The organism is Clostridioides sp. ES-S-0001-03, assembly GCF_020676075.1.
Taxonomy (GTDB): domain Bacteria; phylum Bacillota; class Clostridia; order Peptostreptococcales; family Peptostreptococcaceae; genus Clostridioides.
Genome location: NZ_JACVWJ010000003.1, coordinates 173,014 through 230,684 on the forward strand (window position 1 = coordinate 173,014; position 57,671 = coordinate 230,684).

General features: G+C 27.5%; 50 protein-coding genes, 1 riboswitch and 1 other annotated feature (1 of these 52 running past the window's edge). Of the genes, 37 read left to right on the forward strand and 13 right to left on the reverse strand.

Annotated features, from left to right (window positions below):
* Positions 1-164: 164 nt before the first annotated feature.
* From IC174_RS07310 to IC174_RS07360, 11 genes are all read left to right on the forward strand, one after another.
* Positions 165-812 (forward strand): helix-turn-helix domain-containing protein, encoded by a 648-nt coding sequence (locus IC174_RS07310; protein ID WP_227434794.1) that lies wholly within the window; start codon positions 165-167, stop codon positions 810-812.
* A gap of 203 nt (positions 813-1,015) precedes the next feature.
* A complete protein-coding gene (locus IC174_RS07315) occupies positions 1,016-2,074 on the forward strand; it encodes a potassium channel family protein (protein WP_227434793.1) in 1,059 nt (352 codons plus the stop codon).
* A 103-nt stretch (positions 2,075-2,177) separates the two neighbouring features.
* Positions 2,178-3,362, forward strand: coding sequence for a D-alanyl-D-alanine carboxypeptidase family protein (locus tag IC174_RS07320; protein WP_227482548.1), 1,185 nt, complete (start codon positions 2,178-2,180; stop codon positions 3,360-3,362).
* A gap of 206 nt (positions 3,363-3,568) precedes the next feature.
* Entirely contained in the window at positions 3,569-4,282 is a 714-nt protein-coding gene (gene rpsB / locus IC174_RS07325) for a 30S ribosomal protein S2 (protein WP_003424537.1), read from the forward strand.
* 78 nt (positions 4,283-4,360) lie between these two features.
* On the forward strand, positions 4,361-5,272 hold the full coding sequence (gene tsf, locus IC174_RS07330) for a translation elongation factor Ts (RefSeq protein ID WP_021384993.1): 912 nt from the start codon (positions 4,361-4,363) through the stop codon (positions 5,270-5,272).
* Between the two features lie 83 nt (positions 5,273-5,355).
* The gene (pyrH, locus tag IC174_RS07335) at positions 5,356-6,060 is read left to right on the forward strand and encodes a UMP kinase (RefSeq protein ID WP_003430597.1); all 705 of its coding nucleotides are present in this window, start codon (positions 5,356-5,358) and stop codon (positions 6,058-6,060) included.
* 25 nt (positions 6,061-6,085) lie between these two features.
* Positions 6,086-6,643 carry a ribosome recycling factor gene (frr, locus tag IC174_RS07340; protein ID WP_227434791.1) on the forward strand — a complete coding sequence of 186 codons (558 nt, stop codon included), beginning with the start codon at positions 6,086-6,088 and terminating at the stop codon, positions 6,641-6,643.
* Between the two features lie 2 nt (positions 6,644-6,645).
* Complete coding sequence (locus IC174_RS07345) at positions 6,646-6,849, forward strand: hypothetical protein (protein WP_227434790.1); 204 nt, start codon at positions 6,646-6,648, stop codon at positions 6,847-6,849.
* Positions 6,850-6,877: 28 nt separating this feature from the next.
* The gene (locus tag IC174_RS07350; protein ID WP_227434789.1) at positions 6,878-7,612 is read left to right on the forward strand and encodes an isoprenyl transferase; all 735 of its coding nucleotides are present in this window, start codon (positions 6,878-6,880) and stop codon (positions 7,610-7,612) included.
* 12 nt (positions 7,613-7,624) lie between these two features.
* Positions 7,625-8,404: a phosphatidate cytidylyltransferase gene (locus IC174_RS07355; RefSeq protein WP_227434788.1), complete on the forward strand. Its 780-nt coding sequence runs from the start codon at positions 7,625-7,627 to the stop codon at positions 8,402-8,404.
* A gap of 617 nt (positions 8,405-9,021) precedes the next feature.
* Entirely contained in the window at positions 9,022-12,066 is a 3,045-nt protein-coding gene (locus tag IC174_RS07360; protein ID WP_227482549.1) for a diguanylate cyclase domain-containing protein, read from the forward strand.
* 690 nt (positions 12,067-12,756) lie between these two features.
* On the opposite strand, the gene IC174_RS07365 is transcribed toward IC174_RS07360, so the two are convergent.
* Complete coding sequence (locus IC174_RS07365) at positions 12,757-13,377, reverse strand: hypothetical protein (protein ID WP_227482550.1); 621 nt, start codon at positions 13,375-13,377, stop codon at positions 12,757-12,759.
* A 399-nt stretch (positions 13,378-13,776) separates the two neighbouring features.
* Here IC174_RS07365 and IC174_RS07370 point away from each other — a divergent pair, with 399 nt between their 5' ends.
* From IC174_RS07370 to ispG, 4 genes are all read left to right on the forward strand, one after another.
* A complete protein-coding gene (locus IC174_RS07370; RefSeq protein ID WP_227434784.1) occupies positions 13,777-13,980 on the forward strand; it encodes a helix-turn-helix domain-containing protein in 204 nt (67 codons plus the stop codon).
* A 259-nt stretch (positions 13,981-14,239) separates the two neighbouring features.
* Positions 14,240-15,394, forward strand: a complete 1,155-nt coding sequence (locus IC174_RS07375) for a 1-deoxy-D-xylulose-5-phosphate reductoisomerase (protein ID WP_227482551.1) — start codon at positions 14,240-14,242, stop codon at positions 15,392-15,394.
* Positions 15,395-15,406: 12 nt separating this feature from the next.
* Positions 15,407-16,411 carry an RIP metalloprotease RseP gene (gene rseP / locus IC174_RS07380; protein WP_227482552.1) on the forward strand — a complete coding sequence of 335 codons (1,005 nt, stop codon included), beginning with the start codon at positions 15,407-15,409 and terminating at the stop codon, positions 16,409-16,411.
* A 185-nt stretch (positions 16,412-16,596) separates the two neighbouring features.
* Entirely contained in the window at positions 16,597-17,652 is a 1,056-nt protein-coding gene (gene ispG, locus IC174_RS07385) for a flavodoxin-dependent (E)-4-hydroxy-3-methylbut-2-enyl-diphosphate synthase (protein ID WP_227482553.1), read from the forward strand.
* Positions 17,653-18,135: 483 nt separating this feature from the next.
* On the opposite strand, the gene IC174_RS07390 is transcribed toward ispG, so the two are convergent.
* Positions 18,136-19,260, reverse strand: a complete 1,125-nt coding sequence (locus tag IC174_RS07390) for a DUF3810 domain-containing protein (RefSeq protein ID WP_227482554.1) — start codon at positions 19,258-19,260, stop codon at positions 18,136-18,138.
* A 195-nt stretch (positions 19,261-19,455) separates the two neighbouring features.
* On the opposite strand from IC174_RS07390, the gene IC174_RS07395 reads away from it, so the two are divergent.
* Positions 19,456-19,680 (forward strand): hypothetical protein, encoded by a 225-nt coding sequence (locus IC174_RS07395; RefSeq protein ID WP_227482555.1) that lies wholly within the window; start codon positions 19,456-19,458, stop codon positions 19,678-19,680.
* A 52-nt stretch (positions 19,681-19,732) separates the two neighbouring features.
* Complete coding sequence (locus IC174_RS07400; protein ID WP_227482556.1) at positions 19,733-20,257, forward strand: GNAT family N-acetyltransferase; 525 nt, start codon at positions 19,733-19,735, stop codon at positions 20,255-20,257.
* A 115-nt stretch (positions 20,258-20,372) separates the two neighbouring features.
* Here the strand turns inward: IC174_RS07400 and IC174_RS07405 are convergent, their stop codons facing one another.
* Both IC174_RS07405 and IC174_RS07410 read right to left on the reverse strand, forming a co-directional pair.
* Positions 20,373-20,519, reverse strand: coding sequence for a hypothetical protein (locus IC174_RS07405; protein ID WP_227434777.1), 147 nt, complete (start codon positions 20,517-20,519; stop codon positions 20,373-20,375).
* A gap of 138 nt (positions 20,520-20,657) precedes the next feature.
* On the reverse strand, positions 20,658-21,584 hold the full coding sequence (locus IC174_RS07410; RefSeq protein ID WP_227482557.1) for an AEC family transporter: 927 nt from the start codon (positions 21,582-21,584) through the stop codon (positions 20,658-20,660).
* Between the two features lie 189 nt (positions 21,585-21,773).
* Between IC174_RS07410 and IC174_RS07415 the strand changes: the two genes are divergently transcribed.
* Positions 21,774-23,645: a tetratricopeptide repeat protein gene (locus IC174_RS07415; protein ID WP_227434775.1), complete on the forward strand. Its 1,872-nt coding sequence runs from the start codon at positions 21,774-21,776 to the stop codon at positions 23,643-23,645.
* Positions 23,646-23,738: 93 nt separating this feature from the next.
* On the opposite strand, the gene IC174_RS07420 is transcribed toward IC174_RS07415, so the two are convergent.
* Positions 23,739-24,674 carry a magnesium transporter CorA family protein gene (locus tag IC174_RS07420; RefSeq protein ID WP_227434774.1) on the reverse strand — a complete coding sequence of 312 codons (936 nt, stop codon included), beginning with the start codon at positions 24,672-24,674 and terminating at the stop codon, positions 23,739-23,741.
* A gap of 518 nt (positions 24,675-25,192) precedes the next feature.
* Between IC174_RS07420 and IC174_RS07425 the strand changes: the two genes are divergently transcribed.
* Positions 25,193-25,705 carry a flavin reductase family protein gene (locus tag IC174_RS07425; protein ID WP_227434773.1) on the forward strand — a complete coding sequence of 171 codons (513 nt, stop codon included), beginning with the start codon at positions 25,193-25,195 and terminating at the stop codon, positions 25,703-25,705.
* A 314-nt stretch (positions 25,706-26,019) separates the two neighbouring features.
* Here IC174_RS07425 and IC174_RS07430 read toward each other — a convergent pair whose 3' ends face one another.
* The 3 genes from IC174_RS07430 to thrC all read right to left on the reverse strand — a co-directional run bounded on the left by IC174_RS07430 (position 26,020) and on the right by thrC (position 29,589).
* Positions 26,020-27,078: an NAD(P)H-dependent flavin oxidoreductase gene (locus IC174_RS07430; protein ID WP_255606541.1), complete on the reverse strand. Its 1,059-nt coding sequence runs from the start codon at positions 27,076-27,078 to the stop codon at positions 26,020-26,022.
* Positions 27,079-27,204: 126 nt separating this feature from the next.
* The gene (thrB, locus tag IC174_RS07435; RefSeq protein WP_227482558.1) at positions 27,205-28,098 is read right to left on the reverse strand and encodes a homoserine kinase; all 894 of its coding nucleotides are present in this window, start codon (positions 28,096-28,098) and stop codon (positions 27,205-27,207) included.
* A gap of 9 nt (positions 28,099-28,107) precedes the next feature.
* Positions 28,108-29,589, reverse strand: a complete 1,482-nt coding sequence (thrC, locus tag IC174_RS07440; protein ID WP_227434771.1) for a threonine synthase — start codon at positions 29,587-29,589, stop codon at positions 28,108-28,110.
* Between the two features lie 106 nt (positions 29,590-29,695).
* Positions 29,696-29,925, reverse strand: a binding site (T-box leader).
* An 876-nt stretch (positions 29,926-30,801) separates the two neighbouring features.
* Between thrC and trxB the strand changes: the two genes are divergently transcribed.
* Positions 30,802-31,710, forward strand: coding sequence for a thioredoxin-disulfide reductase (trxB, locus tag IC174_RS07445; RefSeq protein ID WP_227482559.1), 909 nt, complete (start codon positions 30,802-30,804; stop codon positions 31,708-31,710).
* A gap of 92 nt (positions 31,711-31,802) precedes the next feature.
* On the opposite strand, the gene typA is transcribed toward trxB, so the two are convergent.
* Positions 31,803-33,626: a translational GTPase TypA gene (typA, locus tag IC174_RS07450; RefSeq protein WP_227434769.1), complete on the reverse strand. Its 1,824-nt coding sequence runs from the start codon at positions 33,624-33,626 to the stop codon at positions 31,803-31,805.
* A gap of 214 nt (positions 33,627-33,840) precedes the next feature.
* Here typA and IC174_RS07455 point away from each other — a divergent pair, with 214 nt between their 5' ends.
* The 9 genes from IC174_RS07455 to IC174_RS07495 all read left to right on the forward strand — a co-directional run bounded on the left by IC174_RS07455 (position 33,841) and on the right by IC174_RS07495 (position 43,102).
* A complete protein-coding gene (locus IC174_RS07455) occupies positions 33,841-34,083 on the forward strand; it encodes a hypothetical protein (RefSeq protein ID WP_227482560.1) in 243 nt (80 codons plus the stop codon).
* Positions 34,084-34,200: 117 nt separating this feature from the next.
* A complete protein-coding gene (locus IC174_RS07460) occupies positions 34,201-34,392 on the forward strand; it encodes a DUF1450 domain-containing protein (RefSeq protein WP_227434767.1) in 192 nt (63 codons plus the stop codon).
* A gap of 310 nt (positions 34,393-34,702) precedes the next feature.
* Entirely contained in the window at positions 34,703-37,201 is a 2,499-nt protein-coding gene (locus IC174_RS07465; RefSeq protein WP_227482561.1) for a heavy metal translocating P-type ATPase, read from the forward strand.
* Positions 37,202-37,356: 155 nt separating this feature from the next.
* Entirely contained in the window at positions 37,357-38,025 is a 669-nt protein-coding gene (locus tag IC174_RS07470; RefSeq protein WP_227434765.1) for a response regulator transcription factor, read from the forward strand.
* Entirely contained in the window at positions 38,009-39,286 is a 1,278-nt protein-coding gene (locus IC174_RS07475; protein ID WP_227434764.1) for a sensor histidine kinase, read from the forward strand. Before IC174_RS07470 ends, IC174_RS07475 begins: the two co-directional genes overlap by 17 nt.
* Positions 39,287-39,840: 554 nt before the next feature.
* A complete protein-coding gene (locus tag IC174_RS07480; protein ID WP_227482562.1) occupies positions 39,841-40,764 on the forward strand; it encodes an ABC transporter ATP-binding protein in 924 nt (307 codons plus the stop codon).
* On the forward strand, positions 40,757-41,566 hold the full coding sequence (locus tag IC174_RS07485) for an ABC transporter permease (RefSeq protein ID WP_227482563.1): 810 nt from the start codon (positions 40,757-40,759) through the stop codon (positions 41,564-41,566). The genes IC174_RS07480 and IC174_RS07485 overlap by 8 nt, the downstream gene beginning before the upstream one ends.
* A 5-nt stretch (positions 41,567-41,571) precedes the next feature.
* On the forward strand, positions 41,572-42,345 hold the full coding sequence (locus IC174_RS07490) for an ABC transporter permease (RefSeq protein WP_227482564.1): 774 nt from the start codon (positions 41,572-41,574) through the stop codon (positions 42,343-42,345).
* A 535-nt stretch (positions 42,346-42,880) separates the two neighbouring features.
* The gene (locus IC174_RS07495) at positions 42,881-43,102 is read left to right on the forward strand and encodes a hypothetical protein (RefSeq protein ID WP_227482565.1); all 222 of its coding nucleotides are present in this window, start codon (positions 42,881-42,883) and stop codon (positions 43,100-43,102) included.
* 265 nt (positions 43,103-43,367) lie between these two features.
* Here IC174_RS07495 and IC174_RS07500 read toward each other — a convergent pair whose 3' ends face one another.
* Positions 43,368-44,132 (reverse strand): DeoR/GlpR family DNA-binding transcription regulator, encoded by a 765-nt coding sequence (locus IC174_RS07500; protein WP_227434760.1) that lies wholly within the window; start codon positions 44,130-44,132, stop codon positions 43,368-43,370.
* A gap of 286 nt (positions 44,133-44,418) precedes the next feature.
* Here IC174_RS07500 and fsa point away from each other — a divergent pair, with 286 nt between their 5' ends.
* Positions 44,419-45,093, forward strand: a complete 675-nt coding sequence (gene fsa, locus IC174_RS07505; protein WP_227434759.1) for a fructose-6-phosphate aldolase — start codon at positions 44,419-44,421, stop codon at positions 45,091-45,093.
* 129 nt (positions 45,094-45,222) lie between these two features.
* Here fsa and IC174_RS07510 read toward each other — a convergent pair whose 3' ends face one another.
* On the reverse strand, positions 45,223-46,617 hold the full coding sequence (locus IC174_RS07510) for an SLC13 family permease (RefSeq protein ID WP_227434758.1): 1,395 nt from the start codon (positions 46,615-46,617) through the stop codon (positions 45,223-45,225).
* 63 nt (positions 46,618-46,680) lie between these two features.
* Positions 46,681-48,027 (reverse strand): MATE family efflux transporter, encoded by a 1,347-nt coding sequence (locus tag IC174_RS07515; protein ID WP_227482566.1) that lies wholly within the window; start codon positions 48,025-48,027, stop codon positions 46,681-46,683.
* 266 nt (positions 48,028-48,293) lie between these two features.
* Positions 48,294-48,396, forward strand: a riboswitch (purine riboswitch).
* Positions 48,397-48,489: 93 nt separating this feature from the next.
* On the opposite strand from IC174_RS07515, the gene IC174_RS07520 reads away from it, so the two are divergent.
* On the forward strand, positions 48,490-49,866 hold the full coding sequence (locus IC174_RS07520; RefSeq protein ID WP_227434756.1) for an NCS2 family permease: 1,377 nt from the start codon (positions 48,490-48,492) through the stop codon (positions 49,864-49,866).
* Between the two features lie 91 nt (positions 49,867-49,957).
* On the opposite strand, the gene IC174_RS07525 is transcribed toward IC174_RS07520, so the two are convergent.
* Complete coding sequence (locus IC174_RS07525; RefSeq protein ID WP_227434755.1) at positions 49,958-51,103, reverse strand: DEAD/DEAH box helicase; 1,146 nt, start codon at positions 51,101-51,103, stop codon at positions 49,958-49,960.
* Positions 51,104-51,380: 277 nt separating this feature from the next.
* On the opposite strand from IC174_RS07525, the gene IC174_RS07530 reads away from it, so the two are divergent.
* From IC174_RS07530 to IC174_RS07555, 6 genes are all read left to right on the forward strand, one after another.
* The gene (locus IC174_RS07530; protein WP_227482567.1) at positions 51,381-52,088 is read left to right on the forward strand and encodes an ABC transporter ATP-binding protein; all 708 of its coding nucleotides are present in this window, start codon (positions 51,381-51,383) and stop codon (positions 52,086-52,088) included.
* Between the two features lie 48 nt (positions 52,089-52,136).
* Positions 52,137-53,732, forward strand: coding sequence for a putative ABC transporter permease subunit (locus IC174_RS07535; RefSeq protein ID WP_227482568.1), 1,596 nt, complete (start codon positions 52,137-52,139; stop codon positions 53,730-53,732).
* 103 nt (positions 53,733-53,835) lie between these two features.
* Positions 53,836-54,915 carry a lysylphosphatidylglycerol synthase transmembrane domain-containing protein gene (locus IC174_RS07540; RefSeq protein WP_227434752.1) on the forward strand — a complete coding sequence of 360 codons (1,080 nt, stop codon included), beginning with the start codon at positions 53,836-53,838 and terminating at the stop codon, positions 54,913-54,915.
* Positions 54,916-55,120: 205 nt separating this feature from the next.
* The gene (locus IC174_RS07545) at positions 55,121-55,282 is read left to right on the forward strand and encodes a DNA polymerase III (RefSeq protein WP_227482569.1); all 162 of its coding nucleotides are present in this window, start codon (positions 55,121-55,123) and stop codon (positions 55,280-55,282) included.
* 344 nt (positions 55,283-55,626) lie between these two features.
* The gene (locus IC174_RS07550) at positions 55,627-56,895 is read left to right on the forward strand and encodes a cation:proton antiporter (protein WP_227434750.1); all 1,269 of its coding nucleotides are present in this window, start codon (positions 55,627-55,629) and stop codon (positions 56,893-56,895) included.
* 193 nt (positions 56,896-57,088) lie between these two features.
* On the forward strand, positions 57,089-57,671 hold the 5' portion of the coding sequence (locus IC174_RS07555) for an FAD binding domain-containing protein (protein ID WP_227482570.1). It continues 206 nt past the right edge of the window; the window shows 583 of its 789 coding nt (coding positions 1-583); it begins with the start codon at positions 57,089-57,091; its stop codon lies beyond the right edge, outside the window.

Consider the following 57,671-nt stretch of genomic DNA (forward strand, 5'->3'; position numbering starts at 1 on the left):
TCTTAAATTTTATACTTATATAGTTATAGTATTGTAAAAAGAGATAAATTGTTACAGATAAACCAATAGAGTGTTGATAGAATTTCAACATTTTGTAACACCTAAAAAACAAAAAATTCATATTATATAATATAAAATCAAACCTAATAAAGCAGGTGAAAATAATGGAGCAACATATTGAGGTTGAGAGTTTTGGTAATCTATTGAAGGCATTATTAAAAGAAAAATCAATATCAATGGGAGCGTTGAGTAAAAAAAGCGGAATTGATAAATCTACTATATCTCGCATAGCAAATAATAAACAAAAACCGAATATAAATCACCTAGAAAAGATTGCAATACACTTAAATGTAAATTTAGAAGAGTTATTAAAAGCATCAGGATATGAGTTTAAAAACAGTAATAATAAACAAATTTTTAATATAGATAGCGATTTTAGTAACTTTGATGATGTACTTGGATTTGCAAATTTAATTAATGATAAAAATTTCAACGGAAATATTGAGAAAGAGTTAAGTAAATGTGAATTATATGTTCAAACAGATGAAGGGAAAAAATTACTTTTTGATAGTTTTAGTAAAAAAATAGATTCTATAGAAAAACAAGGACAATTTACAGATAGACTGAGGGACATGTATGCTGAATTTTGTACAGGAAAATTAGGAATAAAAAAATATTTATTGACTGGAAGTATGCTGCTTTACTTTGTTATATCAACGGATGTTATTCCAGACTTTGTATTTCCAATAGGATTTATGGATGACTTAGTAGCATTAAATATGATTACAAAACTACTTAGAAAAGATAAGTAGTTTTGTAATTGTACTACTCTATGGAGATGACAAGCAAAGATACTGAGTATAGATAAATTTTAATGTTTATCTAAGGAGAAATAACTTGAAAATTTTAAAATAAACAATTTAATATATATTTTGTATGTATTTAAGTATATAAAATAAAATAATATCCAAACTAATACAAAATAGTGATAATTTTTTTGTACTGGAGGATATTTATGAATTGCAAATGGATATCTAAAATAGATGAAAGAAAAAAATGTCATAGAGAAGCAGATTCTTCTGGATATTGTATTTTTCACAAAGAGAATAAGTCTAGTGAAGATATAAAACTGATGATGGATAATATATATAAAGAAGAAATAAATGAATTTAATGGATTTATATTTGAAAATGAATTTAATGCAGAAGAAATATTAACTTATGACTATAAATTATTAAATTTTTCTGAAACGATATTTAAAAAAGAAGCAAATTTTAGAAAATATCTTTTTAAAAAAAATGTTATTTTTAACTATACAGATTTCAGGGGTCAAGTATCTTTTAATGCTTGTGTATTTTTAGAAAATTGTGATTTTAATAAAACAAAGTTCAATAAGGTATATATAAATGATAAGATATTTGAAAAAGTAAAATTTAAAGGGCCTGATTTAGTAGTTAATAAAGTAGAAAATTTTCCAAGAATGGATGGAATAATTTTTAGTATGTGTACAAAATTTATACTTAAAAATGTGGAGTATGGAAAAAGTGAATGCAAGCATGGAAAAATAAATTATAGAATAGCTAGAAATCAAGCTACAAAAATTGGAGATTATGAGATGATAGGTCCTTACTATTATAAGGAAAGAATTTATAGTAGCAAAATGATAAAACGTTCTGACTATCCAACTCTCAGCAGTTATTTAGTTGAAAAGTTTTTTGACCAAATAGCGCACTATACTACAGGTTATGGAGAAAAACCATGGAATATATTATTTGTGATTATAGCTATAATAAGTAGTTTTGCCTTATTATATCTATTCGTAGGTATAGAAAGTTCAAACAGTACACTTATAACTTTAAATATAAATAACTTAGGTAATTATTCAGCAAGTGAGATTTTTAAAACATATATAGATTTATGGTATTTTAGTATGGCTACATTTAGTACAGTAGGATACGGAGATATGGTTGCTACAAGTTTGATTGGTAAAGCTTTAGCAGGTATAGAAGTATTTTTAGGAGTTACAATAGGAGCAATTTGGGCATCTGTGATTATTAAGAGAATGATAAGATAATATCTGTGTAAATATGGATAGGTATTAATTACTAGATATAAATTGGACTAAAGAGGGAAAATTTAAATATAAATATACTTAATAATCCAAGAAGGTGAAAAAATTGAAAAACGGAATAAAAAAAATTTTAACATTAACTCTAATTCTAGCATTTATAATACCAAATTATTCATATGCTGATGAAAAATCCGTAGACAAATACTCAAAAACATCTATACTTATAGACCAAGAAACAGGTAGAGTCTTGTATGGTAAAGAGCCTGATATGAAGGTACCTTTAGCAAGTTTAAGTAAGATGATGACTTTTTTACTTGCAATAGAGGCTATTGAAAATAAAGAAGTAAAAGAAACTGACACAATAAAGATAGACAAGTCTATTGCTTCAGTGAAAGGTTCAAGCTATAAACTAAAAGTTGGTGAAGAAGTACCACTTATAGAACTTATGAGAGGTCTTATGATTGTATCAGGAAATGATGCAGCAATTGCTATAGCAAAACATATTTGCAAATCTAAAGAGGCATTTGTAGATAGGATGAACAAAAAAGCAAAAGAAATAGGAATGACTAATACTCATTTTTTAAATCCAAATGGTCTTCCAATATATGATTTAAGTAATCCCAAAAAACCAGCAAAAGAAAATATATCTACTGCAAGAGATATATCTATTCTTGGAAAATACATGTTTGACCATTATGAAAAGCAAGTAACAGCTATAACTGATATGGAAACCTATACGAACTCAGATAGAAGCTTTGAAAAAAGCAATACAAATGCATTATTGAGAATTATACCTGAAGTTGATGGTATAAAAACAGGGTACACTGGGAATGCTGGCTATTGTTTATCATTTTCTATGATTGTTAATAAGAATGATAAAAATGAGAAAAAACGTAGAGTAATAGGCGTTGTATTAGGTGCTAATCATAAAGATAAAAGAATATCCTCTTCTTTGGCTATGTTAAAATATGGAAAAGAGAATTTTAATATGAAAAAAGTAATTGATAAAGATAGCTTTATTGGTAAGAAATATATAAAAGGAATGAAAGAACTAGAGGTTACTTTAAAAGCAAAAAATGAACTTTATACAATATTAAAAAATGATGAAAATATAAAATCTGAAGTAAAAATTAAAAATATGGAGTATCCTGTTAAAAAAGGTGATACTATGGGTACTATAAAATATTACACTAGTTCAGGTGATTTACTTGGAAGTGTAGATATAGTCAGTGATAATAGTGTTGATAATGTACCACTAAAAATAAAATTAAAAATGAAATTTGCAAATTAAATTCAAAAAAATGGTATAAAATATACAAAAAAATATAAAAATAGAAAATATGGAAAAAATATTGTTATTTTTTCACCTCTATGATATACTACTAGAGGTGAAAAAATAAAATAAATCACACACAGCATTGGGATCCTTAAAAGGTGCCTATTACATGGTTTTTTAGGGAGAAGATCAAGCTGGAGGTATAAAACCAGGAGGTAAATATGTCAGTAATATCAATGAAACAATTATTAGAAGCAGGTGTTCACTTCGGTCACCAAACAAGAAGATGGAACCCTAAAATGGCTAAGTATATATTCACAGAAAGAAATGGAATATATATAATCGACTTACAAAAAACAGTTAAAAAAGTTGAAGAAGCTTACAAGTTCACTAAAGAAGTAGCTGAAACAGGAAAGCCAATTTTATTCGTAGGAACTAAGAAACAAGCTCAAGATGCGATAAAAGATGAAGCTGAAAGATGTGGAATGTACTTTGTTAATGAAAGATGGTTAGGTGGAATGTTAACAAACCACAAAACTATAAAAACTAGAATAAATAAATTAAGAGAATTAGAAAAAATGGAAGAAGAAGGCGTATTTAACGTTCTTCCTAAAAAAGAAGTTATAAAATTAAGAGCTGAAAAAGAAAAACTAGAAAAGTACTTAGGTGGAATAAAAGACATGCCTGAATTACCAGGTGCAATGTTCGTAGTTGACCCAAGAAAAGAAAACATAGCTATTCAAGAAGCTCACAGATTAGGTATACCAGTAGTTGGTATAGTTGATACAAACTGTGACCCAGAACAATTAGACTTTGCTATACCAGGAAATGATGATGCAATAAGAGCCGTAAAATTAATAACTGGTGCTATGGCAACAGCTGTAATTGAAGGTAGACAAGGTGCTGAAGAAGAAGTAGCTGAAGACCAAGAATAATAATTTGACAATTAAATGGTAAGGGTCGCCCTTACCATTTATAATATGGAATAGAATAAGTAGGAGGAAACTTAAAAAATGGCTAATATAACTGCTCAAATGGTAAAAGAGTTAAGAGAAAGTACAGGCGCAGGAATGATGGACTGTAAGAAAGCTTTACAAGAAGCTGAAGGAAATATGGAAAAAGCAGTAGATTTATTAAGAGAAAAAGGATTATCAAAAGCTGCTAAAAAAGCTGGTAGAGTTGCTGCTGAAGGTCTAGTTGCAATAGAAATGAACGATGATAATACAGTTGCTTCTATGGTAGAAGTTAACTCAGAAACAGATTTCGTTGCTAAAAATGAAGACTTCAAAGTGTTCGTTAAAGATGCTGCTTGTATGGCATTAGCTACTGATAAAGAAGATATCGCTTCTTTATTAGGTGAAACTCATAGAGAAGGAATAACTTTACAAGAAGTTTTAAATAATAGAGTTGCAAAAATAGGTGAAAAATTAGACTTTAGAAGATTTGCTAAAGTTGTAACTAATGGACAAGTTGCTGGATATATCCACGGTGGTGGAAAAATAGGTGTTCTTGTTGAAATGGAAACAGAAGCTAGAGATGCCAAAGTTTTAGAATTAGGTAAAGATGTAGCTATGCAAGTTGCTGCTATGAATCCTAAATACGTTTCAAGAGATGAAGTAGATGCTGAATACATAGCACATGAAACAGAAGTATTAACTCAACAAGCATTAAATGAAGGAAAGCCAGCTAATATAGTTGAAAAAATGGTTAAAGGAAGATTAGAAAAAGAATTAAAAGAGGTTTGTTTATTAGAGCAAACTTTCGTTAAAAATCCAGATATAACTGTTAAACAATTAGTTGCTGATGTTGCTAAAGCAGTAGGTTCTGATATAAAAGTTGTTAAAGTTGTGAGATTCGAAGTTGGTGAAGGTATACAAAAGAGAGAAGAAAACTTTGCAGAAGAAGTTGCTAAGCAACTTAAGTAATAACCAAAGAGAGAACACGCAGGTGTTCTCTTTTTTAAAAAATAGAAAAAATGGATATGAAGGATTGAAATAGGAGGTTTCTGATGGATAAACCAATGTACAAAAGGGTATTGTTAAAATTAAGTGGAGAAGCATTAGCGGGAGAAAGAGGTTTTGGTATAAATAATGATGTAGTTAATGATATTGCTATTGCTATTAAAAAAATACAAGAAATAGGTGTTGAAGTGGCTGTAGTTGTAGGTGGAGGAAACTTCTGGAGAGGTAGAACTAGCGAAGGAATGGATAGAACTACTGCTGACTATATAGGTATGTTAGCTACAGTTATGAATGCAATGGCATTACAAGATGCACTAGAAAATATAGACGTTGCTACAAGAGTTCAAACTGCTATAGATATGAGACAAATTGCAGAACCATATATAAGAAGAAGAGCAGTTAGACATTTAGAAAAGGAAAGAGTTGTTATATTTGGTGCAGGAACTGGAAACCCTTACTTTACAACAGATACAACTGCTGCTTTACGTGCTGCTGAAATGGAAGCAGAAGTTATTTTGTTAGCTAAAAATGTTGATGCAGTATATGACAAGGATCCAAAAGTACATGCAGATGCTAAGAAATTTACAGAATTAAGCTATATGGAAGTTATACAAAAAGAATTAAAAGTTATGGATTCTACAGCTACATCTTTATGTATGGATAATAAGATTCCAATAAAGGTATTTGAGCTTACAACGGAGAATATAATAAGAGCAGTAAAAGGTGAAAATATAGGAACTACTGTAAAATAATGAAGAATGAAGGAGGAGTAAAATTATGAAACTAGAAATACATAAGCAGTTAGAAGAGAAAATGAATGGGACAATTGATGCTTTAAAGTTCGAATTTGGAACTATAAGAGCAGGAAGAGCCAATGCACAAATGTTAGACAAAATAAGAGTTGATTATTATGGAACTCCAACTCCAATAAATCAAATTGGTGCTATATCTGTACCAGAGCCAAGAATACTAATGATATCTCCTTGGGATAAATCTGCTATGCATGAAATAGAAAAAGCTATAGCTAACTCAGATTTAGGATTGAATCCATCTAATGATGGTGAAGTTATAAGACTTTCTGTACCAGCTTTAACAGAGGAAAGAAGAAAAGAATTAGCTAAAAAGGCCAGTAAAGCTTCAGAAGAATTTAAAGTTAGAATAAGAAATGAAAGAAGAGACGCCAATGAAAAAATTAAGAAAATGGAAAAAGGCGGAGAAATAACAGAAGATGAATTAAAGAAAGCACAAGATGAAGTTCAAAAAATGACTGATAAATTTATAAAAGAAATAGATACATTATTGGCTAAAAAAGAAAAGGATATAATGGAGGTATAATATTGAAAAAATATTATAACCTTTTAGGTCTTCATATAGATGAGGTAAAACAGTATTTTGATGAACAAAATGTAGCTTATACCATAAAATCTATTGAAGGTAAAAAGGATAAAGATAAACTTGTAGTTCCTAGAGTTATAAAAATATCTGAGATAGGTGATAGTGTAGAACTAATAATCACATACTTTTCTGACTCCTTAATTTAAGGAGTCAGAACAATATTGGAGGCAAAATATGAATAACAACATCATGTATGACATAGACTTAAATAACATACCTACTCATATTGCTATTATAATGGATGGGAATGGAAGATGGGCAAAATCCAGATTTCTTCCAAGAACTGCAGGACATAAGGCTGGAGTAGAAACTATAAGAGATATAGTTAAAGAATGTTCAAATTTAGGTGTTAAGCACTTGACACTATATGCATTTTCAACAGAAAATTGGAAAAGACCAAAACTTGAAGTTGATACACTTATGAACTTATTATCTACATACTTAAGAAATGAAATAGCTGAACTGCATCAAAATAATGTAAAAGTAACAGCTATAGGAGAGATAAGTGCTTTACCAAAAACTTGTATAAGAGAATTAAATTCAGCTAAGGAAATGACAAAAGACAATACAGGAGTTAACTTAAATTTAGCATTGAACTATGGAAGTAGGGCAGATATAAAAAATGCTCTTATAGATATAGTAAAAAATTGTGAAAGTGGTAAAATAGATATAAACAATATTGATGAAGATATTATAAAAAACTATTTAAGCACAAAGTCTATACCAGATCCAGACTTGGTCATAAGAACAAGTGGGGAACAAAGATTGAGTAACTTTTTACTTTGGGAAGTTGCTTATTCTGAGTTTTACTTTACTGATATACATTGGCCTGATTTCAACAAAGAAGAATTACAAAAGGCTATATATTTATATCAAAAAAGAGATAGAAGATTTGGAGGACTTAAGTAAGGAGATTATTTTATGCTTACAAGAATTATTGCTTCACTAGCTCTGGTTCCATTATTTCTATTTGTTGTATATGGAGGGATTCCTCTTTATATAGCTGAGATGGCAATAGTTTATATTGCATTACATGAATTTTATAAAGCATTTAAAATAAAAGATATACATCCAATATTTATTATAGGGTATATATTTTCTATTTATTTAGCTGTAAAAAATATTTTTAACTTACCATTGGAATATACTTATGCAGTGCTTTTCATTTTATTTTTAGCAAGTATAATTTATATGTTGATGGGCAAAAGCAATGTTATAGATGTTTCGATTACATTTTTAGGAGTTTTTTATATAGGAGTATTTTTAGATTTTATAGTTATAACTATAAATAGCTTTGAAAGAGGGAATATCTATGTATGGCTTATATTTGTAATATCTTTTATGACAGATATATTTGCATATTTTAGTGGCTATTTACTTGGCAAACATAAGTTAATCCCTAAAGTGAGTCCTAAAAAGACTGTAGAAGGAGCTATTGGAGGAATAATAGGAAGTACACTTTGTTGTATTTTATTTGGGTATTTATTTGGTATTGATTTGCTTCAATTGGCTATAATAGGAAGCATAGGAAGTATAATAGCTCAATTAGGAGATTTATTTGCATCCTCAATAAAGAGATATGTAGGGATAAAGGATTATGGAAAGATAATACCTGGTCATGGGGGTATATTAGATAGATTCGATAGTGTTATATTAGTAGCACCTTTTGTATATAATACTATTAAATTTTTTATTAGATAAAGATTGGTTGGTTTTAAAAAGGCAGTCTATAATTGCTAGTAATGAAAATAGCTATGTAACTTTTAAAAAGCAGAAGAATTCTGTGAGTATTTAGTTACATGGCTATTTTCATTTTTTTATAATTTAGAAAATATTGTAAAAAATCTTTTTTTATTTAATAATTTCGACATTTTTAAATATAGTATCTTTTTATAAGCTATATATCTTAATATAACTAATTTATTCTCAATTATAAATTTTATTTTTATGTATAATTAATAAGTCATAAGTATATTATTGATTTTATTTGATAAGTATGGGTATAATTTAAGTAATATATCAAAAAAAAGGAAAATACTTCCAAAATATGATAAAATAAATTCAAATAGTTAAATTCTCAATAAATAATATATTTTACTTGTTTATTGAAATATATTAGGTACTCCATCTTCAACATCATCAAGTTGATGATGTAAATTTAAAGTATACCAGTATAAAAATAGCTTTTGAATTAGGTAAGAATTTATTATATATATAAAAATTTTCATAACTAGAAAATCTTATTGGAATTAAAAAAATAATAGAAAAAAGTTTATTTCAAGAAGTTAAAGCAATTTAGGGGGGATGGATTAATAGGCATGTTAACTAATAATATTATAGACAAATTAACGAATTTAAATGGAAATTACAATTTGAGAATGATGCTTTCAAGTCTAGAAACACAGAAAAAGCCATATGGTATTATGTTTATTGGAATTGATGATTTCGAACAAATTAATAACTTATATTCTTATTCATTTGGAGATAGGGTTTTAAAAAAGTTTTCTAAATCTATTTTACCTTTTTTACCTGAAGATATAAGTTTATATAGATTAGATGGAAATGGTTTTGGAATTTTGTATCCAAATGGAGATTGTTATGAATTAACAAAACTCTTTAATAGGTTTCAAGATATCGCACAATGTATAAAACAGATTAATGGACATGCTATTTCATTTACTATATCAGGAAGTATTTGTTTTTATCCAAAAGATGGTATAGATTGTGATACACTATACCAAAATGCACGTGTTACATTTGAAAAAGCAAAAAAGCAAGGGAAAAAAACACTAATTGTCTATTCAAAAGATGAGTTGACTTTTTCGCAGTATTCTATACAGTTGATAGAGTATCTAAGAGAAAGTGTATTAAATAATTTTAAAGGATTTTATTTAAATTATCAACCACTTATTTTTAACAATAGTAAGAAACTATATGGATGCGAAGTATTGCTTCGTTGGAGAAATCCTAATTTTGAAATGAAACTTGGTCCAACTGAATTTATACCTTTTTTAGAATCTTCTGGGCTTATGGATACAGTTAGTCAATGGGTAATTAAAACAGCTTTAAAGCAATTAAAAGTATGGACAAAATATATGCCAAATTTCAATATGAATATAAATGTGTCATATCAGCAGCTTGAAGACCCTAGCTTCAAGTTTTTTATTTTAGACACTATAAAGCAAGAGGGTATATCTCCATCTCTGATTACATTGGAATTAACAGAAAATAATAACATAAAACAAATAGAAGAAATAAGGAGTTCTTTTGATTTTCTTCGAAGTCAAGGTATTAAGATTACATTCGACAGCTTTGGAGCAAAACATTCATCTTTAGAAATTTTTCGTGAACTAAGTGCTGATTCTTTAAAAATTAATCATACTCTTTTAAACCGTATTACATATGATGTAATAGACCAAAAAATCGTCTCTCAAATTATTAATCTATGTCATAGTATGAATATGTCCGTTTATGTGGAAGGAATTGAAAATAAAGAAACTTTAAAAATAATTGAACAGATGAGACCAGAAATATTGCAAGGATTTTATTATAATGAGCCTATAAACGCAGAGAAGTTTTATGAGCATTACTTTGAAAAGAATATTGAGAGCATTAATTATCAGGAAGATGTTATATCAAAAGAACTTTCTATAGAAAAAGAAAAAAGTATGGTATATTCTGCCTTTACTCCAACACATTCAATGAATATAAAAGAATTGGTTGATAATGCTTATGCAGGCATATTTCAAGTAGGAATGAACCCTGAATTTACTTTTCTTACATGTAATGAAGGCTATAGAAGGATGTTAGGTTATACCATTAAAGAGATGGAAGAAAAATTTAAAAATCAAGCATTAGGATTTGTGCATCCAGATGATATGGAATATGTGAATTATGAAATTAGAAGGCAACTTGGAATTAGCGATATAGTTACAATTGAATTTAGGGTAGTAAAATCTGATGGAACTCCTATATGGATACTTGGAACAGGCAATGTAGTAAAAGGTAAGCAGGGTTCTAAAAGTTTAATTGTAGTCATAATAGAAAATGATAGGCTTAAGAAAAGGTCTTTAGAGATGGAAGAATCCTATTGGAAATACAGAAGAGTTTTAGATAATATTCCTGCTTGTGTAAAATGTATCCATTTTGATGAAAATTTTACTTTAGATTATATTTCTCCTAGCTTTATATCATTGATAGGTTATACAGAAAAAGAAATTAAAAGTAAGTTTGATGGAAAGTATATCAATTTAATTATAGAAGAAGATAGAAGAGTTGTACTTGGAGATATGATAAGCCAAGTTAATTCTGGAGATATAGTTACACTTCATTATCATGTTAGATGTAAAGATAATCGTTTGATTTCTTTAGAAACGATTTCTAGATTATGTGAAAATGATAAAGATGGCAAGAAGTACTTTTATTCAAGTATTGTGGATGTAACAGAGGCAACAGATGTAACTTCTGAAAAAAGTGATAAAAAATCTAATAGACTTGTTAATCGCTATCAAACAGCCTTAAAACAATGGGGAGATATATTATTTGAATATAGTTTTAAGGATGGTACAATAACATTTTCTGATAACTATTATAGTATATTTGAGATAGAACCAAGAGGAACAATTTCTGAACAATTATCAAATATTTATGAAGAAGACCATCAGATTTTACTTGACGCTTTAGAAAATGCACGTATTGGTAATAAGCCAGAAGCAATAGAGATACGTATACGTTCTAAAGATAACGTACATTTATGGTGTTCTATAGTATTTAATGAACCTGATAAGATTGGAGATGCTACTATATCGATACTAGGTAAAATAAGAAATATTGATGAAGAAAAGAGAGAGTATAATAAGTTAATTGAGCAATCTCAAAATGATTTAATGACAGGATTACTAAATAAAAGTACTACTGAGGAAAAGATAAGACACATGTTGCTATCAGTTGATGAAAATAAGAAATATGCATTATTTATGATTGATGTAGATAATTTTAAGGATGTTAATGATACTATGGGGCATGTATTTGGAGATAAAATCTTAATTGAGTTAGCGGAATGTCTAAAAAGTAATTTTAGGAAAACAGATATTGTTGGCCGTGTTGGAGGTGATGAATTTATAGCATTTATGGAGTATAATGGAGATAAAGAAAGCCTACAAAAAAAAGGTCATGATATATTAAAAAGATTAGATACCACGTTTACATATGATAAATTATGTTTTGAAGTAAGTGTAAGTATAGGTATTTCTAGATACCCAGAAGATGGGAAACAGTTTTACGAGTTGTATCATCGTGCAGATAGTGCATTGTATAGAGCAAAAGAAGAAGGTAAAAATACATATTGTATGTTTTCCATCTAAAAATAAAATCAATCAAACACATGTTACTACAAAGCTTTTGTAATCACCTTTACTAAGTGATTAGTTATTTGTAAGTTATATAGATACATTATAATAGAGGTAACTGAAAGTGCTTTTAATGAAATATCAGAGCCAGTTAATTCAATTTTAGAAAAGCTTACTTAAAGAAACCTTTAATTGAGAAAAAGTCTACAAGTATCATTTAGTACATTATTAAAATGTCACATCGTATAGATATGTATGTTGTATGTTAAGGAATTGAAACTAAGAAAGACTTAGATTTTTTAAAGACTATTAAATGTGATGTGGGACAAGAATTTTATTTTTCGAGACCAATAGAAGAAAAAGAATTTTTTAATAAATATGTGACTGAAAAATAATATAAATATTGTAAAAGTGTAATAAGAACATAACATGCTAGAAGAATTAAAAATTTGTAATTAAAATTAGCAATAGATAAAAAGTATTAGTAATGTAACTAATGCTTTTTCTTATTGGCTTTATTTAGATTAATAATCATAAGAATAAAATGTTCATATAATAATTGAGTTGATTTCAATTTGATTTTATTAATAATGTAATAATGTTATTTGTGTAATGTCCAGTATTCATAACCAAAGATACTCTTTCTTTTACAAAGTTGAACTGAGTTATTTTTATTTGTCGAATCATACATGTTATTAGTAACTTTCATTTTTTTATTTTATTATTTACATTTATTTTAAGATAGTAATCGTTTTCAGAGCGAGAAGGATTTATTTCTTTATCAACAACTGTTACAAATTCAAACTCAGGTTTATCTAATGTTGCTATATAATTTAATGCTGGTGTTGTAGAAAAACTAAGAATAAATGTAGATAAGGTAACCAGTAATACTTTAAGTTTTGTTTCATGTCTTTTTTTGATAATTAATACTAAGGCATAAAAAATTAATAACACTATCATGTAAATAGCAGAAAAACTAAATCTTTCATTATTTGGTGTATTTAGGGTGTTTGTTGATAAAAGTGGAGTTAACATAGATAATGAACATGCTGTTAAAGGAAATGGTATATGATACTTTCTTGATTCTTTTGCTTTAGGTATTTCTAGTAGCATTTTAGGATATAGCCATAAATACATCATCCAACTGAATAGTAATATAAATATATAGATGGAAAATTTAATTTTCATAGGATTAAGGAGAGCAATGATAGCAAGTATTGTTAGTAAATAACGAATAATACAAGTAACCTTTTTTTCTTTTTCTATGACAGCTAAAGTCCATCTATTTTTTATAAATTCATTTTCTCTTTTTTCACTCTGCTTCATTTAATAACCCTCTATTAATAGTATAGTTTTTTAATCCATTACTTTGTTTTATTTTAACATATTTATATAAAAAAGTAACATTGAAGTTTTTTATTTTTTGGAATGTTATGTTAACTTGGGATAATGATTATACAAATTTGTAATCAGAAGAAATTACTTCTATCATTACTTAAAGTTAATAAATATAATTTTCTGTAAAGCTTTTTAATTAGATACAGATTATTTTAAAACATATTTTTGATAGGTGCTATTTATTGTTATATTAAAATGAATTTATTTATCAATATTGAAAGAACATGGTTTTAGCCAATTTTGAATAAGTGATTATTTATCGAAAAAGATGAAAATTTTTCAAAATAGATAAAATATGATAAAATAGATTTTAGAAGAGGTGATAAAATGATTTCATACACTCCATTGTGGAAATTGCTAATTGATAGAAAAATAAGAAAGATGGAATTTGTAAATATATCAGGTATAAGTATTTCTGTTTTAGGTAGATTAGGAAATGATAAGTCTGTTTCTATGGATACAATGGAAAAGATATGTTTAGCACTAGACTGTAAAATAGAAGATGTTGTAGAAATAAAAAAGGATGTTTAATGATGCTAAAATATTTTAATAATATTATAAAAAACATATAAAGAATAGGTAAGGTTTAATTTAATAGATAGAGTTTTATTGGATTAAAAATAAAAGTAACTATATGTGAATAAATTAAAATTAAAGAGTAATGCTATAATGTAAACTAAATATATTTTTCCAGTAATTATATGAAGTTTTTGTGAATAGTAAAAATAATTGTTTTAGTAGTGTTATAATGTCTTGGTAGGGTATATTTATTATTAGAAAGGATTATTATATGAAAAAAATATCAATTTTAGGTTCTACAGGCTCTATAGGTAAGCAAACCTTAGATGTAGTTAGAGAAAATAGAGACAAGTTTGAGGTAGTTGCAATATCAGCTAATAGCAGTATTGAATTACTACTTGAACAAATTGTAGAATTTAGACCTAAATATGTAACAGTTTTTGAGGAAAGCAAAGCATTAAAATTAAAAGAAATATTGCCACAAAATATAGAGATAGAAGTTTTAACAGGAATGGAAGGTTTAAAAATAATTTCATCACTAGATGAAATTGATGTACTTTTAACTGCTGTTGTGGGAATGATAGGATTGGTCCCAACACTTTGTGCTATAAAGAAGGGAATAAATATAGCATTAGCGAATAAAGAGACATTAGTAACTGCTGGAGAGCTTGTAATGGCAGAGGCAAAAAAATATAATGTAAATATTCTTCCCGTTGATAGTGAACATAGTGCTATATTTCAGTGTTTAAATGGAGAGAATAATAAAAATATAGAAAAAATAATACTTACAGCTTCTGGTGGTCCATTTAGAGGAAAGAAAAAAGAAGAACTTTTAAATATAACTAAAAATGAAGCTTTAAAGCATCCAAACTGGAGTATGGGAAGAAAAATAAGTATTGACTCTTCAACTCTTATGAATAAAGGACTAGAAGTAATAGAAGCTAAATGGCTATTTGGAGTAAAACAAGAAAATATAGATGTAGTAGTTCATCCACAAAGCATAATTCACTCAATGGTACAGTATACAGATAGTTCTATAATTGCACAATTAGGATGTCCAGATATGAGGTTGCCTATACAATATGCTCTTACATATCCAGATAGAATGGAAAGTAATTTTGAAAGAATGAATTTTTCAAAATTTAGTACTTTAACCTTTGAAGAACCAGACTTAGAGACTTTTCCATGTTTAAAATTAGCTTATGAATGTCTAAAGATGGGTGGAACTTATTCTTCTGTTTTAAATTCTGCAAATGAAGTTTTGGTAAGTGAATTTTTAGAGGATAAAATTGGTTTCTATGACATACCATATTACATAGAGAAAACTTTAGAGGTTCATAAAAGCATAAGCAAACCAACGTTAGAACAAATTTTAGAAACAGATAGATGGAGTAGAGCTTATGTTGAAAATCTGATAAAAAAATAGGAAGGTGAATTTATGACTATAATAGCTGCATTAATACTATTTAGTATAATTGTATTAATACATGAATTAGGACATTTTATATTTGCAAAAAGAAGTGGGATTAAGGTAAATGAGTTTTCTATAGGTATGGGACCTAAGATATATAGTGTAAAAAAAGATACAGAGTATTCCATAAGAGCTCTTCCAATTGGTGGATATGTAAGTATGGAGGGTGAAGACGAAGAACAAATAAGTCCAAATTCTTTTGGAAATAAATCTATACTACAAAGATTTAGTACTATTGTAGCAGGACCAATATTTAATATAATACTGGCAGCAATACTTTTAGTACCAGTGTTTTTGTATATAGGTTCTCCAACTACTACACTTGGAAAAATAATGCAAGATACTCCTGCACAAGCAGTAGGACTTCAAGTAGGAGATAAGATAAATAAAATAAATGGTAATTCTGTTAAGACTTGGGATGAAGTTGCAAATATTATAAATACTTCTTCTGGTGGAGAATTGAAGCTTAGTATAACTAGGGATGGAAATGATAAAGTTGTAAATGTAATTCCTAAAGATAACAATGGAAAGTATGAAATAGGAATTCAGCCACAAAGAGAAAAAGATTTCTTTGGTTCAATAGTAAATGCATGTAAAACTACTGTGGATATGACAAAACAGATGTTAACATTCTTAGGTCAAATGGTTACAGGACGTGTACCAGGAGGAATTGGTAATGCTGTTGCAGGACCAGTAGGTGTTATTGGTATGGTATCAGATGCAGCCCAAACAGGTCTTATAAATGTAGTCTATTTGGCAGCTGTCATAAGTTTAAATCTAGGTATAGTAAACTTATTACCAATACCAGCCCTTGATGGTTGGAGAATACTTATGTTATTATTAGAAGCTGTTAGAGGCGGTAAAAAACTTGACCCAAATAAAGAAGGTATGATAAATGTAGTTGGATTTGGAGCCTTAATGTTATTTATGCTTTTTATAACATATAAAGATATATTAAGGTTATTTCAATAATTTAACTTTATATAAAGTTTAAAAAAGCTATGTAGTTTTAAGTGAGAATAAATTAATTTTAAAAGGTTAAATTTATTCTTAGTTGTTTAACTATATAGCTTTTTAATTTATAATATATATGTAGTTTGTAGTATTTTTTAAGATATTGAATAATTTTAATATAAAATAATATATAGAGGTGAAATATGAGTTACAAGAGAAGACAGACAAGAGAAGTTAGTGTTGGGAGTGTAAAAATAGGAGGAGAAAATCCTATAAGCATACAATCTATGACAAATACTGATACAAGAGATGCAGAGGCTACAATATCTCAAATAAAAAGATTAGAAGAAGCTGGTTGTGATATAGTTAGAGTTGCTGTTCCTGATATGGAAGCAGCTAAAAATATAGGAAAGATAAAGTCTAATGTAAATATACCTGTTATTGCTGATATACATTTTGATTATAAGTTAGCACTTGAAGCTATAGAACAGGGTGTAGATGGTGTTAGAATAAATCCTGGTAATATTGGAAACATAGAAAGAGTTAGAATGGTTGTTGAGAAATGCAAGGAAAAAAATCTAAAAATTAGAATTGGTGTTAATGGGGGTTCTTTAGAAAAAGAACTTTTAAATAAATATGGTTCTGCAACTGCTGAAGCATTAGTTGAAAGTGCTATGGGACATATTAAGATTCTTGAAGATTTAGGTTTTTATAATATAGTTATTTCTCTAAAATCATCTGATATTTATAAAACTGTTGATGCATATGAATTAATATCAAAGAAAGTTGATTATCCTCTTCATATTGGAATTACTGAATCTGGAAGTGTTCATAAAGGAACAATAAAGTCTTCTATAGGTGTGGGAGCACTTCTTCTTAAAGGGATTGGAGATACTGTCAGAATATCTTTGACAGGTGACCCTGTTGAAGAGGTTGTTGTTGGTAAACAGATTTTAAGAAGTTTGGGTCTTTTAAATGATAAGATTAAAGTTATATCATGTCCTACATGTGGCAGATGTAATATAGATTTAATTAGTGTTGTAAATGAAGTTGAGGATAAAATTGGTAGTATGGAAAAAGATATTACTGTTGCAATTATGGGGTGTGCTGTAAACGGACCTGGAGAAGCTAGAGAAGCCGATATAGGCATTGCTGGTGGTAAGGGTGAAGGTCTTTTATTTAAAAAGGGTGAAATTGTAAGAATGATTAATGGTGATAAATTGGTTGATGAGTTACTGGAGGAAATTGATAGGTTATAGTAACAATCAATAAATATAAAATAGCTAGATATTCAATACATTTGGAAGAAATTTTATTCATGGTATTTAATTATCTAGCTATTTTTAATTAAGTAAATTTGAAAAGATATAAGAAATCTATATTCTAATTCAATCATATAAGTGAGTATCAAAATCTATTCTGTATTTATTATAATAAAATTATATTTGCTAAAATGAAAATTACAATAGTAGTACTGCAATATAATTACTATTATTGTAGTATTTAGTTACTAAAACTATTGATGTATTATGTTAATATAAATAGTAATACATTTTAGAACCTATTTAAGAATATATACTATAATTCTTCCTTGTATCATAAGTATACATGTAGTAAATACTTAGAAATAGTTTGTTTTTTAATAATGAACTTATAAAAAATAAACTATTAAATAATAGAAAAGTAGATAAAAATAACAATTTTTTATTTTTTATCTATTTTCCCATTCTCTATAAATACTTTTAATTATATGGATATAATTCATAATAAGTTAGCAATAAATCAACCATTTTACCATAACTTTGGGTTCCTTCAGCAATTCCATTAGCTTTTAAATAAGAATTATTAAACTCATTGGAGATTTTATCAATTTTACCTTCATATCTTTGCCAAAATTCACTCTCATTTTTTAAATCCCTACGAACAGACTGTGAAATACCAGCAGAAATATCAGCATATGCCTTATAGTCAACTTTGCTTAAAGCAGAAGCAGTATAATTTAAGGCCAAAATATAACCAGAATAATTAAAATCAATATCAGGATGTTTTATGGAAGTGAGATAACCTATAAAGTTAGCTTCATCTTCACTAGCAAATCCTCTCTGATGTGCCATTTCATGACCAACTGTACAAGGAATATATAAGTCAGGGATTGCAATATTAATATTTGCCTCACCTGTAAAGGGAAAGTATATACCAGTTATTACTGTATAACACATAAGATGTGATGAAATAACATACTTTGGCTTAGAGTAACTACCACTAACACTAGGTAAAATATATGAAATTTTATCATATCCTAATTGAGCTCTATTTATGACACCTTTATAATCTGTATTAGATTTTACGACACCATTTTTATCTTGTAGTGTAAGTTTTCTAGTTTCATTTGCTTTAGCTACCAAAAATTTATATAACTCAGAAAGTTCTTTAGTACTATGTTGCTTTGATTGGACAGAACTGTTGTTTTTTAAATTGTATTGGTTGATAAGGGTATTCTCGAGTGGAACTCTATTGTAGTTTATACCCCAAAGTACTACAAAAAGAAAATAAACTATTGATAAAATGGATAATATATTTAAAATAGAATTCTTTAAAAATGTCTTTAAATTTCTATTCTTTTTGAAAATTGTAAATACAATAGAACATAAAAATAAAAAAATAGATATAACTATTATGTACATTGTAATTTCGTAGATAGAAAATGGAAATATTCCTGAAACTTTACTTAATAGCTGTATAACTTTTTTATCTATGGCTTGAGAATAATATTTTTCAACAATATGTGGAATTTTACTTGCTATGAAATTTAAAAACAAAGCAATAGGAAAAAGGATTAAAGAAAAATATTTTATTTTTTTACTCATATTTCACCTCGCAGACTTTAATTTATATAAATATATTATATATCAATTAAAGTTATATTGTAAAATAGGTATAGTTATTTATATTTATGACTTTATACTAAATAAATGATAAGTTATAATATTCATATGAATAAACAATTTATGTATAACTAATAATAATTAAAAATAACAATTGTATAAGGAGTAAAAAATATTATGATAATAAGGCTTACTAAAGATAATTTTAATTTTAGATTTAAACAATATGAAGGGATGTTTTTTCATGCTGAAGTAAACGAAGGAGAAGAATCAATTAAATACAAAATAACTAAAGATAAAGATGGCACTGAACTAAAAGAGTTTGGAAATACACATATAAAGGATAATATGATATATATACCTCAAATAGAAGCATACATAGATTTAAATAGTATAAAATAAAGATTGTAGGTATTAATTTAAAAAGAGGGTTATGTTTAAGGGGGAATACAGTATGAGTAAAGCATTAGACATAGTAATAAGACCAGTAAGAAGGGAAGACGCGCAATCGATTAATGAAATGAGAAGAGCATATAATGTTATGAGAAATACACTAGCATTAATGAGTGATAGGCTGGATAGAACTATAGCTATGCTAGATTCTCTAGGTGAAAATGATTATATGTTTGTGGCTGAAATTGATAATGATGGAGAAAAAAATGTAATAGGTTTTGCTGGTTTACATGTGAATCCATCTCCAAGATTAAGACATAGTGCAGAACTAGGAATAACCGTTGATGAAAAGTATCATGGTATAGGAGTAGGTCAAAAGCTTATGGAACAACTTTTAGACATAGCAGACAATTGGATTAAGTTGATGAGAGTAGGGTTAGAAGTAATTGTAGACAATGAAAAGGGATTAAACTTATACAAAAAACTGGGATTTGAAATAGAAGGAACTAAAAAATATGCTGTAATTGGAGATGGAAAATTTGAAGATGTTTATATCATGGGAAGATATAATAAAGATTTAATTTAACTCATTCCAATAAAAATAGAGAAGTAGAATAGATTATCTATTAATAAAGAATTTTCATTAAAGATAATTTAATATTACTTCTCTATTATATTTTAAAAACTTTATTATCGAAAATTTATAAAAACATTCTATATACAAATAGAATTATTAGCAATATCAAAGCTACCTTAAAAGCTAGACTAGCAACAGTTTTTATAATTTTTACAGAAACGCCTATAGCGACTATAGCAAATACTATTTTAAAGAGTAAATCTATATCCATATTTAAGCCTCCTATTCTATCATACATATAGATATTATTGACAAATATCTAGGAAAAAATTCCATCAATACACTATAATAAATTGTTTATATTTGTAATTTATTGAGTCTATTATTATATAATACATAAAAGAATAAATCAAGATAGTAAAAAAATACTTATAAAAGGTATTGATATAACTGAAAATAATGTCGTAAAAAATACACATTGTGAGGCTAGTGTTACATTAGAATCATATTGATTAGCAAATATAGCAGTATTTGCAGCAGCAGGCATAGAAGAAATTACTACTGGTATAGCTAAAATCATTTTATCATTAACCCACCCTTTTAGAATAAAGTATATAATCACAGGAAGTACTAATAATCTTACAATAGTAACTAGATATAATCTTTTATTTACAAAACAATCTATTGCTGAAGAATTAGCAAGCAAACTACCAATAATAATCATAGATATTGGTGTAGTCATATCTCCTAACATCTTAAGTGGATCATTTATAAACTGAGGTAATCTAAGACCTGTTATAAATAAAAATAAACCAATAACTACTGCTATTGTAGCAGGGCTTATAAGTGATTTCATTGAAAATCCTTTAGTGCTACTACCTTTAGATAACAAGTAAATTCCCAAAGTAAAAGAAAACAAGTTAAATGGTAGATTAAAAATAGCGGTGTAGAATATAGCTTCATGGCCTAGAACTGCTTCAATTACAGGATAACCCATGAAAGCTACATTTGAAAAAACAACTATATACTGATATATCCCCAGGTCTTTTGTATCTTCACATTTTAAAATGTATTTTAACAAAAAAGCAATTATAATAGAAACTATATACATAACTAAGGATATAAATAATAATAGTAGTATTTTTTGTATCATTTTATTATCAAAGTTAATCTGCATAGAACTAATTATCATAGATGGTAAAAAAATAGTCATTGTCAAATTTGAAAGTTTAGATGTACAGTGTTCATCTAATAAGTTGAATTTTCTGACAAAGTATCCTACTAAAATAATTATAAATAAAACTGCAACTTGAATAAAAATATTGCTGAAATTCATAAAATGTCCCCCCTATATATACATTATATACCAACTCAATAATAAAATCTAATGATTATAAAATTTAAAATTCAATATTACAATATAGTGACAAAAGGTAAAAATTCAATATTATAGCATTAATTATGGTTTATAATGTATAATAATGTTTGAGAGAATATATTTTATAAAATGGGTAGGTAGCGAATAATGAAAAACACAAAATTTTCTATAAGAAAAATAAAAAATATATCTAGTGACCCCAAAGTTATACATACTAAGGGAGCTCTTTTTGAAAAAATGGGAAAGACAGAAAGTGCAATAGAATTATATAAAAGTGCAGCATTAGATAATTATGTAAAATCTCAATATACTTTGGGAAATATATATGAAAATAAAAAGCAATTTAAAGAAGCAGAAAAATGGTATTCAATGGCATATAAGAATGGAAGTGAAGATGCTGCATTTGACTTAGGTAATATGTATTATAGATTAGATGGATATGAGTATGCTATATACTGGTATGAGAAAATAGCTACTATAGGATATTTACAAGCACAAAATAATTTAGGTGTATGCCATTTTAAAATGAAAGATTTTATAAGATGCGAAAAGTGGTTAAAAGAAGCAGCAGATAATAATCTCGGTAAGGCTTGTTTTAATCTAGGAGTATTGTATACATTTTTAGAAAAAGAAGATGAGGCATATGAATATTATAAAAAAGGTTCTGTACTTTTAGATGATGATGCGAAGTATAATCTAGCAATACTAAATGGAAAGAAGAAGGACAATAAATCTACAGTAAGTCTATATAAGCAATTGTATAAGTCTGGTCATATGAAAGGTTGTTTTAACTTGGGTATGATTATGGAAATCAATGATAATTTGGAAGAAGCAGAGAGATATTATAAAAAGAGTGCAGATAGAGAAGATGTAAAATCTGAGTATAGACTTGCATATGTATATGATAGAAAAGAAGAATTAGGAGACGCAATTTATTATTATGAAAAAGCAATAGAAAAAAATCACACACTTTCTAAATATAGACTTGCAAATTTATATAATAGAGAGAATGAGATAGAAAAAGCAAAGACTTATTATAAAATGGCAGCAGAAGATGATATAACAGAAGCTAAAAACAATCTAGCAGGTATATATTTTGAAGAAAAAGATTATGAAAATGCTATAAAGTACTATGAAGATGCTATAGCTGTTGGATGTAAAAGTTCTCTTGAGAATCTTGGAGACTTATATTATCAAAATCAAGATATAGAAAAAGCAGTTTCATATTATTCTAGAATTCCAAATAATGTATCTTGTCAAATAAAATTAGGGAATATATATGAAGATTTAAATAACATAGAAGAAGCTATAAGTTGGTATAAAAAAGCATCTGAAAATGGAGATACCAAATCTAGCTATAGATTGGGATGTATATATGAGAATTTAGGAAATACAAAAAATGCTAGAAAGTATTTTGAGATGGCAAGTAGTAAAAATCATATGAATGCGCGTATACATTTAGGTAGAATTTATTTTAGAGAAGGAAAACTAGAAGAATCTAAAATGATGCTTGACACACCTGCTAATGAAAATAATATATATGCTCAACACATGGTAGGACTTATTTATGATATGTTTTACAAAGATTACGTTAATTCCAAATACTGGTATGAGAAGGCTAGAGCACAAGGCTGTGTTGAATCAATATATAATTTAGGGCAAATTTATTTAAAATTAAATGATGATGCAGAAGCTGAAAAATATTATAAAGAAGGTATTAAATTTGGGAGTAAGAAGTGTGAATATATGCTTGCAGGACTTTACTACAAAAAAAGTTTAGATATGTATATTTCTCTAGCAGATGAAGAATATGATAACTGTGGAGAAATAGTAGAAGATTTCCCTAAACTAAATATAAACTTTGATGAAATATTAATTCCACCATTTAAATTACAGGAAGAAATACTTGATGAAGAAGAGTATGTTCCAATTTATATATTGAACATAAAAGAAAGTTTAGACTCAATGTTGGAGGGTCTTGAAACTGAAATGAGTATAGATGAAGAATATGATAATTAAAAAACCTGATAAAAAGAGTATTTTTAAAATAAATAAAAGCCATTGGAGTAAATGTAAATTAATTAACTCTAATGGCTTTTTCTTATTAATATTTTATAATAGCTTGTTTCTTGACATAAAAAATGTAATTATTATGCATATTATAGAAGTAATGAGCATAATTATCCAAAATCCATTTGGGTTATCAGAAAATGGCATATTGATAACATTCATACCAAAGAATCCTGATATTATTGTAGGTATTGAGAAAATTAGTGTAACTACTGTTAAAAATTGCATAACATTATTTTGATTATTACTTATAATTGCACTGAAAGCATCCATAATTCTACTCAATATATCTCCATAGATTTTAGCCATATCAAGAGCCTGTCTATTTTCGACTATAACATCTTCTAAGAGGTCTTCATCATCTGGATATTTCTTTATACCAGCAGTTCTAACCATCTTGTTTAAGACCAATTCATTGGATTTTAAAGAGGTAGAGAAGTATACCAAAGACTTCTCTAATTCCAATAGTTGTACTAGTTCTTTGTTTTTCATAGATTTGTAAATTTCTCGCTCTATTATGATTGTCATTTTATTTATTTTTCTTAAGTAATGCAAGTAATAAGCTGCATTTTTATGAAGAATTTGAAGCAAGAAGCGAGTTTTTTTAAATGTAAAAAAATCTTTAATATGACCAACTATAAAGTCATTTAAAATCTTAGTTTGTGCATTACAAACTGTTATAATAGCTTCTTGAGTTATTATAATACCTAAGGGTATTGTAGTATAATGAGAAGAATTAGAGTCACTTTCGTCTACTGGTATATCTATAAGTATAAGAGTATGATTGTCTTCAACATCTATTCTTGAGCGCTCTTCTTCATCTAGTGCAGATTCTATACTTTCTACATCTATATTTAATAAATTAGAAATTTCGTTGATTTCACTATGATTAGGTTCAACAAGATTTATCCAACAGCCATCTTCAAAAAAACTAAGTTTCTCTAATTTTGAATCTATAGTTTTGTAATATCTTATCATGGCAACACATCCTTTATTCAGTTTTATATAAATCTCATCATTTAATAGTATCTATTAATTAACTAATTTATATAACTGAATATCTGTATTAGTTTTAAATTTAGATATTATTAAGTGATGAAATTGTAAAAAATTCTCTCCGCAACGGACTAGTATCCATTGCTCATCACTCTCCTTATTTATTATTTTATACATGCTTATATACAAAAGAAGTATTTTAAGCACTCTTTAATATAATACCTTTTCCAGGTATATAAATCAAGTTTTGATTTAGTCAAATGATATTTTTGTCATAATTTACATATAAAACATAACAGTCATATTTAACTTAGATAAAGTATATATATATTCTGAGTGAAAATATTAAATATATTAGAAAATGAATAGGTATCTATATCCTTACTCCTTTATAATATGTTTAATAAAAAATACTTTATTTTTCATCATAAATTCTAGTAATAATTTATGATGAAAATAAAAGTATTATCAATATAATAGAATGAGAGGTTATTAGAGGTATGAGTGAATTTAAAGAGATTATGTCAGAAGAAATTAAAAGTAATCCATTTAAGTTGATAGGTAAAGACTGGACATTGATAACAGCTGAAAAAGAAGGTAAAGTAAATACAATGACTGCTAGTTGGGGTGGACTTGGAGTTATGTGGGGAAAAAATGTTGCTTTTGTAGTAATAAGACCACAACGTTATACTAAAGAATTTATAGATAATACAGATACATTTTCTCTTACTTTTTTTGATGAAGATTTTCGTGAAGAACTTTCTTATTGTGGTAAAGTATCTGGTAGGGGAGAGGATAAAATATCTAAAATAGGATTTAATATAGAATATTTGAATGATACACCTTATTTTAAAGAGGCAAAGTTGGCTATTATATGTAAAAAAATGCACTGCCAAAAAATTGACCCACAATGTTTTATTGATGAAGAGATAGATGGAAGATGGTATCCACAAAAAGATTATCACACTCTATATGTAGCTGAGATAACAAATGTACTTGTAAAAGAAGATTAAATAATATGCAATGATAGGGTTATATCAGTAAGCAGTATTATAGAAAGCAAAGAAAATTTAATTATGATATATAAGTGATTGAGTTTTTATACATGAAATTTTCTACAATTGATTGGAAAATAAATTAAGTAAGAGCAAGGGAAATTTTGAAATATACTATTAATAATGGTGTAAATTATATTTATATAGTATCTTAATAAAAATAAAGATGAGAATATAAATAAGCTAAGGATATAAATATGTTAATATAGATTGATTAGTAACATATTTAAAAATCCTTAGCTTAATAAAAATTTAATTTGTAAATTTTCAAATTATAATTCAGAAATTAATTCATTGATAACATCTTCAACAGAACTTAACTTATCAATTTTATACGCATTATTGCCACAGAATAAAAGTGAATTTTCCACATCTCCTTTAACAGCATTAATTAATGCTTGAGAAATACAGTATGGTGTTTCTTTTGGATTGCAAGGAATCAAACAGTTGTAACATTTTTTTATCTCTGGACGATTAGTTTTAACATCTTCTATAAATTTATTTCTTATAGCACGTCCAGGAAGACCTACAGGGCTTTTAACTATGTGTACATCTTCTTCTGTAGCATTTATATACGCCATTTTAAAGTTTTCATGTGCATCACACTCATAAGTAGCAACAAATCTCGTACCAACTTGTACACCACTTGCTCCCATATCAATATATTTTTTTACATCACTACTAGAAGTTATGCCACCAGCAGCAACAACTGGAATGTTCTTGCCAAATTTTTCTCCATAATTATTTGCAACTTTTAATATCTCAACAAATTCTTTATCATAGTCTATAGAATCTATGTTATCAAGCTCCTCATTAGAGTATCCAAGATGACCACCAGCTTTTGGACCTTCAACAACTATTAAGTCAGCAGTAGTTTTCTCTTTTCTATCCCACATTTTTAAGATTACACTAGCAGCTTTTGCAGTAGAAACTATAGGTGCTATTTTTACATTACTTCCTTTTACTAAAGATGGTAGTTTATTAGGAAGTCCAGCCCCTGATATTATAAGGTCTACACCAGCTTTAACAGCTTCTTTTACATATGTTTCATATTCTTTCATAGCGACCATGAAATTAATGCCAATAATGCCACCATTTGAAATTTCTTTTGCTCTGGAAATATGTTTTTTTATAGCTCTTAAATTTGCATTTATAGTGTTAGTCTCAAAATCTTCCTCATCATAACCAATTTGAACTCCAGAAACTACACCAACACCACCAAGCTTAGCAACAGCACCAGCAAGTGATGATCTAGATATACCAACGCCCATTCCACCTTGAATTATAGGAACTTTTGCAACTAAATCTCCAATTATTAACTCTTTTATGATAATCCCTCCTCAATGTAAACATGTTTAAAGAACTAGATTATAATACTTAATATTATTACCTAGTCCTAATTATTATACTACAAATTATAATAAAAGAGTAGTTATATTTTATATGTGAGACAATAATTATAGAATATTTAAAACTGCTCCTTTAGAATCACAACACAACTCTTTTATTTCCCAATTAGATTTTAAGTTTGATAGATGATCTCTCATATTATACACGAAATTATCATCATTTTCTTTTATTAAAGCCATTATAGTAGGCCCAGCTCCACTTAAGAATACGCCAATACTATTTAATTGTTCAGATTTTTTAACAATATCACTGTAGTTTTCAATTAAAGTACCCCTATAATCTTGATGCAATTTATCTTGACAAGCTACTTTAAGAAGCTCAAAGTTTTTGTTTAACAGTGCAGACACAAGTAAAGCGACTCTACTAACATTAAACACTCCATCAGAATATGGTATTTCTTTTGGTAAAACACCTCTAGCTTTTTCAGTTGACAGTTTGAAATTAGGTATCATTGCACAAAATTTGAGTTCATTAGGGATTTCTATAATATCGTAGTGTATATTGTCATTATCAGTAACAGAAACAACCATATTACCTAAAATAGCAGGAGCAACATTATCTGGATGTCCCTCTATTTCTGAAGCTATATTTAACAACTGGCATTTATCTAAATTAGCATTTGATAGAGCATTTGCAGCTATAACGCCAGCAACTATACAAGAGGCACTACTACCAAGACCTCTACATATAGGGACATCACTTTGGATTTTTATTTTGATACCAGTAGGTATTTTAGCTGGCTTAACTCTATCAAAGAAGTATTTCATAGATGTATAAACTAAATTATTTTCATTTTTGTAGGCATCTTCGCAACCTTCTATTTCAAGACCACTTTCAATTTCTTCAACATAAAATTTATTATATATATTTAAAGCAATTCCAAGACAATCAAATCCTGGACCTATATTTGCACTTGTTGCAGGAACTATAATTTCTAACATAATAATCACCTATACCTTTAAGAATTTTTCTATAGCTATTTTTAATTCATCCTTTTCATAAATATCTTTATGTAGTATTTCTGCATTTTGAAGATTTCTAATAGGTTTTGGTATATCTACCTTAGCAATATTTGATAATCTATCTATTATGGCAAAATCATCAAGATTTCCAAAATTGGAGTCTATAGATTTTAAAACATCTTCAGAAAACTTAAATGGGCTTGCAGTACTTACAACAACAGTTTTTGTATCATCAGAAGTTTCTTTTTTGTATTTTTCATAACAATTATATGCAACAGCAGTATGAGTATCGATTAAATAATTGTAATTTTTAAAAATATTATTTATCGTGTTTTTAACTTCTTCCTCATTAGAATATTCACCATAGAATGAAGCCAGATTCTTTTTCATATCTTCATTTATTTTATAAACTCCATCTTCACTAAGATTAGATAGAAGTCTGCTTACAGTTTCAGTATTTCTATTTGATATTTCAAATAATAATCTTTCTAAATTACTTGAAATTAATATATCCATAGAAGGTGAAGAAGTCAATTTCAATGCTCTATTTTTATCATATATACCAGTTTTAAAGAAGTCATAAAGTACATTGTTGTCATTTGATGCACATATCAATTTATTTATTGGAAGTCCCATTTGTTTAGCATAATATCCAGCTAAAATATTACCAAAGTTACCAGTTGGGACTACAAAATTTATTTTGTCATTTAACTTTATTTCATCACTATCTACCAATTTCATATATGAATAAAAATAGTATGCAACTTGAGGAAGAAGTCTTCCTATGTTAATTGAATTAGCAGAAGATAAGATATAATTACTATCTAATAGTTTTTCATTAAATTCCTTATTAGAGAAAATTTTCTTTACACCAGATTGTGCATCGTCAAAATTTCCTTTTATACCAACTACATATGTATTTTTTCCAGTTTGAGTCTTCATCTGAAGTTTTTGCACTGCACTTACACCATCTTCTGGAAAGAATACAATTATTTTTATCTTGTCTATATCTTTAAAACCTTCAAGTGCTGCTTTTCCTGTATCTCCAGATGTAGCAGTAAGAATTACAACATCTTTTTCTAAATTATCTTTTTTAATAGATGTTTTAAGAAGGTGAGGCATTATAGTAAGTGCCATATCCTTAAATGCTAAAGTTGGACCATGATATAATTCTAAGAAATAAGCATCATTTACTTTATTTAATGGAGCTATACTAGTGCAATCAAATTTTTCGTCATATGCATTTGTTATACAATCTTTAATCTCAGATTCAGTAAAATCGCATAAAAATTTACTAAGTACAAAAAATGCTATTTGGGAATACGTTAAATTTACTAAATCTATAAGTTCATTTTTTACATTTGGAAATTCACTTGGAACATAAAGACCACCATCGTTTGAAATTCCTTTTATTATTGCTTGTGATGCAGTTACTTTTTCTTTGGTGCCTCTTGTACTTGAATAATACATTTCTATAATCCTCCATATATTTTAAATTTTTAATTAGCTAATTAAACTAGATACAGAATATTTTAAAAACTGAATTTAGGTAATAAAAAAAGACCCTCATCCCTAAAAAAGGGACGAGAATCTGTTTCCCGCGGTTCCACCCAAATTGATTTTAAAAAATCCACTTGATACTTTAACGTAAGTAGTAAAACGTCTATTCTTACTAAAATCATAAGATAACTTCAGATAGAAGCTCATAGGTAGTTTTCAATCTTTCTAGTTAAAGAAACTTTTCAGCTAATAGTTTCCTTCTCTGGTAACCGATTCAGATTTACTCTTCCTAATCAAAGCCTTTCAATATTCTTAATATTATTAATTATTCTAGAATATAAAACAGACAAAGTCAAGTATTAATATAAAAATTTGGAAAAAATATTTTTTGAAATGTAAAAAAACTGTAATCAAATTGACTTATATACAGAATATTTTTTTAACCTTTTTAAATCTATAAAAACTTGAATTTTCATAGAAATGAAGTGGATTTTAATAAAAATTAATTAGAAGATAAGAGTTACATATCTGTAATATTAAAATTTTATGCTACACCATATTACAAAAAAAGTTTACAAAACTTTAATTTGAAAAATGTAATTATATGGTATATCATATAAATATAGATAAATAGCGTTAATATTTAAACGATTAATTGTACTTGAATTAATAAAAGTATATAATTCTTAATTTGAAAAAAATACTATTGTAAAATTACAAATATGTTCAAATTAAATTCACAAGTATTTCACATAATAAGAGTATACTGTAAACAAAAGGAGGTATTAAATATGGGAATAGTACTTATAACAGCAGCATTAGTTTTGGTTATGTATGGACTTTCAATTCTATCATATATATCAGAAAGCAATATATTAGAAGACACTGTAAATGATAACCAATAAGGTTTTAAATTATATAAATAAGTAGAACTGTAAGTAAAAATTACTTTTTATTTACAGTTTTTTTATATATTTATTAAATAAAGTTAACATATAAATAAATAAAGTTAAAATGTAAAAAATAATACTTTATTTATAGCTATCAGTTTTTAAATTAATCCTTTCTATAAACTAACAAAAATAATGTTTTGTTTATAGTATATATGGATAATAATAGTAAAGTATAAGAATAATGAGAATAATATATAAGAAATAATAATATAAAGAGAGGTAAATTGTCATGGTAGATATTATTGTAATTGGTGCTGGACCAGCAGGTTTAACTTCAGCAATTTATGCTATGAGAGCTGGTTTAAGTGTAACAGTCTTTGAAAAAAGTATTTATGGAGGTCAAGTTGCAAGTACATCTGAGGTAGAAAATTATCCAGCAGTTCAAAAAATTTCTGGTATAGAGTTTTCTACTAACATATATAATCAAGCAGTCGATCAGGGTGTTGATATTCAGTTTGATGAAGTAGAAAGGATAAGTTTAGAAGGTAAAGTAAAAATTGTTAAAACAGCATCAGGAGAACATAAAGCAAAGGCTGTTATCCTCGCAAATGGAGTCGAAAGACGTAAATTAGGATGTGTTGGAGAAAAAGAGTTTACAGGTAGAGGAGTATCTTATTGTGCAACATGTGATGGAGCCTTTTTTAAGAATAAAGAAGTTGCAATAGTTGGTGGAGGAAATACTGCATTAGAAGATGCTTTATTTTTAGCTAATAATTGTACAAAAGTGTACTTAATTCACAGAAGAGATGATTTTAGAGGTGAAGAAGTATTAGAAAAGTCAGTAAAGGCAAGAAAAAATATTGAGATACTTTATAGTCATGGTGTAGAAAAAATAGAAGGTGAAAAGACAGTATCAAGAATAGAAGTAAAAGACTTAAAAACTGAGGAGAAAAGAACTATAGATGTAAGTGGTATTTTCATTGCTATAGGACTTAAACCTAACAATAAAATGTTTGAAAATGTACTTGAGTTAGATGAAGGTGGGTATATAGTTTCAGATGAGTCTTGCACAACATCAGTTGAAGGTGTATATGTAGCAGGAGATAATAGAACGAAGTTTTTACGTCAAATAATAACAGCAGCTTCAGATGGTGCTATCGCAGCTGTTCAAGCAGCTAATTATATAAATGTTGAATAAATATAACTCTTAAATAAAAATAGCCATATAACACTATAAAGAAAATATATCTTTAAGTATTATATGGCTATTTAGTAAACAGATATTAGAATTTATTTACCTTGTCTAGACTTATTATATCTTAATCTATCATGTTCATTTAATAATCTTTTTCTAAGTCTTATAGAATCTGGTGTGATTTCAACTAATTCATCATCTTCTATAAATTCTAATGCTTCCTCAAGAGTGAATATTCTAGGAGGTGATAATTTTATAGCATCATCTGAACCAGAAGCACGTACGTTACTCATTTTCTTGTTTTTACAAGGATTAACTACCATGTCGTCTTTTCTAGAATTCATACCAATTATCATACCTTCATAAACTTCTACACCAGGGTCTACAAACATCGTAGCTCTATCACTTAAAGCATTAAGAGAATATCCCATAGTAACACCAGGTCCTTGTGCTATTAAGACACCATTTCCTCTTGAAGGTATTTCACCCTTAAATTCTTCAAATTTTTCAAATGAACGAACTAGAGTACCTTCTCCACGAGTAGCATTTATAAACTCACTTCTATATCCTAAAAGACCACGAGTAGGAGCTAAGAATTCTATTTTTACATAGTCTCCTTCTATTGACATAGACTCCATCATACCTTTTCTCATGTTCAATTCATTTATAATAGTACCTGAATAAACTTCTGGACAGTTTACAATAACTCTTTCTACTGGTTCCATCAATTTTCCATCTTCTTTATGCATTAAAACTTCAGGCTTAGAAACACCAACTTCATAACCTTCACGTCTCATATTTTCAAGAAGTATAGATAAATGAAGTTCTCCACGTCCAGAAACTTTATATCCATCAGTAGTATCAAGAGGTTCAACTTTAAGTCCTACATTTACTTCAAGTTCTTTTTCAAGTCTGTCTTTTAAATGTCTAGTTGTAACGAATTTACCACTTTTTCCAACAAATGGGGAATCATTTACTAAGAAGTTCATAGAAAGAGTAGGCTCTTCTATTTTTATCATTTCCATAGGAAGTGGATTATCTAAATCACATAGAGTTTCTCCTATAGATATATCAGGAATACCAGATATAACAACTATTTCTCCACTAGTAGCTTCATTCACTTCAACTTGTTTTAAACCTTCATATACAGAAAGTCTTGATACTTTTCCTCTAGATACAACAGAACCTTCTCTACAAATAGCAACTTGTTCATTGCTTTTAAGTGTTCCTTTATAGATTCTACCTATACCAAGTCTACCTACATAATCATCATATGCAAGAGCTGATATTTGGAATTGTAGAGATTCATTGTCGTAATCAGGATAAGCTTCAACATGATTTACAATAGTTTTAAATAGTGGAGATAGGTCTTCACTGTCATCATCCATTTCAAGTTTAGCTATACCTTGTTTAGCTATTCCATATATTATAGGGAACTCACATTGTTCGTCTGTTGCATTTAAGTCTACAAATAAATCGAAAACTTCATTAACTACTTCTTCCGCTCTTTGGTCTTTTTTATCAATTTTATTGATAAATAGTATTGGTTTTAAACCGAACTCTAAAGATTTTTGTAAAACAAATCTAGTTTGAGGCATTGGGCCTTCGCTTGCATCAACTAGTAAAATAACTGTGTCAACAGTTTTCATAACACGTTCAACTTCAGAAGAAAAGTCGCTATGTCCTGGTGTATCAACTATATTTATTTTATAGTCTTGATAGTTTATTGCACAGTTTTTTGAATATATAGTTATGCCTCTTTCTTTCTCAAGGTCGTTACTGTCCATAACGCAGTCTTTAACTACTTCATTTTCTCTAAAAACACCACTTTGAGAAAGGAAAGCATCAACTAGTGTTGATTTTCCTGCATCAACGTGGGCAATAACTGCGATATTTATAATTTTATGTTTTTGTGACATTTTTGTTGCTCCCTTCGATTAAAATAACTTATTAATTATATCACAATATATTATTAGGTACAAGGAAAAATAGATTAAAATGCATTAATATAATTTAAATTAGGTAAAAATGTTGATTTCAAATATATAAATTTATTTTGTTTAAAAAAAATTTTTAGACAAATAATAAATTTATAAATGAACATACTAATTTAAAAGTAGAGGATGATATATATTGGAAGTAACTAAAATAATCATTAAATATTTTACAAGTGAAAGTGATACTTTCATAAAAGAGGAAGTAGATAATTTTGAAGAACTTTTAAGATGTTCTAAAAAGTTTATTGAGGGTAAAAAAATAGAAGAAGATGTTTTATATATAAAATCTAAAGAAAACTACAAAGTAAATGTAGTTAAGTTTATAGAAGTTAAAGAGTTGGAGATAGTAAAAAAACAGCAAATACCCCCATACATGTAATAGTAAAATTACTATAAAATGGAATGCATGGAAATAATTTATTGTAAAAAAAAAATTACAAAGCTTATATTTGGGTATAACTGTATTAATTAGACATTAATTAGGAGGAACTTAAATATGATAAGAGTATGCCCAAACTGTTCAAATGTGGATGTAAATAAGCTAAAAACTTTAGTTGGAGAAGAAAATGTGAAGACTGGTTGTATAGGTCAATGTAGAGCATTTAAAAAAGAAGCTGTAGGAATAATAGATAATGAGCTTGAAATAAGAGAAACAGAGGAAGAATTTTTTGAAGCATGTAAGAAATAAACTATACATGTAAGAAAAAACTACAGTAGAAAATAAATTATATAAAAGAGAGCATATAAATTGAGTAAGTATTTAGCAATTTATTTGCTCTCTTTTTATGTACATATTTAATTATGAGTATACTTTTTTATTAAATACAAATAAATATAACTAAATTAAATTTATTTATTAAAAAAATATTGATTAAATATACCTATAGGGGGTATAATAAATACTATAGATTTCCAAATAAAGAATTTATCAATATTACATATCAAAATAAAATATACAAATTAATTGAAAATATATTGAAAGAGAGGAAGAGTTTATTATGAGTTCAAATAAAATAGTAGAAAATTATAAAATCACAGGTATGACATGTGCAGCTTGTGCAAAGGCAGTAGAAAGAGTAACTAAGAAATTAGATGGAGTATATGACCAAAGCGTAAACATAGCTACTGAAAAACTTAAGATAGAATATGACAATTCTAAAGTTAGCTTTGATGACATAAAGCAGGTTGTAGAAAAAGCTGGATATGGAATTATAAAGGAAGAAAGTAATAAAAAAATTGATATGAAAATTGATGGAATGACATGTGCAGCCTGTGCAAAAGCTGTAGAGAGAGTAGTAAAAAAATTGGATGGAGTAGAAAGTATTAGTGTAAATATTGCAACTGATAAAGCTAATATAGACTATAATCCATCAAAAGTAAAATTATCTCAGATAAAAGCAGCTATAGAAAAAGCTGGTTATAAACCAATAGAAGAAGTAAAAAATAAAGTTGATGTAGATGAAGATAAATTAAGAAAAGAAAAAGAAATGAATACTTTATTTATTAAATTCATAGTTGCAATAGTATTTGCAGTACCTTTGTTTTATATAGCAATGGGTCCTATGATAATAAAACCTATAGGACCATGGCCTTTACCAGAAATTCTAAATCCTATGACAAATACTTTAAATTATGCATTAGTTCAATTGATTTTAGTAATCCCAGTTATGATAGCTGGATATAAATTTTATATAAATGGGTTTAAAGCACTTTTTTCTTTAAGTCCTAATATGGATTCTTTGGTTGCAATTGGTACCTTGGCAGCATTTTTATATAGTCTATATACAACAGTACAAATAGCAAATGGACAAATTCAGGGTATGCACCATCATCAGTTGTATTATGAAAGTGCAGGAATAATAATAGCACTTATATTACTTGGTAAATATTTAGAATCAAAATCAAAAGGAAAAACATCAGAAGCAATTAAAAAACTTATGGGGCTACAACCTAAAACTGCAATAGTAATAGTTGATGGTAAAGAAATAGAGACTCCTATAGAAGAAGTTGGAATAGGAGATATAATACTAGTAAAACCAGGGACTAAAATACCAGTAGATGGAGTTGTAATAGAGGGATATACATCAGTTGATGAATCTATGCTTACAGGTGAAAGTATACCAGTAGAAAAAAATATTGGAAGTAAAGTTACAGGAGCTAGTATAAATAAAAATGGTGTTATTAAATTTAAAGCTGAAAAAATTGGTGGAGATACAGCTCTTGCTCAAATAATAAAATTAGTTGAAGATGCACAGGGTACAAAAGCACCCATTGCTAAACTTGCTGATACTGTTTCTGGATATTTTGTACCAATAGTAATTGCAATAGCTATAGTATCATCATTATTGTGGTTTTTAGTGGGTGGAAAAGATATAGTATTTGTACTTACTATATTCATATCAATACTTGTAATTGCTTGCCCTTGTGCATTAGGATTGGCTACACCAACTGCTATAATGGTTGGAACTGGAAAAGGTGCAGAAAATGGAATACTGATAAAAGGTGGGGAAGCACTAGAATCTGCTCACAAAGTAAATACAGTAATATTTGATAAAACAGGTACAATAACAGAAGGAAAACCAAAAGTAACAGATATTGTATTAAATAATGTGAAAGAAGAATACCTAATTAAGATTGCTTCAAGTGCAGAGAAAGGTTCAGAACATCCTCTAGGAGAAGCAATAGTTAGATATGGAGAAGAGAAAAATATACAGATTGAAAAAGTTGATAACTTTAAAGCTATACCAGGTGCTGGTATACAAGTTGCTATAAATAATGAAAATATATTACTTGGAAATAGAAAGCTTATGAACGACAATAATATTAACCTTAAAGATTTAGAGGAAAAATCTAATATACTAGCAAGTCAAGGTAAGACACCTATGTATATTGCTGTAGATGGAAATTTATCAGGAATAATTGCAGTTGCAGATGTGGTTAAAGAAAGTAGTAAAAAAGCAATAGATATTCTTCATGATATGGGAATAAAAGTTGCAATGGTAACTGGAGATAATGTTAAGACTGCAAATGCTATAGCAAGTCAAGTAGGTATAGATATGGTATTAGCAGAGGTTTTACCAGAAGATAAATCAAAAGAAGTTGAAAAATTACAAAATCAAGGTAAGTTTGTTGCAATGGTAGGAGATGGAATAAATGATGCACCAGCTCTTGCAAAAGCTGATATAGGAATAGCAATAGGAAGTGGAACAGATGTAGCAATTGAGTCTGCAGATATAGTGCTTATGAAGAGTGATTTAATGGATGTTCCAACTGCGATTAAACTTAGTAATGAAACTATAAAAAACATAAAGCAAAACTTATTTTGGGCATTTGGATATAATACAATTGGTATACCTGTAGCAGCAGGATTATTGTATATATTTGGAGGACCTCTTTTAAATCCAATGATTGCAGCAGCAGCCATGAGTTTAAGTTCAGTTTCGGTAGTTTCAAATGCGCTTAGACTTAAAAATTTCAAAGCATATAAAAAAAATTAGAATAATAAATTAAGTAAAAATGTATTTAAAAGAGCTATCTTTAATTAAAAGGATTAATTTACAAATTAAGATAGTTCTTTTTTCATGTAAAATTCACAACAATGAGATAAAATATAAGTAATATAAGAAATTTTAAAATAGAAAGGATTGATAGGATGAACTCGTCAATACTTGTAATCGAAGACGATTCAAACATACAAGAATTAATATCAGAGTTTTTAAGTGCAGAAGGCTATCAGGTTGAGTCAGCAAATGATGGATTAGAAGGTATACAAAAATTTAAGCAAGGAAGTTATGACTTGGTAATATTGGATATAATGATGCCAAACTTAGATGGTTATGGAGTTTGTAAAATGATAAGAAAATCATCAAGTGTTCCAATTATATTTTTGACTGCTTTAAACGATGAAGGAGATCAACTTAAGGGATTTGACTTAGAATGCGATGATTATATAACAAAACCATTTTCATTTAATCTTCTCATTAAAAGAGTAGAAGCTATCTTGAGAAGAAGCAATAAAACGATAAATGATAAGTTTATAGTTTTTGAAAAATTAAAGTTAGATTTAAACACATATATTGCTGAAATAGATGGAGAGCCTATAGAACTTACATTAAAAGAATTTAATATATTGAAAGCTTTGATAGAAAAATATCCACAGGTTATAACTAGGGAAGGTCTTTTAGATAGTATATGGGGTTATGATTATTATGGAGATACTAGAATTGTTGATGCACATATAAAAAATATAAGAAAAAAAATATCATTACCATATATTAAAACTGTAAAAGGAATAGGATATACACTTGAGAAGGATATTTGATAAGTGGGAAAAATTAAGTATAAAGTATAAATTATTTTCCATAACAACATCATTATTAATAGCATTAGCTTTAATAATATACCTAATTTTATATTTTTTATTGCCATCATATTATCATGAGTATAAAATTGAGTCTCTTCAAGAAAGCTTAAAATCTCTAGTAGATAGTTCAATTCACTTTGATACATATACTTTAGAAGAAAGACTCTATTATATGGCTAAAGACCAAAACCTTGCTATTTTACTAAAAGACAACCAAGGAAAAATTGTATATGGTAAAAATGAAGTAGTTATTTTAAGATATAGTAAGTATATGATTAATAGTATTGAAGATGAGTATAGAACATCTATACCTATATATACAAAAGACTCAAAAGATGGGCCATATAGTTTAGAACTTGTTATGCCATTACAGCCAATTGACGAAGCAAATGAAGTCATAAGAAAGTTAATGCCATACATTATATCAATAGCGATATTAATAGCAATTATTGGAGCATATATATATTCAATCGTAATAACAAAGCCTCTTATAAATATAATAGAAAGTGAAAGAGAACAGGAATATAGAAGAAAGGATTTTGTTGCAACGATATCACATGAATTAAAAACTCCAATAACCATAATAAGTGGTCAAATTGAAGGAATGATTTATAGTGTAGGTAAGTATAAAGATAGGGATACTTACTTGAAAAAATCATATGAATGTACACAAGAGCTAAAAGATTTAGTAAATGAGATGATAGAGGTTTCAAAATCAGAAATACTAGAAAAAGATTTAAAATTAGTATCAATAAATATAAGTGAACTTTTAAATAGACTGGTAAAAAGACAAGTATTTTTAATAGAAGAAAAACATATGAAAACTATTCTAAAAATAGAAGAAAACCTAGAAATTAAGGCAGACCAAGAGAGAATAACTAAAGCAATTAATAATATAATAAATAATGCTATAAAATATTCTCCTGAAGGCTCAGACCTTATAATTAGACTTTATGATAAAAACAATCGAATAAACAAAAAAACTTCTAATCAAAGAGTTATTTTAGAAATTGAAAATACTGGTGTAACTATAGAGAAACGTTATTTAGAAGAGATATTTAATCCATTTTATAGAATAGAAAAATCTCGTTCAAGAAAAACTGGAGGAAGTGGTCTTGGTCTTTATATAGTCAGTCAAATTTTTAAAACTCATGGGTTTGAATACAGTATAAAAAATAAGGAAAACTCTGTAGTATTTACGGTTGAATTTAAAAATTAGCTTTAAAACATATATAGAGTATCTTTTCATAAGTTGGAAAATGTCAGCATAGCCTGTATTTACGAGTTTTGATAAGGATGGTAGTAGAAAATTAGCAAAATCAAGGCTTTGCAGACAGCAGGCAGACAGTGTGATTATATAAAACTGAATATTATGATAGAAAAAGGACGCATTTTTGAAATCTGCGTCCTTTTTCTATTGGATTTTGCTTATCCTTGAAAAGTCAGCAGGAAGTAAAGAACATCATTGAATGGGATTCATTGATGGCTTTTGATTAAATGGGTTTTAGAGCCGTGTTACAGTCATTTTTAGATACCGAAGATACAAGGCATCTTACTTAGAGGATGGGCAAAATCTAGCGCTGGATAAGGTGGATTTTGGTTATCTCATTGAGCATTTATACAGGCAGACTGGAACTGAATATGAGTTATTCCCTGCTGAAGAAGAAATTTGAGAGGGATTTTTTGGATAAATTGCAAGGTTAATGCAAGGTTCTAGCAAGATTAATGTAAGATTAGAGTGTTATAATGGGAATCAGAATAGGGGGAATGTATATGAACAAATACATAATTGAAACGAAAAATCTTACAAAACAGTATGGTTCGCAAAAAAGTGTTGCTGACCTGAACATCCATGTACAGAAAGGGAGAATTTACGGTCTGCTTGGTAGAAACGGAGCAGGAAAAACTACCACAATGAAAATGTTGCTTGGATTAACACAGCCTACTTCTGGTGAAGTGAAGATTTTTGGAAAATGCTTAAAAGACAATGAAAAAAAATTGCTGCCACACATAGGAAGTCTGATTGAATCGCCTGGTTTTTATCCGAACCTGACTGCTACGGAAAATCTGTGTATTTTTGCTACTTTACGTGGAATTCAAAACCGGAACGCTATCAAAAATGCTTTGGATTTAGTAGGTCTTCCCTATAAAGACAAAAAGCTGTTTTCTCAATATTCTCTGGGAATGAAACAAAGACTAGCGATTGCTCTTGCTATTGTGCACGAGCCAGAATTATTGATTTTGGACGAACCAATTAACGGTCTTGACCCTATTGGAATTGCAGAAATACGCTCATTTATCCATGACCTATGTAAAAAAAGAGGAAAGACCATTTTAATCTCCAGTCACATTTTATCAGAGATAGCTCTGCTGGCTGATGATATAGGAATTATCGACCACGGAGTATTATTGGAAGAAGAAAGTCTATCTGAACTGGAACAGAAAAGCAACAAACATATTCATTTTACGATTTCTGATACAGCACAGGCAGGAAGAGTTTTGGAACACATATTCCATGAGCAGTACTTTACAATTCAAGATGACCACAATTTAAGACTGCATAATCTTGATTTATCTGTTGGAAAAATTGTAACTTCGTTTGTAGAGAATGGATTAGAGGTTTTTGAAGCACATACTTGCGAAGAGACCCTTGAAGACTACTTCAAACGAGTAACCAGAGGTGAGGTAATTGCTTAAACTTATAAAATGTGAATTTTGGAAGTTAAAACGCAAAAAGTTATTATACGCACTTTTGTCATTATCATTATTCTTTCCCTTAATTTTAACATATATGGCAAAATCCAGAACAAACACAGATATGACAGAACATTATCTTCAAACAAGATTTGATTATGTCTATACAATGATGTTAGGTTATGGATTGGTTTTTTTACTGCCTTGTTTAATTGGTATTATTGCAGCTATTCTTTTCTTTATAGAAAGAGACTGTAATACTTCAAAAAATATCAGGACAATACCTATTGCAAATACGCAACTTATCAGGGCAAAAATCTATATGTTATTTATTTTTGGAATTGCTTTTTGCCTAATAAATACCTTATCAGTTGCATTGTTTTCCAGTTTGTTTCATGCAGGAATGGTTTATGGTATGTCCTATAAGTTAATGATGAGTTTAGTTTTTGCTGTGCTTATTGTAGCGGCTTCTTTACCGATTGTTTTTCTGATTATTTATTTTAACAAAACATTTTTATTGTCCATCTTGCTTGCATTTTTCTATTCTATTTTCAACTGGGGAATATTGGGGACTGTGGGAACCTCCATAAGTGCTTCTAAAATCACTTTTTTAAATTTCTTTCCAGTTATATGTGTTATGAACTGGGCGAGCGGTTCCATGATGAATAATCTGCAAAAAGATAATCTTTTACCAGAAGCATACGATATTGTACCAACCACTAGCCATACAGTTTTACTCATGGTGATTACTGTTACTATCTCCTTATGGCTGATAGTTCGATTCTACAAAAAATGGACGAGGTAATATATATGGAAAATATAGTAAAAGTTGAATTTTTGAAATTAAAACGATATTCTGTAATAAAGGCTGGAATTATTATGACAACACTTTCTCCACTACTGTCATTATTTTATTCAACAGCTAGTGGTGGACAATCATGGACATTTGAATATTTCATGCAACAGGTTATGACTAGTAATTGTACCCTTTTCTTCCAGATTATTATTACATTGATTGCTGGATATATCATAACACGGGAATATACAGACGATACCATAAAAAACCTATTAACAATTCCTATTCCTTACAAACAACTACTTTCCAGCAAATTACTTGTACTACTACTCTTAACAATTTATTTCAGTTTTATAGGATGTGTTATAGCGTTAGTAATCAATATAATTGCTGGATTTCCAGGAGTAGGTTTTGGCAATATCATTAATATGTTTATTCATATTATCGGAGCAAACATTTTTGTATACATTGCTGTTTTACCCATTATCTTACTTTTCTGTTGTTCAGTAAATAACTTTTTGGGTGGTGTTGCACTTGCTTTTGTATATGGATATTTTGGAACTTTTGAAGGAACATTATTAAATTATTATCCGATTAAAGCAAGTATGATTTTAATGGATTCTAATTGTAGTGCGGAGTATGGATATACTTATCGTATTTTTCCTGCTTTAATTGTACTGCTGTTCATTTTATTGATTTCTGGAATTATCCTTGCTGGCAAAAAGAAAGAAACTAGTGTATTAACGATTACTAAAAAGAAAAAAACAGCAAGAAAAAAGGGATGGTAATAATTTAAAAATAAGCCAACAGAAGATTATTCTTCTATCAGTTTATATTGGATAATTTTGTAAATTAAATACTGATCTGCAATACAATATCTTTACATATATAGTATTTTCTACATTAAAAAGTAGAAGTTTCAATAATAGTTCATTGTAAAATCATAAAAAATTCATACTAAAAATGTATTATGTAAATAGAAATAAAAAATTTTAAACCATAAAATAACACCAAGCTATAATGATGATATAACCTAATATCCTCCAATTAAATCATCATTATAGTAATTCCCAACAATTAAATGCAATGAATTTAAGTAAATGCAATGAATTTAAGAAATAACATCGAGCATAGAGTATATATGCTTGATGTTATTTTTATTTTAAAACGAAAAATAGGTAATCTTTATTAAAAGTTATATATTCAGATAGTCTTAAATTACATTTAATAACTTAAAAATTATACTTGATAGAGCAAATAAATATATACATTTTGGGAAAAATAACTGTAGGAAGTATTATATTTACAGAGGAGGTAGTTTTGATGGATAGACTTAAAAGAGATATGCAAAACATGAAAGAAGATTTAAAAGAAGGTGCTAAAAAGACAGCTTATGTAATGAAAAATACTGCTGAAGACTTAAAAGATGACGCTCAAGGTGCTATGGTAAACCTAGAAATGAAGAAAGATGAAATGATGGAAAGATATGAGCAAAAGAAATTTGCAAAAGATTTAGAAAAGCAAATGAAAGATGAAATGAAATAAAGTTTTGTCTATAGATTTAGGTACTATTATCAATAATAGTTCTTAGATAAGAAATACTATAAAAGGTTTTACAGAAGAAATAGACTTTCTAAAAATAACTGTATTATATTTAGAAAGTCTATTTCAAGTATGTTATATTTAAATCATATCAATTTTAAATATTAAATTTGATTATTGCTGTAATCATATAGAATTAAGGCTTTTAAGGATATTTACAAAATAATGGTTTATCTCTTTAATCTATTTGAAAAATATATCGTTAAGTTTATAAAACATTCACATTAAATTCTGATAAAGTATTTACTATGTCAGGAGTAGGTGATTTTTCTGTAATTATAGAACTAATGTCTTCTAAATGAGCAAATTTAAAGTTTCCATCAAATTTAAATTTTTTATCTTCCATAACTATAAATACTTTTTTACTTGAATTTATTATAGCTTTTTTTGTAAGTCCATCTTCAATTTCAAATGTTGTAAGAGAAGAATTAAATACATCTATACCACAACTGCCCATAAAAGTTTTATCAAATTTATATCTTGATATAAAGTCTATTGTCGGAGTACCAACAAATCCATCTAAGCTAAGATTTAATAAACCACCAGTAGAAATTACATTTAAATTATTGGGCTTTGAAGTAACTACATTTAGTATATCTAGCATATTTGTGACCAATGTTACTTTCTTATTGCTTTCAGCTAACAGTTTAGCCAACAATATATTGATTGTAGATATATCTAAAAATATAGTTTCTCTATCTGAAATTAGATTAAATGCTTTTTCTGCTATTATTTTTTTTGTTGGTATATTAATTTCTTTTCTATCTTTTGTATCTTGGTTTTCAAGGGTTTCTCTGACTAGTACAGCTCCACCATAAATTCTTCGTATTGAAGAAATTTTTTCTATATTTTTTAAATCTTTTCTTATACAATCTTCAGTAACATTAAATTTTGAACTGAGTTCTTTTACAGTAACTCTTCCTTCTTTTTTTAGGATATTTAATATAGCTTGAATCCTTTCTTCCGCAAACATCTTTTACCTCTTTTCCTGAATATAGTATTATAGTAAATATTATAAGATAAAAGATAAAATATCAACTATTTTAATATGGAATACAACATTAATTTAATATAAAAAGTATGTTATTCTTAATAGTTTATTTAAAACTTAATAAATAAAGAAATTATAAAAATATACAACAGAATCAAACAATAAAAAAACATAAAAAACAATAATAAAAAAGTTGAAAATAATACCAAACCAATATATAATAAGAATAAATAAAATAAAAAAATAAAGTTTAAAGGGGGATATTTTAATGCAACTAATCTTAGATACAGGTAACATAGAGGAAATTAAAGAGCTAAGTACTTATTTACCAGTTGATGGTGTAACAACAAATCCAAGTATTATTTCAAAGGAAAAAAAGAATTTTAAGCAACTTATAAGTGAGATTGGTGAAATTATAGGTGAAGATATGCCTATACATGCTCAAGTATTAAGTACAAAGTATGAAGATATATTAGATGAAGCATTATATATAAGTAGTTTGAGAGAAAACATATATGTGAAAATACCTGTAACACAAGATGGTTTAAGAGCTATAAAAGACCTTCATAAAAAAGGAATAAAAATAACTGCCACTGCAATATTTACTGCTCATCAGGGATTTTTAGCTGCAAAAGCTGGAGCAAATTATGTTGCACCTTATGTAAACAGACTTGATAATATATCTGGGGATGGTGTATCTGTGGTTTCAGAGCTTATAAAAATAATAGATACTTATAATATGGATACAAAGGTACTTGCTGCTAGTTTTAAAAATGCACAACAGGTTATAGAATTAATGAAGTGTGGAGTACACAGTGTTACAGTGCCATATGATATTTGTAAATCCATGATGAATCATCCATTGACAGATTGGAGTGTTGATAAGTTTATAGAAGATTGGGAAAATACTTTTGGAAAAGGTAGCAAAACAAATAACATTTAATTTTAGAATAAAAAATTAGTTTTTATGCAATTTTATAAATAGATTTTTATAAAAAAGATGAAAATATGAATTAACTTAAGATAATAATGTTCTAAATTATTAAAAAGAAAATTCATATTTTCATCTTTGTTAAACTTCTAGACCTATAAATCTCCACCAAGGGAAGGTTATACAGATTATTATAAAATAGGTTAAAGGAATTAAAGTCAAACCATACTTAAAAATAACCTTACTATTATATAGATTCTCACCATGTCCAACCATTATTGTTGCATGATGAAAAGGCAATATGTATTGTATACTTACTACAATATAAACAAAAAGGCAAAGAACAATACTATTTTCTTTCAATATATGTAAACTTCCAAGTAATGGTATCACCACAGAGGATGTAGTGACAGCACTTCCAAGGCATATATTCAGTATTATTGTCAGGGTTATTAAAAATAATATTGAAATAGTTTTTGAAGAGTTTGGAATTAATTTTATTAAATAGTTTCCCATTATATCAACAACTCCAGAATACTTTAGTACTCCTCCAATTGAAAACGCTGCTACAAAAAAAATGAGAACTTTCCAATTTATTTCTTTTAAAGTATTGAAACCAATTATTCCTTTTAACAACAAAAGAAGTACACAAATAGACATTATAATTAGTGTATTTAAATTATGAATAAATTGAGTTAAGAACATAAAAAACATTATTCCTAAACATAAAAATACATGTTTTTGTTCATCACTTAATAAACAAAATTCTTTTTTTAGATTAGAATATGAAAATTGAAATTTATTAGAATTAAGATTATCATAAGAAGTAAATTTTATTAAAGATAATTCTTTTTTAAAAACAATTATAAATAAAAAATAAGTTATAAAACAAGTGATTATAGTTGGAACAGACATATAAAAAGCCCACTGCCCCCAGTTTATATTACAATTTCCAAGTTCTAGGACTACATAGTTTAAAAGAGTATCTCCATTTACAAAAAACATTGATGTAAATGTAGATGCTGTAAATATACTAAAGAGAAGTATAGATTTTGAATCATCAGCTAAGTGTTGTTCTTTAAAAAATTCTTTATAAAAAGCTGACACAAGAATGACTCTTGGAAATGGCTGTGGTATGAAAAATATTAATAATACACCTAAAATATATGATAAAAAAATCATTTTTTTAGGGGTATCTACAGTATTTAAAATTAATTTTTCAGAAATAATTTTTGCAACACCTGTCTTTGCAACTGCATTAGTAATTATGTAAGCAAGGATTATTATATAAAAATTTTCTGTAAATAAAAATTGTAAAATGACTTTCAAAGGTGCAATATTAAAAATAAAAGCTAATATTACAAAGACTAGTGCAACTACAGTTTTTTCAACAGAGTCTACAGCCCATATTAAGATAGTTAAAAACGATAAGCATATAGAAAATTTTATATTGAAACTATAATTTAGAAAGAAGTAAAGAATTATAGTAACCATAATAGTCATGCAAAATTGTTTTGGTTTAAGAATAATATCCATTTTTTGTATCCACCTCCATAATTTATTATATCATAATGAAGGAGAATACATTTTATTAAAAGATTATTCATTAATTCTATGATTTACAATAGCTTTAGTTTTCCAATAACCTTTTTTATAATAGATGACTGTAACAATAAGACCTAAAGTCCAACCAAAAGGTATACCCATCCAAATTCCATCTGTTCCAAATAATCTAGAAAATAAATAAGAAGCAGGAATTCTTCCAAGCCATAAAGATACGACTGAACTCATCAAAGCAAACATAGAATCACCAGCACCTTTCATTGCACTTGAAAGTACAAAGGAAGTACCAATAAATAAGAAAAAAGGTCCTATTATAAATAAGTAAGAAGAACCAATTTTAATGACATCTTTGTCTGTATTAAATAGAGAAATTAAGTTTTCTCTAAATAATAAGATTAAGGCAACGACAACAATTGCTAGAATTAAAGCCATTTTTATAGATTCACGAATTCCTTTTCTAACCCTTTCATTTTCTCCAGCACCTATATTTTGAGCAACAAAAGTGGAAACAGCAGAACCAAGGTTCATGATAGGTAAGCTTATAAAGTTTTCTATTCTAAGACCAGCTCCAAAAGCTGCCATGGCAGATGTACCATAACAATTAACTAAAAATTGAAGAGCCATGTTGCCAATTGAAAATAACATCTGTTGAACTCCACTTGGAAGTCCTAATCTAAGACCATCTTTAAATATTTTATTGTCATATACAATTCCTTTAATCTTAAATTTAAGTACTTCATGTTTTTTATTTAAATATATTATGCTAATTATAAATGATACTGCTTGAGCCATTATAGTGGCAAGTGCAACACCTTCAACTCCCATTTTCAAGACAACAATAAAAGTTAAATCTAAAACTATATTTAAAATTGTGGCTATTATTAAAAAATAAAGTGGAGTTACTGAATCTCCAAGTCCTCTAAGTATTGCACTTACTGAATTATATCCAGCAGAAAATAAGATTCCACCAAATATTATAGTAAGATACAGTTTTGATTGATTAAAAACTGATTCTGGAGTATTCATAAGCTTAAGCATAGGACCTCCAAATACTATTCCAATAACACTTATCAATATAGAGCCAATAAATAAAAGTATATATGTAGTATCAATAGTAGCTTTTACTTTTTTTAAATCTCCTGAACCATAAAACTGTGAAATTAAAATAGAAAAACCAAGACTGACACCCATAAGCATTGCTACAAGCAAAAACATTATAGGGTTAGCACCTGAGACTGCTGCCATAGCTTCTTTACCAATAAATCTACCAACTATAATACTGTCAGCAGTATTGTATAGTTGTTGAAATAAACTACCAATAAGCATAGGCATAGCAAAAAAGAATATAGATTTTCCCTCATGACCTGTAGTTAAATCTTTCACCCTTATTCCTCCAAATTTAAAAATTATTAATTATCAATTTGCTATAATAAATATAATATAATCTTAACATAAACTTTATATCTGTACTATAAATAAATTGTATTAAATAATCATATATTTTATAAAAATGTAAAGAATATAAGTATGACGTAGATATAGAAAATTAACATTTAATATAATCGAATATTAATACAAATTTATTCTAATATATACGCATATATTGACAAAATTAACTATATAAATTAAAATAATATTCGTAAAGAAAAATTCATGTTTTATATTGTATAACATATAATTTTGACAATACGGGTCATAAGTTTCTACCGGAATACCGTAAATATTCTGACTATGTATACTATTATTTAGTTAAATAAATATTTATTTAACTAAATTATGAAGGATACGACTCAGCTTATTAGTTACTGCGTCGTTTTTTTGTAAAATTTAATAGGAGGTGTTGTTATGCAAACAACAAACAGTAGTACCATGCAGAAACTTTTTCCAATTTTGACTAATAAAAATGTCGACATGAAGAAAGAAGTAATTGCTGGTGTAACTACTTTTTTAACTATGGCTTATATAATAGCTGTAAATCCAAACATTTTATCAGCAACAGGGATGCCAGCAGGTGCTCTTGTTACAGGGACATGTCTAGCAGCAGCATTTGGATGTATTTTAATGGGAATGGTTGCAAATCTTCCTTTTGCTTTAGCATCAGGTATGGGTCTTAATGCATTTTTTGCATACACAGTAGTCTTACAAATGGGGGTTCCTTGGGAAGTAGCTCTTACAGCGGTATTTGTAGAAGGTATCATTTTTATAATATTATCAGTAAGTGGAGTTCGTGAAGCTGTTGTAAATGCAATACCAAAGAATATGAAGCTTGCTGTTACAGGTGGTATAGGTATATTTATTGCACTTATAGGTTTAGTTAATTGTGGAATCGTAATTGGAGATCAAGCTACTCTTATAAAGATGGGGAAATTTACTCCAGCAGTAATAATAGCTTGCATAGGATTAATAATTGTAGCAGTATTAGATAAAAAAAGAGTTAAAGGTTCTATCCTTTTTGGAATAGTAGTAAGTTCATTACTTGCTTGGGGATTTGCATTTATGAATCCAGAATATGCACAAAAATTAGGTATATACTTACCTAGTGGAATATTCAAGTTTGAAAGTTTAGCACCGATAGCAGGTAAAATAGATTTAGGATATGTATTACATCCAACAAATATAGGTGGTTTCTTTGTAATAGTTTGTACATTCTTATTTGTTGATTTCTTTGATACAGTAGGTACATTAGTAGGGGTTTGCTCTAAAGCAAATATGCTAGATGAAAAAGGAAATGTTCCTAATGTAGGTAGAGCTTTGCTTACAGATGCAGTTGCAACTACAGTAGGTGCAGGGCTTGGAGTATCTACAGTTACAACTTATGTTGAGAGTTCAACAGGAGTTATTGCAGGTGGTAGAACTGGATGGACAGCAGTAACAGTTGGTGTTTTATTCTTAGTTGCAATGTTTTTCTCTCCTGTATTTATAGCAATTCCATCATGTGCTACAGCACCAGCTTTAATTTATGTTGGGTACTTGATGCTTGGTACAGTTAAAGATATTGAGTTTGACAATATAACTGAAGGTGTTCCAGCTTTCGTTACTATTGCTTGTATGGCATTAACTTATAGTATAGGTGATGGTTTAACTCTAGGTATATTAACTTATGTTTTTGTAAATGTATTTTACAACATATTTGGAGCTAAAAAGGCTGAAGATAAGAAACATGTTTCAGTAGTAATGATTGTTCTTGCTATATTATTTATAATAAAACTTTGGCTATTATAATAGATATTGTTTAAAAATTTAATTCAATAAAATAAAGAACTGTAATTTCTAATCTATTTTGAGAAGAAGTTACAGTTCTTATTTTTTTGTATTACTTAGATATATCTACTAATTTTCCCTTTTCTAAGGTTTTAGGCACAATTGTTATATTAAATTCTTTTTGCAATTCTTTTATAATATCTAATTCTTTTTTTGTTATTATTGAAATAGTATCTCCACTTCGGTTTCCTCTAGCAGTTCTACCACATCTATGCAGATATTCATTTTTACTATTTGGAAAATCTAAATTAAAAACATGGCTTATATCTACTATATCAAGTCCACGAGCAGATAAATCTGTTGTAACTAAAATTTTTGCTTTTCCAAGTTTAAATTTATTTATTGCATTTTTTCTATCCTCTTTTGGCATATTTCCAAATATTCCAATTGCTTTATAATTATGATAGTTTAATTTTGATACTATAACATCTATGTTTTTTTCATTGTTTACAAATACAATAGCTCTTTTTGGGTTTGTAGCAGCTAATGTTTTTCTAAGAAAATTAAATTTATCTCTTATTTCCCCTAACATATATGTATGATTTATATTAGGATTTATCTGTGACTTTTCTTTTGTTTTTATTAATTCAAATTCTTTCATAAATTTATCACAAATTTTTATAGTACTATCTGTAAGACTTGCAGAACAACCTATGATTTGTCTATCTCTTAATGTAGTTTTTATTATGTCTTCTACACAAGTTATATTTTTACCATTCAACAAATTGTCCACTTCATCTAAAACGATAGTTTTTATGTTGTGTGATTTTAACTTCTTCTGCTTTATTAAGTCTAAAACTCTTCCACAAGTTCCTATTACTATATGTGGTTTTATAGCCTTTATATTTTTTATTTGTTTTTGTATATTAACTTCTCCAATTAAGGATAGTGAAGTCAAAGGAGTTTCTGAGTTTTTTGCTAATAATTCAATTTGATTTGTAATTTGCATCACTAATTCATGTGTTGGTGCAAGTATAAGAGCCTGAGTTTCTCTTTTTGATGTATCAATTCTTTCAAATATAGGTAAAACATATGCAAGTGTTTTTCCTGTTCCAGTTTGTGAGTTGATTAATAAATCTTTATTTTGCATTATATTTTCTATAACAAGTGACTGAACTTCTGTTGGAGAAGTTATGTCTTGTTTTTTAAGTCCATTTATTAGAGTAGAACTTATCTTTAATTGTTCAAATGTGTTCATCTTTTGCTCCTTCTATTAAAAACTTATATTATTGTAGTTAACTATTTCTTATTATACATTGTTTAGTCAAATCGAACTATACATTATTTTATAATTATGTGCAATTTAGAAGTAAATATAGATGTTTTTTGTATATTTATATTGAGTTCAGTATTTTTACAATTGTCTAATACTTAAATTTAAAAATTTAGCAAATTGTAGTTGCAATTGCTTAATACTTGTTATATATTATATATAACAAGTATTAAAACTATAATATATAACATGGAGGGAAATTATGTTAAAGATAAGTAATGTATCTAAATCATATAAAAATAAAAAGGTAGTAAATAATATTTCATTTGAGGTAAATGATGGAGAGATTTTTGGCTTTATAGGTCATAATGGTGCAGGAAAAACTACTACTATTAAAGCAATTGTTGGGATACATGATTTTGAGGGAGGAGAAATACTTATAAACTCTAAATCTATAAAAAAACAATCTGTTGAGTGCAAAAAGGAAATGGCGTATATTCCTGATAATCCAGATTTATATGAAGCTCTAACTGGAATACAATACCTTAATTTTATAGCAGATATATTTGAGGTAGATAAAAATGAAAGAGAGGACTTAATAAAATACTATTCAAATAAATTTGAAATTAATAGGGCATTAGGAGATTTAATATCTTCGTATTCACATGGAATGAAACAAAAACTAGCTATAATTTCAGCTTTAATCCATAATCCTAAAATTCTAATTCTTGATGAACCTTTTGTAGGTCTTGACCCAAAAGCTTCCTTTATATTAAAGGAAATCATGAAGGAGTTTTGTAAAAAAGGTGGTTGTATATTTTTCTCAACGCATGTATTAGAAGTTGCTGAAAAAATCTGTGATAAGATTGCCATAATAAAAGATGGAAATATAATTGCTTATGGAACTACTGAAGAAGTGAAAGGAAATAATTCTCTTGAAAATATTTTTATGGAATTAATAGAAAAATAAAATGCTATTTTTACAGAATATAATGTCTAAAGTGAGGTATGATAAATTATGAGTAATCTAAGTATATTAATAAAAACTAATATAATAAATGAGTTTAAATTGAATGCTTTAAAAAATATAGACAGCAAAGAAAAACAAAAAATAATAGGAATGATGTTTTCAATAGTTGTTGTAGTAGGGCTATTAATATTTTATGTAACAAGTTTAAGCCTTTCTCTAGTTGATATTTTAAAACAAATAAATCAAATGGAAATGTTGCTTGTGTTTGGCTTTGGATTATCAACAGTAATGGCAATTGTTACATCATTATATAAAACTTCATCATATCTATTTCAAGCGAAGGATTTAGAGTTATTAACTAGTTTGCCAATAAAAGAATCTACTATATTGGCTAGTAAAATATTAATCTTAGTTGGAACTAATTATTTGTTTTCTTCAGTGTGTATGATTATACCAGCAGTAGTTTATTTTTTTAATGCCAATGTAAGTATAACCTATTTTCCTTACTTAATATTATTATTTTTGGCTCTGCCATTACTACCAATAGTTGTTTCATCAATAATTTTCTTATTTATAGGACAGCTATCATCAAGGCTAAAATATAAAAATTTAGTGTTAATCATAGGTAATGTAATATTAATTTTGGCTTATACTGTACTTATGTCAAAACTAAACTCTATATCAGTTGAGTTATTAAAAAATAGTGTATCTATTTCAGAAACAATTAATAAAATATATCCACCTATATACTATTTTGTTGATGCTCTTAAAACTGGAAGTATAGTTTCATTTTTAATGTTTATGGCAACATCATTAATACCATTCTTTATCTTTGTGACTCTATTTGCAAAAGGATTTACAAAGATAAATGCTAGAATGGGTGAAAGTTATAAGATTAAAAACTATAAATTTAAAAGTCAAAAAATTTCAACACCCTCAAAGGCTCTATTGAAAAAAGAATTTAGAAGATATACTTCTTCATTTATTTACTTTTTGAATTCATCTATTGGTCTGTTATTTTTAATAGTGGCTACAATCGGTGTGTTGGCATTTGGAGCTGATAAAATAGGTGAGTTACTAAAAATGAATATAGATTTTAGTATTATAAAAATACAGTTATTAGGTGCGTTTCTATTTATAATAGTAATGAACTGCACAACATATTGTTCAATTTCTTTTGAAGGAAAGAATCTATGGATACTAAAGTCTTCTCCAATAGATGAAAGGGAGATATTTTGGTCAAAAATATTGATGAATTTTTTATTAAATGCACCATTATCTGTTTTATGTCTAATATTAGTGTCTATAAAACTAAACTTTGAAATTCAGTTCGTGATGGTAGCAAGTTGCTTGATTGTAACTATGTCAATGTTTGTAGCTTTAATGGGATTGTTATCAAATTTACTTTATCCAAACCTTGATTGGAAAAATGAAGTGGCGGTAGTAAAAAGAAGTGCAAGTATGATAGTTACAATATTAGTATCATTAATTTATATAGTTATACTTGGAGGCACATATATGTTATTGAAAGTTTCATTTCTAAATATATATTTGATTTTAGCAAGTGTGCTTACACTTATATTAGACTTTATGCTATGGAGAATTATTTCCACTAAAGGAGTAAAAATATTTAAAAATTTATAGATATATTTGTGTTAAAAATAGACTTATTTTTTAAAGTATTGCAAAGAATATGCTAAGTAGTATACTATTGTATAGTGATATGAAAAAATTTAGGAGAAAATAAATGAGAAAATTATCCAAAAAAGAGAAAGATTTTATTCAATATGGATTTCTGATATTTTTGATATGTATTACTACTTATTTAGTATCAACCACTTTAGATGTAAAACTAATACCTAAAATTATAAGTCTAGTAAATAAAACCTATATATTTCTTGGCATACTAATAATGTTAATATATATGATAATTGAATCTATTGTGACACATTTGATAATAAATGCAGTTCAAAAAACAAAAGTAAAATTTATAGGTATCAAAATGGCTACAATGGGATTTTATTATAATTTAGTTACTCCCTTTGCATCTGGGAGTCAGCCAATGCAAATATATGCACTTACAAAGTATGATGTTAGTCTCAGTAAATCTGTAGCCATAGTTACTAATAAGACCGTTGTATTTCAAAGTACAGTTACTATATTTTGTGGAATTTTAATTTTATTGAATAAGTCATTATTAATGGAACAAGTGCATTCAGTTAGAGTTTTAATCGCCGCTGGGATGACCATGAATGTAAGCATGCTATTAGGAGGACTCTTAATAGTATTTAGTCCTAAGCAAGTAAAAATGATAGCAGAGGTTTTGATTAATTTTTTATCTAAATTTAAAGCATTTAAGTTTTTAGATTTAAAAAGAGATAGAATAAATCATTATATTGATGACTACAATTATTCTATAAAAATATTTATCAAAAATGTAAGGATTTTATTTTTAAGCATATTGCTTACTGCACTACAACTTATAGCATACTTTAGTATAGTTTATTGTGTGTATAAAGCTTCAAATTTAAAAGGAGTATCATATATACATATAATGACATTGCAAGTATTTTTATACATGGCAATATCACCAGTTCCAACACCAGGAAATGTTGGAGCAAATGAAGTTACATTTTTTACCATGTTCTCAAACATAATTCCAAAAGAATTATTGGGATATTCAGTGCTTTTGTATAGTGGATTTGTATATTATATGTTATTAATAATTTCAGGATTGTTTACATTCAGAACACATTATACATTGAATAACTGGAAACATGATAACAAAAGTAATTCTAGTTTAGGAGAAGTTATTGAAAAAGTTTAATTATTAGAAAATAAAAAGAAATATAAATTACTTAGTTTGTAAAATTTAATCGATAAAATTATTATTAGGGAAATTCTAAATATAAATATACTGCTAAAATAAGCTGTATTGTATTGAGATATTTCCCTTTTTTGATTAAAATTATAGAAATTTGAAATAATAAGTAATAAATACAAACTCTATATTATTTAGAAAAGGAGAAAATATGAAACAAAATAAAGAAAATGAAAAACAAATGAGTAATTCTAATATTAAAAAAAATAGTGATAATAAAATCGAAATTGCTGAAGAACTATATCCAAGTAAAAATATAGGTAGTATGCTTGGAGATAGAATAGATAAGAAAAAAATCAATCGTCCAAGTTAATGAAGTGGTTGAAAATGGTGTGTTTTAAAAAAATAATATAATGAGATGTTTTATTGTTAAATTTAAACTTATTTTAATGAGAAAAAAAGTCGAAAATCGTCTAAAATACACCTGTATGGGGGACAACGTTATTTTATAGATGCATAAAACTTGACAAAATCAACCTTTTCTTGGCAAGAAAAAAAAGATAAAATTATATGAGCGTTATTTAATTGTCAAAAATGAAGGTAAAGTTGCAAGTGATAAAAAATATGATTGATAACATTTATTTCTGTGCTATAATTGTATAGTAAAATGAATAAATGAATATGTTGTATACATGCATATTAGGAGGAGAGACTGACATGGAATCATCTATACATACAATTGCCAGCAATAATTTATTGATAATTTTTGCTATTGTGAGTATAACTGGAATAATTTGCAGCAAACTTAGCGAAATCGTAAAAGTTCCAGATGTTGTATTATTTTTACTTGTAGGTATTTTAATAGGACCATCATTTTTGAAATTTATAGATATTCGTGGATTCCAAATAGAGAATCAACTGATACTTACATTTGGTTCTGCATTTATATTATATTTAGGTGGAAAAGAAATAAGTTTAAAAGTTTTGAGAAATGTAAAGATATCTGTATTTTTACTAGCTACTGTAGGAGTAGTGATATCTGCTTTTATAATGCAACAAGTAATAGGATTTACTTTTGGAGTAAGTGCAATGACTGCTTTATTAGCAGGAACTATAATAGCATCAACAGACCCTGCTACTCTTGTACCTATATTTAATCAAGTAAAGATAAAGGATAGAGTAAAACAAACTGTAATAAGTGAATCAGCTTTTAATGATGCAACAGGAGCTATATTAACATCAGCAGTGTTAGCTGTAATTTTATCAAATAAGTTTTCCTTAAGTGCCAATATTTATGAATTAGGTACAATGGTTGTTGTAGGAATTGTAGTTGGTCTAATTACAGGAATACTGCTTTTGAAATTGGTTAATGATAAGCCATATGGTATATTTAAAGATTTTGCACCAATAATATCTGTTATTTCAGTTGTGGTTGCATATGAATTATCTACAAAATTAGGCGGAAGTGGATATATGTCTTGCTTTATTGTAGGTATAATAACTGGTAACAAGAAAAACTTTAAAATATGGTTAAGCCAAAAATCTTATGATGCAGATTTTTATGTTGCTGAGACTTTAGGAACTATTTGTCGTATGGCGATATTCATAATATTAGGTAGTCAAGTTAATTTGGCTCAGTTAGGTAAATATTTTGTACCATCTGTAATTGCAGTGCTAGTATTAATGTTTATAGCAAGACCAATTTGTGTCTTAGTATGTGCACTTGCAGACAGAGAAGCAAAATGGAGTAAAAATGAAATATTGTTCATGATGTGGGTAAGAGAAACTGGTGTAATCCCAGCTGCACTTTGTGGTATTATTTCAGCAATGAAAGTTCCTGGATATGAAGTAATTTCATCAGTAGTATTTATGTCTATATTAATTACATTAGTAATACAAGGAAGCACTACAAAATTGGTAGCTAAAAAACTTGGATTATTAGAAGAAGAAGTGATAAATATAAGCGAAAAGGTATCAACTTTTTAGTTTTTCACTTTAAAGGATACATAATAATGGCTATTTTAAGGTTATCTAGTGATAATTATTGAAGTAGCTATTTTTTATGTAAAAATGAATTTACATAATTTACATATTGCATATATTTATTATCAAAATTTGTTGAAGCTGTGATATAATTAGTTGTATTTAAAATAAGAATAGCGAATAAGGGAGGAAATTTATGTTTACGGTTATAGATATTGTACAACCAGATACAGTGGAAGAAGCGTACTCAATTTTAAATAAAAGAAAAACTAATCAAGTAATTGGTGGAAGTGCTTTTTTAAGAATGGGGAAAAAAAGAATAGGAACAGGAATAGAGTTATCTAACCTAAACCTAGATTATATAAAAGAAGATAAAGAGTATGTTGAAATTGGTTCTATGACTACTTTTAGAACATTGGAAACAAGTTCAATAATAAAAGATAATTTTGGTAAAATAATAGAAGATTCAGTTAAAGATATAATAGGAATTCAGTTTAGAAATGTAGTAACAGTTGGTGCAACAGTATTTTCTAAATATGGATTTTCTGATTTGATAGTGGCATTGCTTTCATTAGATACAGAAGTAGAGTTATATAAGGGTGGGAGAATTAGCCTTGAAGAGTTTTTAGATAGAGATTATGGGAAGGACTTATTGACTAAGGTGTATATAAAGAAGGAAAATAAAAAAGCCTCTTATAAGTCATTGAGAAATGCAAAAAGTGATTACCCTATTTTGAATGTGTCTGTTTCAAAAGATGGTAAGAAGTTTAAGTTGTGTG

What these genes read in the sequence shown, in the direction of transcription:
- IC174_RS07545 (WP_227482569.1), top strand. Translation starts at nt 55,121, where the DNA reads ATGAAACAAAATAAAGAAAATGAAAAACAAATGAGTAATTCTAATATT.
- tsf (WP_021384993.1), top strand. Translation starts at nt 4,361, where the DNA reads ATGGCTAATATAACTGCTCAAATGGTAAAAGAGTTAAGAGAAAGTACA.
- IC174_RS07370 (WP_227434784.1), top strand. Translation starts at nt 13,777, where the DNA reads ATGATTTCATACACTCCATTGTGGAAATTGCTAATTGATAGAAAAATA.
- IC174_RS07510 (WP_227434758.1), bottom strand. Translation starts at nt 46,617, where the DNA reads ATGGATATTATTCTTAAACCAAAACAATTTTGCATGACTATTATGGTT.
- IC174_RS07375 (WP_227482551.1), top strand. Translation starts at nt 14,240, where the DNA reads ATGAAAAAAATATCAATTTTAGGTTCTACAGGCTCTATAGGTAAGCAA.
- IC174_RS07410 (WP_227482557.1), bottom strand. Translation starts at nt 21,584, where the DNA reads ATGAATTTCAGCAATATTTTTATTCAAGTTGCAGTTTTATTTATAATT.
- IC174_RS07400 (WP_227482556.1), top strand. Translation starts at nt 19,733, where the DNA reads ATGAGTAAAGCATTAGACATAGTAATAAGACCAGTAAGAAGGGAAGAC.
- IC174_RS07550 (WP_227434750.1), top strand. Translation starts at nt 55,627, where the DNA reads ATGGAATCATCTATACATACAATTGCCAGCAATAATTTATTGATAATT.
- IC174_RS07480 (WP_227482562.1), top strand. Translation starts at nt 39,841, where the DNA reads ATGAACAAATACATAATTGAAACGAAAAATCTTACAAAACAGTATGGT.
- thrB (WP_227482558.1), bottom strand. Translation starts at nt 28,098, where the DNA reads ATGTTAGAAATTATAGTTCCTGCAACAAGTGCAAATATAGGTCCAGGA.
- IC174_RS07425 (WP_227434773.1), top strand. Translation starts at nt 25,193, where the DNA reads ATGAGTGAATTTAAAGAGATTATGTCAGAAGAAATTAAAAGTAATCCA.
- IC174_RS07405 (WP_227434777.1), bottom strand. Translation starts at nt 20,519, where the DNA reads ATGGATATAGATTTACTCTTTAAAATAGTATTTGCTATAGTCGCTATA.
- IC174_RS07495 (WP_227482565.1), top strand. Translation starts at nt 42,881, where the DNA reads ATGGATAGACTTAAAAGAGATATGCAAAACATGAAAGAAGATTTAAAA.
- IC174_RS07520 (WP_227434756.1), top strand. Translation starts at nt 48,490, where the DNA reads ATGCAAACAACAAACAGTAGTACCATGCAGAAACTTTTTCCAATTTTG.
- rseP (WP_227482552.1), top strand. Translation starts at nt 15,407, where the DNA reads ATGACTATAATAGCTGCATTAATACTATTTAGTATAATTGTATTAATA.
- IC174_RS07530 (WP_227482567.1), top strand. Translation starts at nt 51,381, where the DNA reads ATGTTAAAGATAAGTAATGTATCTAAATCATATAAAAATAAAAAGGTA.
- IC174_RS07395 (WP_227482555.1), top strand. Translation starts at nt 19,456, where the DNA reads ATGATAATAAGGCTTACTAAAGATAATTTTAATTTTAGATTTAAACAA.
- IC174_RS07390 (WP_227482554.1), bottom strand. Translation starts at nt 19,260, where the DNA reads ATGAGTAAAAAAATAAAATATTTTTCTTTAATCCTTTTTCCTATTGCT.
- IC174_RS07500 (WP_227434760.1), bottom strand. Translation starts at nt 44,132, where the DNA reads ATGTTTGCGGAAGAAAGGATTCAAGCTATATTAAATATCCTAAAAAAA.
- typA (WP_227434769.1), bottom strand. Translation starts at nt 33,626, where the DNA reads ATGTCACAAAAACATAAAATTATAAATATCGCAGTTATTGCCCACGTT.
- trxB (WP_227482559.1), top strand. Translation starts at nt 30,802, where the DNA reads ATGGTAGATATTATTGTAATTGGTGCTGGACCAGCAGGTTTAACTTCA.
- ispG (WP_227482553.1), top strand. Translation starts at nt 16,597, where the DNA reads ATGAGTTACAAGAGAAGACAGACAAGAGAAGTTAGTGTTGGGAGTGTA.
- IC174_RS07365 (WP_227482550.1), bottom strand. Translation starts at nt 13,377, where the DNA reads ATGAAGCAGAGTGAAAAAAGAGAAAATGAATTTATAAAAAATAGATGG.
- IC174_RS07535 (WP_227482568.1), top strand. Translation starts at nt 52,137, where the DNA reads ATGAGTAATCTAAGTATATTAATAAAAACTAATATAATAAATGAGTTT.
- thrC (WP_227434771.1), bottom strand. Translation starts at nt 29,589, where the DNA reads ATGTATTATTCAAGTACAAGAGGCACCAAAGAAAAAGTAACTGCATCA.
- IC174_RS07525 (WP_227434755.1), bottom strand. Translation starts at nt 51,103, where the DNA reads ATGAACACATTTGAACAATTAAAGATAAGTTCTACTCTAATAAATGGA.
- IC174_RS07355 (WP_227434788.1), top strand. Translation starts at nt 7,625, where the DNA reads ATGCTTACAAGAATTATTGCTTCACTAGCTCTGGTTCCATTATTTCTA.
- fsa (WP_227434759.1), top strand. Translation starts at nt 44,419, where the DNA reads ATGCAACTAATCTTAGATACAGGTAACATAGAGGAAATTAAAGAGCTA.
- rpsB (WP_003424537.1), top strand. Translation starts at nt 3,569, where the DNA reads ATGTCAGTAATATCAATGAAACAATTATTAGAAGCAGGTGTTCACTTC.
- pyrH (WP_003430597.1), top strand. Translation starts at nt 5,356, where the DNA reads ATGGATAAACCAATGTACAAAAGGGTATTGTTAAAATTAAGTGGAGAA.
- IC174_RS07420 (WP_227434774.1), bottom strand. Translation starts at nt 24,674, where the DNA reads ATGATAAGATATTACAAAACTATAGATTCAAAATTAGAGAAACTTAGT.
- IC174_RS07465 (WP_227482561.1), top strand. Translation starts at nt 34,703, where the DNA reads ATGAGTTCAAATAAAATAGTAGAAAATTATAAAATCACAGGTATGACA.
- IC174_RS07490 (WP_227482564.1), top strand. Translation starts at nt 41,572, where the DNA reads ATGGAAAATATAGTAAAAGTTGAATTTTTGAAATTAAAACGATATTCT.
- IC174_RS07350 (WP_227434789.1), top strand. Translation starts at nt 6,878, where the DNA reads ATGAATAACAACATCATGTATGACATAGACTTAAATAACATACCTACT.
- IC174_RS07470 (WP_227434765.1), top strand. Translation starts at nt 37,357, where the DNA reads ATGAACTCGTCAATACTTGTAATCGAAGACGATTCAAACATACAAGAA.
- frr (WP_227434791.1), top strand. Translation starts at nt 6,086, where the DNA reads ATGAAACTAGAAATACATAAGCAGTTAGAAGAGAAAATGAATGGGACA.
- IC174_RS07315 (WP_227434793.1), top strand. Translation starts at nt 1,016, where the DNA reads ATGAATTGCAAATGGATATCTAAAATAGATGAAAGAAAAAAATGTCAT.
- IC174_RS07540 (WP_227434752.1), top strand. Translation starts at nt 53,836, where the DNA reads ATGAGAAAATTATCCAAAAAAGAGAAAGATTTTATTCAATATGGATTT.
- IC174_RS07360 (WP_227482549.1), top strand. Translation starts at nt 9,022, where the DNA reads ATGTTAACTAATAATATTATAGACAAATTAACGAATTTAAATGGAAAT.
- IC174_RS07310 (WP_227434794.1), top strand. Translation starts at nt 165, where the DNA reads ATGGAGCAACATATTGAGGTTGAGAGTTTTGGTAATCTATTGAAGGCA.
- IC174_RS07460 (WP_227434767.1), top strand. Translation starts at nt 34,201, where the DNA reads ATGATAAGAGTATGCCCAAACTGTTCAAATGTGGATGTAAATAAGCTA.
- IC174_RS07415 (WP_227434775.1), top strand. Translation starts at nt 21,774, where the DNA reads ATGAAAAACACAAAATTTTCTATAAGAAAAATAAAAAATATATCTAGT.